Source organism: Polaromonas sp. A23 (assembly GCF_002001015.1).
Classification (GTDB): domain Bacteria; phylum Pseudomonadota; class Gammaproteobacteria; order Burkholderiales; family Burkholderiaceae_C; genus Polaromonas.
This window is the reverse complement of sequence record NZ_MUNO01000045.1, coordinates 223,417-280,002: the sequence shown is the minus strand read 5'-3', so window position 1 is coordinate 280,002 and position 56,586 is coordinate 223,417. Positions and strand designations below refer to the sequence as shown.

General features: G+C 60.9%; 51 protein-coding genes and 1 tRNA gene (2 of these 52 cut by a window edge). 20 read left to right on the top strand and 32 right to left on the bottom strand.

The window, feature by feature from the left end; genetic code table 11:
- Positions 1–1,253, top strand: the end of a protein-coding gene (locus B0B52_RS20555; protein ID WP_077595523.1) for a bifunctional acetate--CoA ligase family protein/GNAT family N-acetyltransferase. Its footprint begins 1,423 nt before the window's first position; 1,253 of the gene's 2,676 nt are visible here — the last part of the coding sequence; the start codon falls outside the window, past its left edge; it ends in the stop codon at positions 1,251–1,253.
- A 26-nt stretch (positions 1,254–1,279) separates the two neighbouring features.
- Positions 1,280–1,744 carry a universal stress protein gene (locus B0B52_RS20550; RefSeq protein WP_077595522.1) on the top strand — a complete coding sequence of 155 codons (465 nt, stop codon included), beginning with the start codon at positions 1,280–1,282 and terminating at the stop codon, positions 1,742–1,744.
- Here the strand turns inward: B0B52_RS20550 and B0B52_RS20545 are convergent.
- Positions 1,741–2,445: a helix-turn-helix domain-containing protein gene (locus B0B52_RS20545; protein ID WP_371327418.1), complete on the bottom strand. Its 705-nt coding sequence runs from the start codon at positions 2,443–2,445 to the stop codon at positions 1,741–1,743. The genes B0B52_RS20550 and B0B52_RS20545 overlap by 4 nt on opposite strands.
- A 199-nt stretch (positions 2,446–2,644) precedes the next feature.
- Between B0B52_RS20545 and hemN the strand changes: the two genes are divergently transcribed.
- Together hemN and B0B52_RS20535 are read left to right on the top strand one after the other, a co-directional pair.
- Positions 2,645–4,027, top strand: coding sequence for an oxygen-independent coproporphyrinogen III oxidase (hemN, locus tag B0B52_RS20540; RefSeq protein ID WP_077595521.1), 1,383 nt, complete (start codon positions 2,645–2,647; stop codon positions 4,025–4,027).
- Positions 4,028–4,040: 13 nt separating this feature from the next.
- Entirely contained in the window at positions 4,041–4,733 is a 693-nt protein-coding gene (locus tag B0B52_RS20535; RefSeq protein ID WP_077595520.1) for a sulfite exporter TauE/SafE family protein, read from the top strand.
- 28 nt (positions 4,734–4,761) lie between these two features.
- Here B0B52_RS20535 and B0B52_RS20530 read toward each other — a convergent pair whose 3' ends face one another.
- Positions 4,762–6,120 (bottom strand): MBL fold metallo-hydrolase RNA specificity domain-containing protein, encoded by a 1,359-nt coding sequence (locus B0B52_RS20530; protein WP_077595519.1) that lies wholly within the window; start codon positions 6,118–6,120, stop codon positions 4,762–4,764.
- Positions 6,121–6,197: 77 nt separating this feature from the next.
- On the bottom strand, positions 6,198–7,112 hold the full coding sequence (locus B0B52_RS20525) for a delta(1)-pyrroline-2-carboxylate reductase family protein (RefSeq protein ID WP_077595518.1): 915 nt from the start codon (positions 7,110–7,112) through the stop codon (positions 6,198–6,200).
- Between the two features lie 172 nt (positions 7,113–7,284).
- Here B0B52_RS20525 and B0B52_RS20520 point away from each other — a divergent pair, with 172 nt between their 5' ends.
- Positions 7,285–7,656: a hypothetical protein gene (locus B0B52_RS20520; RefSeq protein ID WP_077595517.1), complete on the top strand. Its 372-nt coding sequence runs from the start codon at positions 7,285–7,287 to the stop codon at positions 7,654–7,656.
- Positions 7,657–7,732: 76 nt separating this feature from the next.
- Positions 7,733–7,963: a hypothetical protein gene (locus B0B52_RS20515; RefSeq protein WP_077595516.1), complete on the top strand. Its 231-nt coding sequence runs from the start codon at positions 7,733–7,735 to the stop codon at positions 7,961–7,963.
- Here the strand turns inward: B0B52_RS20515 and pcp are convergent.
- Both pcp and B0B52_RS20505 read right to left on the bottom strand, forming a co-directional pair.
- Positions 7,956–8,594, bottom strand: coding sequence for a pyroglutamyl-peptidase I (pcp, locus tag B0B52_RS20510; RefSeq protein WP_217349826.1), 639 nt, complete (start codon positions 8,592–8,594; stop codon positions 7,956–7,958). The two genes, B0B52_RS20515 and pcp, sit on opposite strands and share 8 nt — an antisense overlap.
- A gap of 87 nt (positions 8,595–8,681) precedes the next feature.
- Positions 8,682–9,359, bottom strand: a complete 678-nt coding sequence (locus B0B52_RS20505; protein ID WP_077595514.1) for a DUF4136 domain-containing protein — start codon at positions 9,357–9,359, stop codon at positions 8,682–8,684.
- 132 nt (positions 9,360–9,491) lie between these two features.
- Here B0B52_RS20505 and B0B52_RS20500 point away from each other — a divergent pair, with 132 nt between their 5' ends.
- Positions 9,492–10,361, top strand: a complete 870-nt coding sequence (locus B0B52_RS20500) for a neutral zinc metallopeptidase (protein WP_077595624.1) — start codon at positions 9,492–9,494, stop codon at positions 10,359–10,361.
- A gap of 329 nt (positions 10,362–10,690) precedes the next feature.
- Positions 10,691–12,151: a DEAD/DEAH box helicase gene (locus B0B52_RS20495; RefSeq protein ID WP_077595513.1), complete on the top strand. Its 1,461-nt coding sequence runs from the start codon at positions 10,691–10,693 to the stop codon at positions 12,149–12,151.
- 180 nt (positions 12,152–12,331) lie between these two features.
- Here B0B52_RS20495 and B0B52_RS20490 read toward each other — a convergent pair whose 3' ends face one another.
- Positions 12,332–13,180 carry a symmetrical bis(5'-nucleosyl)-tetraphosphatase gene (locus tag B0B52_RS20490; RefSeq protein WP_077595512.1) on the bottom strand — a complete coding sequence of 283 codons (849 nt, stop codon included), beginning with the start codon at positions 13,178–13,180 and terminating at the stop codon, positions 12,332–12,334.
- 23 nt (positions 13,181–13,203) lie between these two features.
- Here B0B52_RS20490 and B0B52_RS20485 point away from each other — a divergent pair, with 23 nt between their 5' ends.
- Positions 13,204–14,550 carry a hemolysin family protein gene (locus B0B52_RS20485; RefSeq protein ID WP_077595511.1) on the top strand — a complete coding sequence of 449 codons (1,347 nt, stop codon included), beginning with the start codon at positions 13,204–13,206 and terminating at the stop codon, positions 14,548–14,550.
- A gap of 12 nt (positions 14,551–14,562) precedes the next feature.
- On the opposite strand, the gene B0B52_RS20480 is transcribed toward B0B52_RS20485, so the two are convergent.
- From B0B52_RS20480 to B0B52_RS20435, 10 genes are all read right to left on the bottom strand, one after another.
- Complete coding sequence (locus B0B52_RS20480; RefSeq protein WP_077595510.1) at positions 14,563–15,015, bottom strand: hypothetical protein; 453 nt, start codon at positions 15,013–15,015, stop codon at positions 14,563–14,565.
- 131 nt (positions 15,016–15,146) lie between these two features.
- On the bottom strand, positions 15,147–15,554 hold the full coding sequence (locus B0B52_RS20475) for a response regulator (RefSeq protein ID WP_139352041.1): 408 nt from the start codon (positions 15,552–15,554) through the stop codon (positions 15,147–15,149).
- A gap of 174 nt (positions 15,555–15,728) precedes the next feature.
- Positions 15,729–16,913, bottom strand: coding sequence for a fumarylacetoacetate hydrolase family protein (locus tag B0B52_RS20470; protein WP_077595623.1), 1,185 nt, complete (start codon positions 16,911–16,913; stop codon positions 15,729–15,731).
- A gap of 307 nt (positions 16,914–17,220) precedes the next feature.
- Positions 17,221–17,724 carry a plastocyanin/azurin family copper-binding protein gene (locus tag B0B52_RS20465; RefSeq protein WP_077595508.1) on the bottom strand — a complete coding sequence of 168 codons (504 nt, stop codon included), beginning with the start codon at positions 17,722–17,724 and terminating at the stop codon, positions 17,221–17,223.
- 163 nt (positions 17,725–17,887) lie between these two features.
- The gene (locus B0B52_RS20460) at positions 17,888–18,619 is read right to left on the bottom strand and encodes an amino acid ABC transporter ATP-binding protein (RefSeq protein WP_077595507.1); all 732 of its coding nucleotides are present in this window, start codon (positions 18,617–18,619) and stop codon (positions 17,888–17,890) included.
- An 8-nt stretch (positions 18,620–18,627) separates the two neighbouring features.
- On the bottom strand, positions 18,628–19,317 hold the full coding sequence (locus tag B0B52_RS20455; RefSeq protein ID WP_077595506.1) for an amino acid ABC transporter permease: 690 nt from the start codon (positions 19,315–19,317) through the stop codon (positions 18,628–18,630).
- Position 19,318: 1 nt separating this feature from the next.
- Positions 19,319–20,053, bottom strand: coding sequence for an amino acid ABC transporter permease (locus B0B52_RS20450; RefSeq protein ID WP_077595505.1), 735 nt, complete (start codon positions 20,051–20,053; stop codon positions 19,319–19,321).
- 41 nt (positions 20,054–20,094) lie between these two features.
- Positions 20,095–21,066, bottom strand: coding sequence for a transporter substrate-binding domain-containing protein (locus B0B52_RS20445; protein ID WP_077595504.1), 972 nt, complete (start codon positions 21,064–21,066; stop codon positions 20,095–20,097).
- 29 nt (positions 21,067–21,095) lie between these two features.
- A complete protein-coding gene (locus B0B52_RS20440) occupies positions 21,096–22,313 on the bottom strand; it encodes a PLP-dependent aspartate aminotransferase family protein (protein ID WP_077595503.1) in 1,218 nt (405 codons plus the stop codon).
- Between the two features lie 86 nt (positions 22,314–22,399).
- Complete coding sequence (locus B0B52_RS20435; protein WP_077595502.1) at positions 22,400–22,852, bottom strand: hypothetical protein; 453 nt, start codon at positions 22,850–22,852, stop codon at positions 22,400–22,402.
- A gap of 100 nt (positions 22,853–22,952) precedes the next feature.
- Between B0B52_RS20435 and B0B52_RS20430 the strand changes: the two genes are divergently transcribed.
- The gene (locus tag B0B52_RS20430; RefSeq protein WP_077595501.1) at positions 22,953–23,879 is read left to right on the top strand and encodes a LysR substrate-binding domain-containing protein; all 927 of its coding nucleotides are present in this window, start codon (positions 22,953–22,955) and stop codon (positions 23,877–23,879) included.
- Positions 23,880–23,998: 119 nt separating this feature from the next.
- Here the strand turns inward: B0B52_RS20430 and B0B52_RS20425 are convergent, their stop codons facing one another.
- From B0B52_RS20425 to B0B52_RS20415, 3 genes are read right to left on the bottom strand one after another with little or no spacing between them, the layout of a single operon-like run.
- Positions 23,999–24,211, bottom strand: a complete 213-nt coding sequence (locus B0B52_RS20425; RefSeq protein ID WP_077595500.1) for a hypothetical protein — start codon at positions 24,209–24,211, stop codon at positions 23,999–24,001.
- Positions 24,212–24,223: 12 nt separating this feature from the next.
- A complete protein-coding gene (locus tag B0B52_RS20420) occupies positions 24,224–25,642 on the bottom strand; it encodes a mannose-1-phosphate guanylyltransferase/mannose-6-phosphate isomerase (RefSeq protein WP_077595499.1) in 1,419 nt (472 codons plus the stop codon).
- Between the two features lie 17 nt (positions 25,643–25,659).
- Positions 25,660–26,334, bottom strand: coding sequence for a methyltransferase domain-containing protein (locus B0B52_RS20415; protein ID WP_077595498.1), 675 nt, complete (start codon positions 26,332–26,334; stop codon positions 25,660–25,662).
- Positions 26,335–26,518: 184 nt separating this feature from the next.
- On the opposite strand from B0B52_RS20415, the gene B0B52_RS20410 reads away from it, so the two are divergent.
- From B0B52_RS20410 to B0B52_RS20390, 5 genes are all read left to right on the top strand, one after another.
- The gene (locus tag B0B52_RS20410) at positions 26,519–27,889 is read left to right on the top strand and encodes a M48 family metallopeptidase (RefSeq protein ID WP_077595497.1); all 1,371 of its coding nucleotides are present in this window, start codon (positions 26,519–26,521) and stop codon (positions 27,887–27,889) included.
- A gap of 12 nt (positions 27,890–27,901) precedes the next feature.
- Positions 27,902–28,735 (top strand): FecR domain-containing protein, encoded by an 834-nt coding sequence (locus B0B52_RS20405; RefSeq protein WP_077595496.1) that lies wholly within the window; start codon positions 27,902–27,904, stop codon positions 28,733–28,735.
- Between the two features lie 74 nt (positions 28,736–28,809).
- Positions 28,810–29,859 carry a glycosyltransferase gene (locus B0B52_RS20400; protein ID WP_254425789.1) on the top strand — a complete coding sequence of 350 codons (1,050 nt, stop codon included), beginning with the start codon at positions 28,810–28,812 and terminating at the stop codon, positions 29,857–29,859.
- Between the two features lie 4 nt (positions 29,860–29,863).
- On the top strand, positions 29,864–35,065 hold the full coding sequence (locus B0B52_RS20395) for a tetratricopeptide repeat protein (RefSeq protein WP_077595495.1): 5,202 nt from the start codon (positions 29,864–29,866) through the stop codon (positions 35,063–35,065).
- Positions 35,062–35,928, top strand: coding sequence for a class I SAM-dependent methyltransferase (locus tag B0B52_RS20390; RefSeq protein WP_077595494.1), 867 nt, complete (start codon positions 35,062–35,064; stop codon positions 35,926–35,928). Before B0B52_RS20395 ends, B0B52_RS20390 begins: the two co-directional genes overlap by 4 nt.
- Here B0B52_RS20390 and B0B52_RS20385 read toward each other — a convergent pair.
- Positions 35,873–36,811 carry a class I SAM-dependent methyltransferase gene (locus tag B0B52_RS20385; RefSeq protein WP_077595493.1) on the bottom strand — a complete coding sequence of 313 codons (939 nt, stop codon included), beginning with the start codon at positions 36,809–36,811 and terminating at the stop codon, positions 35,873–35,875. The genes B0B52_RS20390 and B0B52_RS20385 overlap by 56 nt on opposite strands.
- A complete protein-coding gene (locus B0B52_RS20380) occupies positions 36,804–37,550 on the bottom strand; it encodes a hypothetical protein (protein WP_168173604.1) in 747 nt (248 codons plus the stop codon). Before B0B52_RS20380 ends, B0B52_RS20385 begins: the two co-directional genes overlap by 8 nt.
- Before the next feature lie 69 nt (positions 37,551–37,619).
- Between B0B52_RS20380 and B0B52_RS20375 the strand changes: the two genes are divergently transcribed.
- Positions 37,620–38,456 carry a class I SAM-dependent methyltransferase gene (locus tag B0B52_RS20375; RefSeq protein WP_168173603.1) on the top strand — a complete coding sequence of 279 codons (837 nt, stop codon included), beginning with the start codon at positions 37,620–37,622 and terminating at the stop codon, positions 38,454–38,456.
- Positions 38,457–38,824: 368 nt separating this feature from the next.
- Here the strand turns inward: B0B52_RS20375 and B0B52_RS20370 are convergent.
- The 10 genes from B0B52_RS20370 to B0B52_RS20330 all read right to left on the bottom strand — a co-directional run bounded on the left by B0B52_RS20370 (position 38,825) and on the right by B0B52_RS20330 (position 52,095).
- Positions 38,825–38,900, bottom strand: a tRNA-Thr gene (locus B0B52_RS20370).
- A gap of 23 nt (positions 38,901–38,923) precedes the next feature.
- Entirely contained in the window at positions 38,924–39,943 is a 1,020-nt protein-coding gene (locus tag B0B52_RS20365; RefSeq protein ID WP_077595490.1) for a class 1 fructose-bisphosphatase, read from the bottom strand.
- Between the two features lie 12 nt (positions 39,944–39,955).
- A complete protein-coding gene (gene pepN / locus B0B52_RS20360) occupies positions 39,956–42,652 on the bottom strand; it encodes an aminopeptidase N (RefSeq protein ID WP_077595489.1) in 2,697 nt (898 codons plus the stop codon).
- A 48-nt stretch (positions 42,653–42,700) separates the two neighbouring features.
- The gene (locus B0B52_RS22340; protein WP_139352039.1) at positions 42,701–43,264 is read right to left on the bottom strand and encodes a hypothetical protein; all 564 of its coding nucleotides are present in this window, start codon (positions 43,262–43,264) and stop codon (positions 42,701–42,703) included.
- A gap of 20 nt (positions 43,265–43,284) precedes the next feature.
- A protein-coding gene (prfB, locus tag B0B52_RS20355) for a peptide chain release factor 2 (RefSeq protein ID WP_139352038.1) occupies positions 43,285–44,389 on the bottom strand; the annotation gives its coding sequence in 2 pieces (ribosomal slippage) (positions 43,285–44,307 and positions 44,309–44,389; 1,104 coding nt in all).
- Between the two features lie 108 nt (positions 44,390–44,497).
- Complete coding sequence (locus B0B52_RS20350; RefSeq protein WP_254425799.1) at positions 44,498–45,703, bottom strand: hybrid sensor histidine kinase/response regulator; 1,206 nt, start codon at positions 45,701–45,703, stop codon at positions 44,498–44,500.
- Between the two features lie 269 nt (positions 45,704–45,972).
- Positions 45,973–46,569 carry a chemotaxis protein CheB gene (locus tag B0B52_RS20345; RefSeq protein WP_077595488.1) on the bottom strand — a complete coding sequence of 199 codons (597 nt, stop codon included), beginning with the start codon at positions 46,567–46,569 and terminating at the stop codon, positions 45,973–45,975.
- Positions 46,566–47,459, bottom strand: coding sequence for a protein-glutamate O-methyltransferase CheR (locus B0B52_RS20340; RefSeq protein ID WP_077595487.1), 894 nt, complete (start codon positions 47,457–47,459; stop codon positions 46,566–46,568). Before B0B52_RS20340 ends, B0B52_RS20345 begins: the two co-directional genes overlap by 4 nt.
- Positions 47,460–47,624: 165 nt before the next feature.
- Complete coding sequence (locus B0B52_RS20335; RefSeq protein ID WP_077595486.1) at positions 47,625–51,095, bottom strand: response regulator; 3,471 nt, start codon at positions 51,093–51,095, stop codon at positions 47,625–47,627.
- Between the two features lie 85 nt (positions 51,096–51,180).
- A complete protein-coding gene (locus B0B52_RS20330; protein WP_077595485.1) occupies positions 51,181–52,095 on the bottom strand; it encodes an alpha/beta fold hydrolase in 915 nt (304 codons plus the stop codon).
- Positions 52,096–52,145: 50 nt separating this feature from the next.
- On the opposite strand from B0B52_RS20330, the gene B0B52_RS20325 reads away from it, so the two are divergent.
- Positions 52,146–53,885 (top strand): acyl-CoA synthetase, encoded by a 1,740-nt coding sequence (locus tag B0B52_RS20325; protein ID WP_077595484.1) that lies wholly within the window; start codon positions 52,146–52,148, stop codon positions 53,883–53,885.
- Between the two features lie 146 nt (positions 53,886–54,031).
- Here the strand turns inward: B0B52_RS20325 and B0B52_RS20320 are convergent, their stop codons facing one another.
- Positions 54,032–54,691 (bottom strand): OmpA family protein, encoded by a 660-nt coding sequence (locus tag B0B52_RS20320; RefSeq protein WP_077595483.1) that lies wholly within the window; start codon positions 54,689–54,691, stop codon positions 54,032–54,034.
- 190 nt (positions 54,692–54,881) lie between these two features.
- Between B0B52_RS20320 and B0B52_RS20315 the strand changes: the two genes are divergently transcribed.
- The 3 genes from B0B52_RS20315 to plsY form a co-directional block, all read left to right on the top strand.
- Positions 54,882–55,946: an aldo/keto reductase gene (locus tag B0B52_RS20315; RefSeq protein ID WP_077595482.1), complete on the top strand. Its 1,065-nt coding sequence runs from the start codon at positions 54,882–54,884 to the stop codon at positions 55,944–55,946.
- A gap of 103 nt (positions 55,947–56,049) precedes the next feature.
- Positions 56,050–56,541, top strand: a complete 492-nt coding sequence (locus B0B52_RS20310; protein ID WP_077595481.1) for an aminoacyl-tRNA deacylase — start codon at positions 56,050–56,052, stop codon at positions 56,539–56,541.
- Between the two features lie 22 nt (positions 56,542–56,563).
- On the top strand, positions 56,564–56,586 hold the start of the coding sequence (plsY, locus tag B0B52_RS20305) for a glycerol-3-phosphate 1-O-acyltransferase PlsY (RefSeq protein ID WP_077595480.1). It continues 610 nt past the right edge of the window; only the first 23 of its 633 coding nucleotides appear in the window; its start codon is at positions 56,564–56,566; its stop codon lies beyond the right edge, outside the window.

Genomic DNA, 56,586 nt, shown 5'->3' with positions numbered 1-56,586 from the left:
TCGCCCGGTCATTGCTGGATGAAGCGTTGCGCGATGGCCGCGAATGGCTTGGTGATGCGCAGGCCCAGGCGCTGCTGCGGGCCTATGGCATTCCCGCGGTTGAAACCGTCAAGACCCGTGATGTCGAGGAGGCCGTGGCGACAGCCAGCCGCATCGGTTATCCCGTGGCCCTGAAAATCATTTCGCCCGAGGTCATCCACAAGTCCGATGTCGGCGGTGTTGCACTTGACCTGGCCTCGGAGCAGGCCTTGAGGCTTGCGGCCGGAAAAATGCAGCAGCAGGTGTTGCGGCTGTTGCCCCAGGCGCGGATACAGGGCTTTACCGTGCAGGCCATGGCGCGCCGTCCGGGCGCCCATGAGCTGATTGTCGGCATCGCCTCCGATCCCGTGTTCGGGCCGGTGTTGCTGCTGGGTGAAGGCGGTGTTGCCGCCGAACTGCACAAGAACCACGCCGTGGCGCTGCCCCCGCTCAATGCCCGGCTGGCGGGTGACATGGTGGCCGGCAGCGGGCTGGCGCCCTTGCTGGCCGGTTACAGGGGGCGTGCGCCCGCCGATGAGCCGGCGCTGCTGGCCACACTGCTGAAAGTTTCGCAGATGGCCTGTGACCTGGCCTGGCTTGCCGAACTCGACATCAACCCCTTGCTGGTCGATGAACATGGTGTGCTGGCGCTGGACTCCCGGGTCAGGTTGCGTCCGGTGGCGGCGGGCGAGCCCAGCCGGCTGGCCATTCGACCCTATCCATTGGCGCTGGAAGAGCATGTGCAGGTCAAGGGCCAGGACGTGCTGCTGCGGCCCATCCGACCGGAAGACGGCCAGCGTCTGATGGCTTTTTACGCTGGCGCGTCACCCGCCGACATGCGGCTGCGGTTTTTCATGGCGCGCCGGGAGGTGCCGCACTCCGAACTCGCACGCTACAGCCAGATCGACTACGACCGCGAGATGACTTTTGTGGCCATTGCGCCGCAGGCAGGCGGCGAGCCGGTGATGGTGGCCGAAGCGCGGGCCGTGTGTGACCCTGACAATCTGACGGCGGAGTTCGCGATCCAGGTGGCCACGGACTGGCAGCGCCGCGGCCTGGGACGGCTACTGATGGACAAACTGCTCCGCTACCTGCGTGAGCACGGCACGACCGAGGTCGTGGGGCAGTGTCTGCCCGAAAACGCGGGCATGGCCGCCCTGGCGCGACAGCTGGGGTTTGACGTTACCGCCGGGACCTTGAAGGAAACCGTGGCCATGCGCCTTGCGCTGCGCTGAAACCTTTTTTGACTTTGGAGAAAGAAATGTCCGCTTACCACCAGATTCTCATGCCCATCGATGGCAGCCCGACGTCGGACAAGGCGCTTGATGAAGCCATCCGCCTGGCCCAACTGACAGGTGCCCGGCTGCGGCTGCTTCATGTGGTGGACGAACTCAGCTATGTCAATGGCTTTGAGCCGGCGATGAACTACCTCAACGACATTGTTCCGCTGATGCAGGGGGCCGGTGAGAAACTTCTTGCGCACGCCCGTAAAAAGGCGGAAGACAAAGGGGTGGAGACCGACAGCGTGCTGATTGTGGGTGGGCCGGGCCGGCTCTGGGAGCAAGTGGTGGAACAGGCCGCCAGCGTGAAAGCCGACCTGGTCGTGGTCGGCTCCCACGGCCGGCGCGGGATAGGCCGTGCGCTGATGGGCAGCGACGCTGAACAGATCGTCCGTCACGCGCGGGGGCCGGTCCTGGTGGTGCGCGGCAGCGATGCCGCTGCCTAGTTGCAGCCCTGCTGGTTGACGATGGACTGCAGTGCGGAGATGTTCAGAATCCGCACATGGCGCTGCCGCACCTCAATGACGCCGTCTTCGGCGAATTTCGAAAAAGTGCGACTCACGGTTTCGAGCTTCATGCCGAGGTAGCTGCCGATTTCCTCGCGTGTCATGCGCAGCACCAGCTCCGACCCGGAAAAACCGCGCGCATGCAGCCGTTGCGCCAGGTTCAGCAGGAAGGCTGCCACGCGCTCCTCGGCCCGCATGCTCCCCAGCAGCAGCATCACGCCGTGTTCGCGCACGATTTCGCGGCTCATGATGCGGTGCACATGATGTTGAAGCGCATTGATTTCCCGTGCCAGCTCGCCGATGCGGTTGAAAGGCATGACGCAGACCTCGGCATCTTCCAGGGCAACGGCATCACAGGTGTGGCGGTCGCTGACGATGCCGTCCAGCCCGATGATCTCGCCCGCCATCTGGAAGCCGGTGACCTGGTCCCGGCCGTCGCCTGACATGATGCAGGTCTTGAAAAAACCGGTGCGGATGGCAAACAGGGACTCGAAGATCTCCCCGGTGCGAAACAACGTGGCACCGCGCTTGACCTTGCGGCGGGTGGCCACCACGTCGTCAATACGGGTGAGTTCCTCCGGGCTCAGGCCGACAGGCATGCACAGCTCACGCAGGTTGCAGTTGGAGCAGGCGACCTTCATGGTTTTTCCGTCGATGGGCTGCAGAGCCGAACCGGCTAACAGGTCCGTAGCCGGTGTGTGCACAGGGATTTCCTTCATGACAAAGCCTTTGATGATCTTCGTCAAATTGTCCAGTCCACCGCTCCGGCGCGTTTGATCCAGATCAAAAGCTGACAGGGCTGGACGCGGCACAGTAGGCTATTACCACGAGAAACCTGCAATGACCACTGTATTGCCCGAGCTGCTGCAACGATTTGACATCCCGGGGCCGCGGTATACGTCCTATCCCACGGCCGACCGCTTTGTCGAAGCCTTCAGCGCGGCCGACTATGGCCAAGCCTTGGCGCAGCGGCGTGCCGGGCCGTCCGTGCTGGCTTTGCCGTTGTCGCTGTATGTGCACATTCCGTTCTGTGAGTCACTGTGTTACTACTGCGCCTGCAACAAGATCATCACCAAACATCACAACCGCGCAGCCAGCTACCTGCGCTACCTGGGGCGCGAGATAGACCTGCACACGGACCAGCTTGGCCGTGGCCAGACAGTCACGCAGCTGCACCTGGGCGGCGGTACACCCACTTTCCTGTCTGACGACGAGCTCAAGGAGCTCATGGCCATGTTGCGGCGCAGTTTTACGCTGGCCCCCGGCGGCGAATACTCGATCGAGATTGACCCGCGCACCGTTGACGCCACGCGCCTGCGCAACCTGGCCGATCTGGGCTTCAACCGCCTGAGCTTTGGGGTGCAGGATTTTGATCCCGACGTTCAGAAAGCCGTGCATCGTGTTCAGCCCTTTGAGCAGGTCAGTGAGCTGATGGCCCAGGCGCGCGAGATTGGGTTCGACTCCATCAACGTCGACCTGATTTACGGCTTGCCGCGCCAGACGCCGGAATCGTTTGCGCGTACGCTTGCCCAAATAACACAGTTGCGGCCCGACCGTATTGCCCTGTATGCCTATGCCCACCTGCCCGAGCGCTTCAAGCCGCAGCGGCGCATCGTCACTGCCGACTTGCCTGGCGGCGCTGCCAAGGTGGCCATGCTGTCGCAGTCACTCGCCGCTTTCATGGCGGCGGGTTATGTCTACATCGGCATGGACCACTTTGCATTGCCCAACGACGCACTGGCCGTGGCCAAGCGGCAGGGCAGGTTGCACCGTAACTTCCAGGGTTACAGCACCCAGCCCGACTGTGACCTTATCGGCCTGGGCGTTTCCGCCATTGGCCGCATAGGTGCAACTTACAGCCAGAACGCCAAGACGATGGAAGAGTATTGCGACCATCTGGACCAGGGCCGCCTGCCGGTGGTACGCGGCCTGGCGCTCAACCGTGACGACCTCGCGCGCCGGGCGGTGATCATGGCGCTCATGTGCCAGGGCCAGGTTCTCTTCGAGTCGATCGAGCTGGCCTGGTTGCTGGACTTCCGCAGCTATTTCGCGGGCGAGATGGAGCAACTGCGCGGCCTGGCCGATGCGGGCTTGGTCCTGCTGGACGAATCCGGCATTCAGGTGACCGCGCAGGGCTGGTTTTTCGTGCGTGCAGTGGCCATGGTGTTTGACCGCTACCTGCAGGCCGACCGTAATCGCGCGAGGTTCTCGCGCATCATCTGAACGAGCTCCTGCCATGTCCACCACACTGGCTGTCACGGCCCTGATGATGGGGCTGGCCGGCGGCCCGCATTGCGCCGCCATGTGCGGCGCCGCCTGTGCGGGAATTATCCGTATGGGCCCTCGGCAGGGCCCGGGTTCGACATCGCGGTCGCTTTGGCATTTTCAGGCTGGGCGCCTGGTGGGGTATTCGTTGGCGGGTGCCGCAGCGGCGACGGCTGTGCAAAGCCTGGCCTGGCTCACCGCGAATACCGCGGCACTGCGTCCGGTGTGGACGCTGTTTCACCTGGCTGTTCTGCTCTGGGGGCTGATGCTGCTGGCGCAAGCCCGTCAGCCGGCCTGGGTCAGCGAGGCCGGCCGTTCGGTCTGGTCGCGCATCCGGCCGTTGGCCACTGCGCGCGGCGGCGTTTTTGCCACGGGCGCGCTGTGGGCCTTCATGCCCTGTGGCTTGCTGTATTCCGCCTTGCTGGTTGCTTCGCTCAGCGGCGGGCCTCTGGAAGGCGCGCTGTCCATGGCTCTCTTCGCGGCGGGCAGCAGCGTGTCGCTGATGCTGGTGCCCCTGCTTTACGACAAGCTGCAGGTCCGCGGCAACAAGCTCAAGCAGGATTGGGGCACGCGCGTGGCCGGTGGCCTGTTGATCCTTGCGGCCGCCTGGGCTTTGTGGGCAGACGCGTTTCACCGCTTTGCCGAATGGTGCGGCCTGGCTTGACCTCCACCCGTTGCCTGTGTTGACGGCGTCAGCGGAGCGTGACCGTTTCGAGGTAGAAAGGCATGTGGACATTCCACCGCAACTCGCGTTCGATGCGCTGGCGCATCGCGTCGGCAGCAGCTGGTTCGCCGTGCGTGATGAAGGTCTGCCTGGGCGGCGCCTTGAACCCCTTGAGCCAGCTCACAATCTCGCCGGCATCTGCATGGGCCGACAGGTCGTCCAGCATGGCGACCTCTGCCCGGATGGGCACGTCCTCACCGAAGATGCGTACAGTCGGTGCGCCTCCCGCAATTGACGCCCCCCGGGTACCGCCGGCCTGGTAGCCGGCAAACAAAATGGTGTTGCGCTTGTCAGGCGCAAAAGCCTTGAGGTGGTGCACTACCCGGCCGCCGGTGGCCATGCCGCTGGCAGCGACGATCACCATCGGACCGTGCCGTGCATTGAGCAACCTCGACTCTTCAGGCGACTGCACGATGTGCGCCGTGTGCGCCATGGCTTCGCATTCGGCGGGTGTCAGCTTCAGTTCCGACTTGTGTTTCAGATAGACCTGCATGGCGCTGGCCGCCATGGGACTGTTCAGATAGACGGGGATGTCCTGGATCACACCCTGGGCCTTGAGCAGATGGATGCAGTGCAGCAGGCTTTGGGCCCGGCCTACGGCGAAGGCCGGGATCACCACCACGCCACCGCGTGCGGCGGTTCGGTTGATCACCTTGCCGAGCTCCAGCAGCGGGTCCGAGTTCTTGTGCAGCCGGTCGCCATAGGTGGACTCCACCACCAGGTAGTCGGCACCATCCATCTGCACCGGGGGCTTGAGCATCAGGTCCTGGGGCCGACCGATGTCCCCGGAAAACAGGATGGAGCGAGATCCGTCGTCCAGCCTGACAAACGACGATCCCGCCATGTGGCCCGAAGGTGTCATGCGGGCATGCAGGCCGGGTACGGGCTGCCAATCCTTGTCATAAGGGATGGGATGAAACAGCTTGAGGCATCGCAGGGCGTCTTCGCGTGTGTACAGCGGCAAGGCCTCCTTGTGTTTGGACAGCTTGTGGCGGTTGGCGTATTCTGCCTCTTCTTCCTGCAAATGCCCTGAATCGGGCAGCAGAATGCGGCACAGGTCGTAGGTGGCGGGTGTGCAGAACACCTTGCCGCGAAAGCCCTGGCGGGCCAGCAGAGGCAGGTAGCCACTGTGGTCAATGTGTGCGTGGGTCAGGATCACTGCGTCAATCGAGGACGGCTTCACGGGTGGTGCCTCCCAGTTGCGCAGGCGCAGCAGCTTGTAGCCCTGGAACAGCCCGCAATCAACGAGCACCCTGGCCTTGTCGTGTTCGATCAGGTATTTGGAACCGGTCACAGTATCGGTGGCGCCGAGGAATTGAAGCTTCATGAGGTCAGTCTAGAAACAGGCAGGAGGTTCGCGCTTGCGCTGGATCAAACGCACTGGAGGTGCAGAAAAAGCAGGCGTCAGTAGCCCAGGGACGTCCTGGCTGCCGCCAGGTCCCAACCCGCCCAGCCACAGCTCTTGAAAAGCACAGGCCCGGCCGGTCTTTCGATATTCCGGACGACCACATCGGCCAGTGTCGCAAAGAGGCTCACATCCAGGCAGGCCTGCAACAGGTCTCCCGCCTCATGGCCCGCGTCAGCTGTGTCGACAAACACAGAACCCTGTGCCGCGATATGGCGGCACAGCTCCGGATCCAGTTCCACCATGCGGGGCGTGAAAGCTCCCACCGCACTGATAAATCCATCCGCGCGGGGCAGGCCGCGGAGCACCACGCCGTTGGCCGGCGTGCAGGTGACGATCAACGGGCATTCCGACATGGCGGCGCCGGCGTCTTGCACCACGCGGGCTTGCAGGCCCAGTGAGCGTGCATGCTTTACGAGGGCTTGCGCACTGGATGCACTGCGCGATGCGATCACCACTTCGCTCACGCCCAGACCTTCGGCAAACGCTTCAAGATGGGCCTTGCCCTGCACACCCGCACCCACGATCAATAGCGGGCCTTGTGTATTGGGGGCCAGCCGCTGCGCTGCCAGCAGCGAGACCGCTGCGGTGCGCCGTGCGGTGACCGTGGGCCCGTCGAGAACCAGCCGCCGTTCACCACTGGCAACATCAAACACCAGCACGTCACCCTGGATGGTTGCCCGCCCGGTGTTTGCGTTGGCAGGGGTGAATGTGATCAGCTTGGTCATGGCAACGCGGTTGTCCATGGCCGGCATCAGAAACAGGCTGCCTCCCCCAGCCAGCGGCTGAACCATGCGCATCGGCACCTGTACGGCCGGGTCCTGCAACAACCGGGTTAGTTCATCCACCAGTGCGGAATACGGGAGGCGCAAGGCGGTTTGTGCAGCGTCGAGAAGCGAAAATGTAAGCGACATGGCAGATGGTAAACGGGTAAAAAATACGGGTTTGTTCGGGGCCTTTTTGGCCGGAGTGATTTATTGCCTGAGGTGAAGCGGTTTTATCCTACAGGGGCACGGGTAATGCTCCGCGTTGTACTTCGCAACCGGAACCCTAGCATCGAAACAGACGTAACGAGGAGTCTGTTTCATGTTTACCTATCCCACGCTCTCCATCAACACCATACCGCGCCAGTATTTTTATGCGGGTGCAGGTATTGCGGTGATTTTTGGCTTGCTGGTGGGTATTGCCAGCGTTGCAAGCGGCGAGGTCAAAAAAGCGCAGGCACGTGAGTCTTTGCTGGCCTCGCAAAAAAGTGCCATGACTTACTGCGTGGAGAATTTGCGTGGCCCGGCGTTCAACGCCTGCATGCAACAGGCCCGGGCTGAGATGTACAACGATGGCAGCCGGACCAGCGTCGCCGACATCGCCAAAAGCGGCGCTGTGCTGGCAGGTGGCCCGCTAATCGCTCCTTCAGATTCTCAGAGTCTGATGCCCGCTTCCTTCAGCACGGTTCGTTAACCACGGTCCTTGGCGTTTTCCGAGCAGTTCTCCGCTTGGGGATGTGCTCGGACCGGCAGCGGTTAGCATTGCCGCCATGAAGCTTTCCCGTTTATTTCAGCCCCGCAATCCCTTGTTCTGGATGGCCATGATGCTCAATGCGCTCTCGGCTGCGCTGGCGTGGATTGTCCAGAACCGGCCGCTGAATGGTTTTGCCACCCTGATCATTGGTGGTTTTGCTATTTGCAACGCATTGATCGGAAGCTGGCTGGTCTGGCGCTTGCTGCGCGACGAGCCCGTAAAAAATACCGTGACTGATCCTAGCTGAGGGCACCTGCGCCCTGCGCAATATCGCGCTGCGTTGCCAATGCTGCGCGAACGGCTACGCGCAAGGCGCGAACCTGCTCTTGCAGCGGCATGCCCGGGCTGCCTTGCTCAGGCAGATAGGGAACATGGACAAACCCGCCGCGCGTGTTCTTGAAACCCCGCCGCGTGGCCAGATGGTGCATCAGGCCGTAAAAAACATGGTTGCAGACAAAGGTGCCGGCTGTCTGCGAAACCTCTGCCGCAATTCCTTCGTGCTGCAAAGCCTGCAACATGGCCTTGATCGGCAGGGTGCTGAAATACGCAGCCGGGCCACCGTCAACGACCGGCGTGTCAATCGGTTGTGCGGCCGCATTGTCGGCAATACGGGCGTCGTTCACATTGATCGCCACACGCTCCAGCGAAATGGCGGCCCGTCCGCCGGCTTGGCCGACACACAAAACCAATGAAGGCTTATGCAGCCGAAGCAACTGCGCCAGCTCAGCCAGCGAGTCATCAAACACGGTGGGCAATTGGGCCGCCACCAACTGATGGCCAGAGATGCGACGGCCGTGCAACGCATGCACAGCCATCCAGCTGGGGTTCAGGCTTTCGCCGCCAAACGCGTCAAAGCCGGTCAGGAGAACGCGGGGGATAGTCGAAGCAGAAGCTGGGCTTGGCATGCCAGCATTGTGAAGCAGTAGTTCGTTGGCCGTGGGCGACCGGAAATCGCGCTGCGCTACCTACTTCTTGATCACGGCGCCGGTTTTTCGATCAAATTCGACCTTGCGTACCAGCCCGCTTTGCCCCGGGAATCCGTCCATGACAGCGCGTACCAGGTAGGGCGCGATGGCAGGCAAGGTCGCACCGCCTTCGTAAACAGCGCGTGTTTCAAAGACGGGGCGCGGCTGTCCCGGCGGCCCGCTGCGCGTGTCGAGCAGGCGCAGGGTCAGCTCGCTGAACTGGACGTTGTAGGGCACGACCCTGTCACCCACGTAGGTTGGCCCAAAGCGGCTGGGTGCCCAGTAGCCGGGGAAATAGTGGCCGGCGGCGTTGCGGCGCGGCGGGTAAAAAACCATGTTCTCTTCGTATACCGGCTGCACATAAGTTCTTTGCTGAAGCTGGCTGACGGTAATGAGCTCCACCAGCAGCCGGGCACGCTGCCCCGCAGCGGCCTGCTTCAAACCGTATTTTTCCAGTTCGGCCTGGGCGTACTTTTCGTAGGTGGCCTGCTCCAGTTCACCGGGGACGGCCCCGGCGCGCGCGGGTGGCTTGATAAAACTGAAGGTGCTGCCTTCGGCGTCTGGCGGCCACTGGTTGAAATTGGTGACCTGCGTCACCAGCGGCGTTGCGCAGGCGCTTAAAAGGGCGGCGGCCAACAGGGCCAGAAAAACACGCGCGTGAACAAGCAATTTACTCATGGTGGATGGATGCCGTGGCCTACAAAATGTTCCTGTTCTGGAGTGAATGCTCAAGTAAAGTAGTCTGCACTGTTGCACCGCACCGGCGGCATCAACACCAACAATGCCAACAAAAGTCAAAGAAAGCCAATCATGAAATGGGAAGGCAACCGCGAATCCGATAACGTTGAAGACCGCCGCAGCGATGGCGGAGGGGGCGGGTTGATGGGTGGCCGGAGCATAGGCATTGGCACGATTGTCGTGGCACTTGTCGGCGGCTGGATCTTCGGCATCAATCCCATGACCATTTTGAGCCTGCTCAGCGGCGGCACGCCCACCGCACAAGTGCAGCAGGGCCCGGCGCAGCGCCCACCGGCAGACGACCGCATGGCCAAATTTGTCTCCACGGTGCTGGCCGACACCGAAGACGTCTGGAAAGACGTGTTCACCAAAGGGGGCGCCGCTTACCAGGAGCCCAGGCTGGTGCTGTTCCGGGGCGCTACCGCCACGGCTTGCGGCCAGGGTCAGGCGGCCATGGGGCCTTTTTACTGTCCGGCTGACCAGAAGGTCTACATTGACCTCGGTTTTTATGAAACCCTGCAGAAAAAGTTGGGCGCGCCCGGCGACTTCGCCCAGGCCTACGTGATTGCCCACGAGGTTGGCCACCATGTGCAGAACCTGCTGGGCATCAGCAGCAAGATGGAACAGATGCAGGGCCGCGTGAGTAAGGTCGAATACAACGCCATGAGCGTTCGGCTTGAGTTGCAGGCTGACTGCTTTGCCGGCCTGTGGGCGCACCACGCACAGCGCGCGCGCAGCATCCTCGAGCAGGGTGATGTCGAGGAAGCCATGAACGCCGCTGCCAAAATTGGCGACGATGCGCTCCAGAGCTCACGCGGTGGCGCGGTGGTGCCCGAGAGCTTCACCCACGGAACCAGCGCCCAGCGCGCCCGCTGGTTCAATACCGGCCTGCAGCAGGGCAATGTGAGGGCTTGCGACACCTTCAACGCCCGAAATTTATAAGAAAAAGGCCTCCAGCCCTTTGTTTTCGGGTGCTGATTGCTATAAAAATAGTAGCAAATGGGTTCCCGATGCAGTCAGGCGTGCTGAGGCGCCGCCGGTGCCCCAAGGCCATGAGGGGCCATCTGCAGGCAATTTCGCTCAAAGTGCGACAATAGAGGGCTGAGGAAGCTCTGCACAAGCCCTGCGATCAATGGTCGCAACCCGGCGGTCTGCGGCGTTACCTTGTCGCCGGCGGCTGTGCTGTTGGCACCCAACGCGCCCCGGCCACGGAACCTGGCCCGCGCGCCAACCCGCTACACACAACCGCAAGAGTCACGCCGAGCTTTTTTATGACATCCTCCTTCTCGAATCTTTCGCTGGCAGAACCGCTGGCCCGCGCCGTAGCCGAAATGGGCTACGAAACCATGACTCCCATCCAGGAGCAGGCCATTCCGGTCGTGCTGCAGGGCAAGGACGTGATGGGCGCCGCGCAAACCGGCACCGGCAAGACCGCCGCTTTTGCACTGCCGCTGCTGCAGCGCATGATGAAGCACGAAAACGCATCTACCTCGCCGGCCCGCCACCCGGTGCGCGCGCTGGTGCTGCTGCCCACGCGCGAGCTGGCGGTGCAGGTGGCCCAGCAGGTGGAGCTGTATGCCAAATACACCAACCTGCGGAGCACCGTGGTGTTTGGCGGCATGGACATGAAGCCGCAGACGGCCGAGCTCAAAAAAGGCGTTGAGGTGCTGGTGGCTACACCGGGCCGCCTGTTGGACCACATCGAAGCCAAAAATGCCGTGCTGAATCAGGTGGAGTACGTGGTGCTTGACGAGGCCGACCGCATGCTGGACATCGGTTTCCTGCCCGACCTGCAGCGCATCCTGAGCTACCTGCCCAAGCAGCGCATCACCTTGTTGTTCTCCGCCACCTTCTCGCCAGAGATCAAGCGGCTGGCCTCCAGCTACCTGCAGGACCCGGTGACCATTGAAGTGGCACGCTCCAACGCCACCGCTTCCACGGTGGAGCAGCATTTCTACGCCGTCAGCGCCGACGACAAACGCCGCGCGCTGCATCAAGTCCTCAAGACCCGTGGCATCAAGCAGGCCTTTGTTTTTGTCAACAGCAAGCTGGGTTGCGCACGCCTGGCTCGTTCGCTCGAGCGCGAAGGCCTGAAAACCACCGCCCTGCATGGTGACAAAAGCCAGGACGAACGTCTCAAGGCACTGGACGCTTTCAAAAAAGGCGAAGTTGACCTGCTGGTGTGCACCGACGTGGCCGCCCGCGGCCTGGACATCAAGGACGTGCCTGCGGTTTTCAACTTCGACGTGCCTTTCAACGCCGAAGACTATGTGCACCGCATTGGCCGCACCGGCCGTGCCGGGGCTTCCGGCCTGGCCGTGAGTTTCGCCGCCAGCAGCGACCAGCGCCTGGTCGCCGATATCGAAAAACTCATCAAGACCAAAATCGAGCTCGAGCCGATGGAGTTTGAGGAAGACCAGCCGCGCATCAAGGAGCAGGGTCGCATCAACGACGGCCGCCGCATGTACCGCGACAGCGGCGACCAGCCGGTGCGCGACGAAGATGCTTCGCGTGACCGCCCCGAGCGAAGGGAGCGCCGTGAGTCGGTTCCCCATCGTCAGCCGGCCGTGTCGCGCGATCCGTTTTTCGACAAACCCTACGAGTCCACCCTGCCTGGCGATACACAGCCGGCCTGGGAGGCCGCCGCCAAGAGCGGCACTTCGCGCAGCAGCGTTTCGGCCAACATCAAGCCCAAGAAAAAGGTCGCCGCGCTGTTCAAAACAGCCGGGTAGGCCCTTGCGCCTGCACCTTGGTCGGCATCGGCCGGGCCTGGTTTTTTCCGCGTACGCGTCTGATGCTCCGGTTCGGCAGCCTGCGCAGCGCTTGCAAGCATGCTATTAAATAAGTAGCTGCTCGCGCCCGTATTTATTGGGCTAAAGGCCGAAAATGCTTGAAAATTTACGGTTGAGGGCTCAGCGGGGCGATTGGGCGGCTTCACAGTCCACCGTGACCCGCTCAAATGTTCCCGGCGCTTGCCCCAGCCGCGCGGCCGTCAGGCAGCCACCCCACACGCAGCCCGTGTCCAGCGGCAAGGTATTGTTCAGCAAGCCGGCTTTGGCGGCTGCATCGGCGCCCAATGTCGACCAGTGACCGAAGGCAATCGGCGTGCCGGCGGTTTTACGGCCCGGAACTTCAAACCAGGGCAGGTAGCCCGGCAGCGCTGTTTGCACGCTCCCTGTGCTTTCAAACTCCATCGCGCCATCAGATGTGCAAAAACGCATGCGTGTCAGCGCGTTGACGATCACGCGCAGGCGGTCAGCGCCGGTCAGTGCGTCGTCCCACCGGTCGGGCGTGTTGCCGTACATGCCGCGCAAAAAACCGGTCAGGTCCGGGCCGCGCAGGGCTTGCTCCACTTCGCCGGCCAGCGCCATGGTTTGCGCTGTGCTCCACTGCGGCAGCACGCCGGCATGCACCATCAGCCAGCCGTGCGAATGAATCGCCATGCGGCGGTGCCGCAGCCAGTCCAATAGGGCTTCGCAGTCGGGCGCGTCCAGCACTTCCTGCACCGTGTCTTTGCGGTGCGGCTTGCGCAGGCCGCGGTGGATGCCCAGCAGGTTCAGGTCGTGGTTGCCCAGCAGGCACTGCGCCGCGTCGCCCAGAGGCTGCAGATAGCGCAGCACGGCCAGGGAGTCCGGCCCCCGGTTGACCAGGTCGCCAAGGACGTACAGCGTGTCGCGGCTGGGAGAGAAATCCACGGTGCGGAGCAGGCGCTGCAGCGGTTCATTGCAACCCTGCAGGTCGCCAATCAAGTAAAGTGCCATGTGTTCATTCTGCCTTCGGATCCATGGATTTCATCCTCATCGCCTTTCTGACCCTGCTTAACGGCGTTTTTGCCATGTCGGAACTGGCGCTGGCTTCCAGCCGCAAGGCCAGGCTCAACGCCATGGCCGAGTCGGGCGACAAGGGCGCGCATGCGGCGCTGACGTTGCTGGAGAACCCGACCCAGTTTCTCTCGTCGGTGCAGGTGGGCATCACTTCCATCGGCATGCTCAACGGCATCATCGGCGAGGCGGCTTTCAGCGACGGGCTTTCCAGCTGGATCCAGACTTTTGGCGCGCCCCCGCGCGCTGCTGAAATTTCTGCCACCGCGCTGGTGGTCACCGTCATCACCTTCATCACCATTGTGTTTGGCGAGCTGGTGCCCAAACGCATCGGCCAGCTGTACCCCGAAACCGTGTCGCGCCTGGTGTCGCGCCCCATGATGTGGGTGGCCACTGGCGCCAAGCCCTTTGTACGCTTGTTGTCCTTCAGCACCCACGCTGTGCTCAAGTTGCTGCGCGTGGACACCGCGGGCGACCGTACTGTGACCGACGAGGAAATTGCGGCCAGCCTGGAAGAAGGCGTGGACGCCGGGTTGATCGAGGAGCACGAACACCAGATGGTGCAGAACGTGTTTTTGCTGGACGACCGGCTGCTCACCTCACTGATGCGCCCGCGTTCGGACATTGAGTGGATAGACTCGAGTGACACCGTGGCGCAGGCCATCGGCAAGGCCGGCGCCACCGGGCATTCCTGGTACCCGGTGTGCCGCGGCAGCCTGGACGACGTGGTGGGTGTCATCAACATCGCAAAACTGTTGGCGTTGCGCGGGCAAATCCAGCCGGTAGGTGAGGGCACAGGTACAGGCAAAACGCCGACCATGGCCGACCGCATCGACGCCTATGCCATTCCCGCCGTGTTTGTGCCCGAAACCCTCACCGGTATGGAGCTGTTGGAGCAGTTCCGCAAACAGTCCACACGCATGGTGTTTGTGGTCGACGAATACGGCGTGGTGCAGGGCTTGATGACCCCTCTGGACATGCTGGAAGCCATTACCGGCGAGCTGCAGCCCGGCGCCCAGGTGGATGCTTGGGCCACCCGGCGCGCGGATGGCAGCTGGCTGATTGACGGTGTCATGCCCGTGTCTGAACTCAAGGCCAGGCTGGAGATCAAGGAACTACCCGACGAAGACCGCGGCCGCTACAACACCGTGGCTGGTTTATTGCAAAGCGTTTCCGGCCGCTTGCTGGCAACGGGGGAACAGGTTGAAGCCGCGGGCTGGCGTTTTGAAGTGCTGGACCTGGACGGCAAGCGCATCGACAAAGTGCTGGTCAGCGAGCTGGCAGTGGCAGCACCCCCGCAACCCAAATAGCCCTGACGCGAATCAGGGGCGGCCGGTACCGGCGGGGCTGGCTGGGCGCACTGCCGGCGTCACGGTGATCAGCACCTCGTTGGCGCCAAAGTTGCCTGCCTGCATTTGCACCGTTGCCACCCGCTCCGCCTTGGTGAAGGTCAGCAGGCTCACTTTTGAATAAGAGCTGGAAGTCAGCGTCCAGCCCGCACCGGGCAGACTGTCGCGAAACCAGGCAAACACCGTTTGCGGTTCGCCCGAAACCGCCACATTCAGGCGGCCCATCCAGGTGTTGCCCGAACCCATCACCAGCGAGTCCTGCTGCTTGATCACCGAGCCCGCAGGCAGCGGCACGTCACCGGCCAGCTGCTTGGCAGTGGCCTCGGTCACGGTGCTTTCACTGCCCAGCTGGACATTGCCCATGGAACCACAGCCCAGCAGGGCAAGGGCGGTGGAGGCTGCGAGCAGGGTCTTGATGGTGGTCATGGGCGTAAACCTCTAGGAAGGATGGCAACACCCTGGCAGCGGCCGCGCCAGGCACGGCGATTGTAGCCGTGCCTGCAGGCGGCTTTGAGGCGGAAAGTGGTAGTGGGCAACGGGCGCGCGGGTGCGCGGGGTCAGCCCATGAGGCGTTGCGGCCGCGTTTGCAGCGGGGTAGAGGCGCGCCCGATGCAATAGGCGATCAGGTCGCCCAGCTCGGAGGCCTTGTCAAAGACCGCAGTGGCGCCCAGCAGGCGGCAATGCGTGAGCAGGGAAGCGATGGGGTGATTGGTCATCACCAGCACGTCCTGCTCTGCCCCGCGGGTGCGGCAGTGCCGCAGCACGCCGGCGCCGGTGCCTTCACGCAAAAACAGGTCAAGAATGGCCACGTCCCAGCCGTCGGGGTTTCGCTCCAGCCAGTCCTTGGCTTCGGCCTCGGTTTGCGCCATACCCACCCATTCAATGTCGGTTTCTTCGGAAAGCAGATCCATCAGGTGTTGGCAGGTCAGCTCGTTGTCTTCCACCAGATAAACCCTTAGCGCCAAACCGTTCTCCTTGGCAAGCTTGGGGCTCGCAAGTTAAAAAAATATCTGGCTCAGCTTAGCGAGACAACCAAGAAACAGGAAGTGGGGAAGAACTGAAAATGTTTGTGGGAACAGTCCTACGGACTTTGGTGCTCGTCTTTTTGATTCCAAGCTGGCGGCTACAAACCAAACGGTTTAAAGCAGCCCGCGGCCCGCCAGGTTGGTCATCAAGGCAGTGACGCCAAAAGTCCACGGCGGCGCCTTGTCGCTGTGCGACACGCGGTTGACCAGCGCGCCGAGCGCAGGCGTCTCAATGCGCACCACGTCGCCCACCACGTGCGTGAAGCCCTGGCCGGGGCCCATGCGATCTTGCGTGGGCGCAAACATGGTGCCCAAAAAGAGCATGAACCCGTCGGGATACTGATGGTTGGCCCCTGCGGCCTGGCTCACCAGGTCCAGCGGGTCGCGGCTGATCTTGGTGAGAGAGCTGCTACCCAGCATGGTGAAACCCTCGGGCCCATCCACCCGCAGATTCAAATCACAGCGGCGCACATCGGCTATGCCAAAGTGCGCGTCAAACAGGCGAATGAAAGGCCCAATCGCGCACGACGCGTTGTTGTCTTTGGCTTTGCCCAGCAGCAGCGCGCTGCGGCCTTCAAAGTCGCGCAGGTTGACGTCATTGCCCAGCGTGGCGCCCACCGTCTGGCCCAGGCTGTTAACGACCAGCACCACTTCAGGCTCCGGGTTGTTCCACACCGACAGCGGGTGAATGCCGATGTCTGCCCCCACACCCACAGCCGACATCGGCTGCGACTTCGTAAAAATCTCGGCGTCCGGCCCAATGCCCACTTCCAGGTATTGCGACCACGCGCCCTGCGCCAGCAGCGCTTCCTTCACACTGGCTGCCTGCGGCGAGCCCGGCACAATGCCCGTCAGGTTGTCGCCCATGATCACGCTCAAGGCCTCGCGTATGCCATGCGCCTTGGAAGCATCGCCACGCGCCTGCTCTTCAATCACCCGCTCCAGCAAGCTCTCCACAAAAGTCACCCCGCTCGCCTTGAGGGCCTGCAGGTCGCACGGTGCCAGCAGCCAGGGCAGTTTTCCGCTTTGCGTGGCAGGGTCTGACTGCGCCAGCGCCACGTCCAGTTGCGCGATGGGCTTGGCACTTCCATCAGCCAGCGCACCTTGTACGGCCGCCGCAGGGTCTGTCAGTTCAAACAATTGCGTAGCCGTGGGAGCAATGGCAGAGAGGTCATGCAATGCGCCGCCAGACACCGCCACCAGCACCGGCCCCACGCCGGGTTGCCAGATCCGGCCAACAAGCGTGGCCCGTGCGTGGTCTTGCGGAAGGATGGAAGCGGCGGTGAGTGAAAGCGTCATGGCACACATACCCGGTTGATGTTGAAAAGTCAATCATCATATGTTAATACGTGTGGTGAAGCCTTGGCTATGACCCAAAAGCTGCCAGCGTTGAATTCCTTCGAAACCTGACCCGGGTCAGACCTCAGTGCAATTCAACAGCGACATCGTGTACAGGTTCTAGCGATGGATCTAAGTTCAGCCGAAATAGATCTTTTCAAAATGTATATTCGAAAAGGCTGCTGTCAGCAGTTGACTCAGTTTTCCCGTTTGCGTCGAAGCGAAGTTACGTTCCGTGGATCCGCTGCTAGTTCCACTGTATCGGAAGTCATGACTTTTTCCCGTTGGCTATTACCTTGATTTTTCCCACCATACCCGCCTGGTAGTGGCCCGCGATCAAGCACGCGAAATCGAATTCTCCTGCGCGGTTGAAAGTCCAGACCAGTTCGCCGTTCCTACCGGGCCCCACGTGGGCCATATATGGCTCTTCGTGTTCCATATTGGGAAACTTCACCATCAAGGCTGCGTGCTCGTCGAGCACTTCTTTCGTGCCTATAACGATCTCATGCATCACCTTGCCGCTGTTTTTGACGACAAACTTTACGGTGTCGCCCTGCTTCACCTCCAACTTGTTCGGAGTGAAGCGCATGTTATCGGACATAGTCAATTCAACAGTACGCCTGGCACCCTTTGCATCGCCCGCGATACCCCACTCCTTTTGCTCCTTCCTAACTGGACCAGCTTTCTTGTTGTGGTCTTCACCTTCATGAGCTATGGCTCCCAAAGACATGACGATCAGTGTCGCAGCCAACAGTTGGTTCAAACGTTTCATTTCAAATGTCCTTTCAATGACACAGTGGGTGAGATAGCGGGTTAATGGCGGATGCGGCCATTTGATTCTTCGTCAGCGAATCCACGAATAGTGCGGTCTTCATCAGTGGCGAAGGCTTAAAACCTCCAGAGGACCGGGCAAAAGCTGCTGCGCGCACCATTGGCTAATGAGCGATCTGAGACAAGAAGGCGGCGGCGCGATCTGAGGTGCCACCAGTCGAACCAAAAAATTTTGCCACTGGCAGATCGTCCACGACCTTACCCGCGTCCATGAAGACAACCCGATGCCCAACCCGCTTGGCAAAGCCCATCTCGTGGGTTACGCACATCATGGTCATTCCCTCCTTGGCCAGCTCGGTCATGACGTCGAGGACCTCTCCGACCATTTCCGGATCCAGCGCGGATGTTGGCTCGTCAAAAAGCATGACGATTGGGTCCATGCAGAGGGAGCGGGCTATGGCCACGCGCTGCTGCTGCCCCCCCGAGAGCTGCCCGGGATGCTTGTTCTTGTGAGCCAGCAGGCCCACTCGCTCCAGGAAATGATGGGCCTTGCTTACGGCCTCTTCCTTAGGCCGCCCCAGAACGCGGATTTGCGAGAGCGTCAGATTTTCAGTCACAGTCAGGTGCGGAAACAACTCAAAGTTCTGAAATACCATTCCAACGCGACTACGCAACAGCGATAGGTTGGTTTTCTTTGCGCCGACAGAAGTCCCGTCGATCGAGACTTCTCCCGCCTGAAAGGGTTCCAGCCCATTGACGGTCTTAATGAGGGTCGACTTGCCGGACCCCGACGGTCCACAGACCACAACAACCTCGCCACGTGCGACGGACAGAGAGCACTCGGTCAGGACTTGAAAGCTGCCGTACCACTTAGAAACATTCTTGATTTCGATCACATTTCACCTCATGTCTCGGCCAGTCCGCGCCGCTTCTGCAAATAATTCACCAGCCAAACCCCGAGCGTGCACAGCGCCAAGTAAACGGCTGCCACGAATAAATACATCTCAACCAAACGCCCATCGCGCTGTCCCAACTTGCTCGCCGCGCCAAGGAAATCGTTCAAACTGATGACGTAAACAAGCGATGTGTCCTTCAATAGGGCAACCGTCTGGTTGATCAAGGACGGGGTCATGTTCCGAAACGCCTGAGGCAGAATCACGAAACGTAACGATTGCCAGCGCGTCAATCCGACCGACTGTGCCGCTTGCATTTGCCCACCGCGCACGCTTCCGATCCCGGCACGCATGATTTCACAGTAGTAAGCGGATTCCGCCAATGTAAATGCCGCTAAGGCCGAGTAGATCGCACCCACCGTGAGGTGGGGATCCCCTGTGAGTAGCCGCAACACAGGCGGCATCAGAAAGTAAAACCAAAATATGGTCAGGATCAAAGGGACTGAACGAAAGAGATTTACATATCCACCGGCGAGCATCTGAACCGATTTAGGTCCGAACATCCGCGCCATCGCTAGCAGCGTCCCGATGACGATACCTAAAACCATGGCTACGACCACCAGGAATAGCGTCATGGCCATGCCTTGCGCCAGATATGGCCACCCGCGTACTACCGTCGACCAGTCAAAGCTATATTCCATGTCAGGCTCCCAGCAAGCCGGGGACACGGCTACGTTTTTCAATCCATCGCATGAGAAGGATGACGCAGTAGGTCACGACCATGTAAATGAGGGTGGCCATCACGAATGCTTCAAATGGTTGGGCACTGAACTCACTGATTTGTCGCGATTGCCCGGTCAACTCCATCAACCCAATCGTGAGTGCTACAGCGGAATTCTTAAAGACATTCAGAAAGTCAGAGGTCATTGGTGGAATGACGATGCGAAAAGCCTGAGGCAGCAATACATAACGGTAGACGGCAGCCCTGGTTAGACCTACTGAGAGTGCAGCCTGCGTTTGTGACTTTGGCACTGACTCGATTCCGGCGCGTACCTGCTCTGCTGCTTTCGCAGCGGTGTACAAGGTCAGCGCAACGACGACAGTAAGAAACTGATTGAGCGTCGGATTCATCTGTTTTACTGCGTCGCCCCATCGCACAGGCAACAGTTCGGGAACCACGAAGTACCAGAGGAACAGCTGGACCAGTAAAGGAGTGTTGCGAAAGCAGTGCACATACACAGTTGCCAACCACCGAGTCGGCTTATTTGGAAGGGTGCGCGCCACACCGGCAACTGTGCCGAGGGCAAGTGCGATGAACCAGGACAAAAGCGAAATTCCTACAGTCCAGCCCGAACCGCGCAGCACCATCTCCCAGTAGTAGCCTTCCCCCGTGACCGACGCACGAAAAAAGATGAGCCAATCCCAGTTGTAGTTCATCGAGAACCTTCAGTGCTCGGCATCGTCTGCATGAGTTTCACTTACTGAAACGGCTTGTCGTTCGGGTTTTTGAACAATTGCCACATCAGTTCTGGCACTGGCATCCCCACCGTCACTCCGCCCTTCACATTTATCTTCGACAGGAAGTACTTTGTGTAAAGCGTCTCCATTTCACCGCTTTTCATCATTTTTGCAATGACGTCGTCCACCACGGCTTTGAACTGTGCGTCGTCCTTGCGCAGCATGCAGGCATAGGCCTCCTGAGCCATAGGGGTGCCTACGACATCCCACTCATAGGGCTTGTTGGCGCGTGCGATGTTTCCGTAAAGAATGACATCGTCCTGCATCGCGGCTTGGGCGCGACCTGTCTCGACCATCAGAAAGTTTTCACTGATATCTTTGGCCAGGAGGACGTTGACGCCCCAGCCGTTTTTCTCGTTGGCCTGGCGCAGTAACCGCTCTGCGGTAGTTCCAGCGCTGACAACTACGTTTTTGCCGACCAAATCGGCCCAATATTTGATGCCCGAATTCTTTCGCACCAGCAGACGGGCACCGACCACAAAAAATGTGTTGGAAAACCCTACCTGCCGCTCACGCTCCAAGTTGTGAGTTGTAGAACTGCATTCGAGGTCGAGCGTTTGGTTCGCAACCAACGGTATGCGAGTTTGCGGAGTGACCTCCATCGTTTTAACTTGGACATTCGACAATTTCAGGTCTTTTTTAACCCGCTCAACCACACGCTGGGCGATCTCCCAAGAGTAACCAGCTTGCTTGTTTGCGTCGTCCAAGTAGTTGAACGGAACGGACGCGCCACGGGTACCCAGCGTAATGGTGCCGGTGTCACGGATTTTGGCTAGCGTTCCCGTCAACGGCTGCGCCACAGCTGGAGTGTTGGAAGGAGCAACCTGCTTGGGTTGCTGCTTTGCTGCCGGTTGGGCAGCCAGACCGCCTGCGCAGCAGGCAAGGAACACTGCCGCAAAGATGGGGCGCGGAAGGTGAAGGTGAAAGGTCATGCTGTACTCCTAAGATTTTGTGGGCGAGATCAATTGACAGAAGCAGAAGCTATCGGGACGGGAAGATCTAAGCTTTCGCTAAAGTGCCCCGGTGGCGGTGCATGTTCCAGACGATCCAGAGCGCCTCGGATATCTGAGAATAGATCGTCCATCCGTTCAAAGCCGACATGGAACCGAACAACGTATTCACCAGGCGCCCAACCGTCGATACTTCGCGTGGGAGCGGGTTCCGCCAGAGCAACCAAGCTGTGGCTGCTGCCCCAGCTAGCGCCAATTCGAAATACGGTAAGGCTGTCGATCATTTCGGTCAAGGCCTTGCGGGAGCGGTTTCGAAAGAGTACCGATACCAAACCGTTGCCAGCCGAAAAGTAGCGCTTAAATCGCTCGTGATACGGGTCACCCACGAGGGCGGGATTCAGCACCCGTTCAACACCAGGCTGCTCAAGCAGCCAATTGGAGAGGGACAGCCCACGGCGTGCATGTTCGGCCAAACGCGTTTCCAAGGTGGCCAACCCGCGCAATGCCATATAGGCATCGTCGGAGGACACTCCAGCTCCGATTGCAGAGACGAACTCTTTGATCCTGCGGAACAGTCCTTCGTCTTTGACCGTTATGGCGCCCATGCAGAGATCCGCGTGCCCTGCGGCATACTTTGAGAGGGCTGTGCAGCACACATCGACGCCGTGATCGAACATTTTTGAAGCAGCAAATCCCCAGCTGTTATCGATCAGCACAAGGGCCCCGGCTGCGTGGGCTTCGCGTGCGATGGGCTCAATATCCTGGATTTCCATCGTGTAGTACCCAGGCGACTCCAGCAGCACCACCTTGGTACGTGCTTGGATCAGGTCGTGTATCGATCCTGCGTCCGAAGGGAAGAAGCTGACTGAGATGCCCAAGTCGTTCAGTGCTTTTTGCAGGAATGCACGAGTAGATCCGTAGATGCAGTCAGCCGCTAAGACATGGTCCCCCGTTTTGCAAAACGCCAGCAAGCTATGCGTCAATGCCGCGAGTCCTGAGGGGACAACAACGCATCGAGTTCCGCCCTCAATGTCAGCGACAGCCTTCTCAAGAGCGCGAGATGTCGGAGTTCCGTACAGACCGTACGAATAGCCGTCGTACAGACGTTGGCGACGATCCAGGAACTCCTTGCTGTTGGCAAAGAGTATTGTGGAGGCGCGGTGTACGGGAACATTAATCGCGTCGAATGTCTCTTGCGCCGCACCCACTTGCTTTTGCTGATTGATCATTAATAAATGTTGTTGCGTACTTGGCGACCTATCGCCGCCAAGCACCGGTTGGATTCAAGAACAAAGGGGACTGGGCTGGAGGCGACTCATTTGGAGGGCGCGGCCTGAATCAGGTTGAGCGCCTGCTTCATGTTCTCCACTGCTTCCGTCTCAAGCGCCTCATAAACCGGCTTTTCGTGATTGAGCTGCGCGAATATCTCGCGGGCCTTAGCAACCTTGGCGGGATCGTTGATCTTGGGATTCGCCAACGCAGCCTCGAGCCGCTTGTATTCACTTGAGAGGAACGCCGGCTGCTCGCCCAGTTCGCGGAGGCCCGCGTTGGTGAGGCTTCGGATGCGAAGGAGCATCTTGATATCGGCCTGATCCATCTGGCCCTGGGCGCGCTCGAGCGCCAGTCGGGCCTGGATTGCCTCTTTGCTATCCAGCTTCTTGGTCGCGGCGAGCTGCTGGTATTTAGTGACGTCCGGGGTGAAATCGTGAGCTTGGACGGCTGATCCGGTCGCCAGTAAAGTGGCGATAACTGCTACTCGAATATTCATTTCTACATCCTCGTGGTTGGGTTTTGAACGCAAATGCAGTCTAAAAGTGGATCTATAAATTAATTGATAATATTGTTATCACTCAATAACCTAGACTTATATGCGCGTTACCGAGATCGAAACTTTTCGGGCCATCATGTCAAGCGGTTCGGCACGCAAAGCAGCGGCGTTACTGAGCGTGACGCAACCAGCGATCAGTCAATCGCTGAAACGGCTGGAAACTGAGGCGGGTTTTGCACTGTTCCAGCGCCTGCGTGGCAGGTTGCATCCAACACCTGAAGCGAAGGCTTTACTGGTGGAGGTCGAGCGAATGTTTGTCGGCTTAGGGGCCATTGAACATCGCGTTAAAAGTCTGCGGGAATTTGGAGTCGACCAATTGCAGGTGGCCTGCTATCCCGCCTTCGGGCTGGGTTTCATGCCCCGATGCCTAAAGCAGCTGATGGCCTCTTCTGCGAAGGGCCCGCGTCCTCACGTATCGCTGCAGGTCCTCAGCTCCAAGGAAGTGAAAGATCGGGTCGTATCTGGATTGGCTGACTTTGGGCTAATGGCTGACGAGGTTTCGGTGGATGGCCTGGAACCAACCACATTCGCAACTTTTCCGGGCGTGGTGGTAATGAAGAAGGGGCACCCCCTTGCGAGGCACAAGCAGATCCGGCCAGAGCAGCTTGCTGAGCTGCCCTTCCTTGCGCTGAATCCGGAAGATGCATCCAGGCGGAGGTTGGAAGCGAAGCTCGCCGAACACGGCGTCACGCTGTCGGTATCAATTCACACTCCCTACGCCGTCAGCGTGTGCGAGATGGCGCTGCACGGCCTGGGCGTGGGAATTGTTAACCCCATAACCGCTTTGGATTACGCTGACCGTGGATTGGTGGTTCGCAAATTAAGCGTGGACGTCATTTTCTCGTGCTTCCTGGCAATTCCTGCCGGTCAAGTCCTGTCAGGTACTGCCAAGAAATTTTTGTCCCTTATGCGTGCCCAGCTACAGGCTGACGAGCAGAAGCTGCGGGAGTATCTGAAAGCGGTGTAAGCATGTCTCCTCAATTGACGCATTGAAGGCTCGGGTACGGCGTGGAGTAGTCTGGTCGACTCTCGGTGGTCAAATACCCGTCCTCATGCCGCCTGGCTGCGGGTTACCGGCTAAGCGGCTTAGTGCAAAGCGACGGACGGCCAATCCACCATATAGCCTTCGGTTGCCGCCGCAATCAACTGGCCTATCTGCTGCAGATGCGTGTCCAGGTCACAGGTAGCAACGCCACGTAATTCAAACGCCGCCACTTCCACATCAAAAAGCCCCTGTTTCTTGCGAAACAGGGGCTTTATCTTTATTGAAGCTGCTATTGCGGCGACGATAGTCTCCATGGGTTAAGAAAGTCAGGCATCAAAACGAACAATGTCGTCTTCACCCAGATAAGAACCCGACTGGATTTCGATCATGTGCAGCGCAACACTGCTGGGATTTTCCAGGCGATGCTTTTGGCCCAGAGGCACAAAAGCAGACTGGTTCTCGGCCAAGAGGCTTTGCGCTCCATTGATCGTGACGAGTGCCTTGCCGCTCACCACAACCCAATGTTCCGCGCGGTGGTGATGCATCTGCAGAGACAGGCGTTTCCCCGGCTCAACCATCAACCGCTTGACTTGAAAGCGCTCACCCCTGTCGGTGACCTCGTACCAACCCCAAGGCCGATGTACTCGCACCTGGCGTAGCAGTTCGGATCTGCCGGCGCTCTGCAACTGCGCGACCACATCCCGAATATCCTGCGCCTTGTTCTTGTTGATGACCAGCACGGCATCGGCTGTTTCGATGACCGCCACGTTGTCAATACCGACCACCGAAACCAGTCGATGCCCGGCGTGAATCAAGCAGTTATGAGTGTCCGCCAACACCACATCACCTGTCACGCTGTTGTTGTCGGCATCTTTGGGCAGGGCTCGCCACAGGCTGTGCCAGCTGCCAATGTCACTCCAGGCGAAGCGGGCCTGCACCATCGCAGCCCGCCGGGTGGTCTGCATCACGGCATAGTCGATGGAAATGGAAGGGGATGCGGAAAATGCCGCCGCCTGAGGGCGTAGAAAGCCTGCGTTTTCGCTTCGCCCGTCCCAGGCGAGTTTGACGGCGTCCAGAACTTCAGGCCTGTGTGTCCTCAGTTCATCCAGAAATATCCTCGCGGTAAAAACAAACATACCGCTGTTCCAGAAATAATCGGTCTCCTGAAGCAGGCTTCGGGCAGTCTGCAGATCAGGTTTTTCAATGAAGCGATTGACGTGTCTTGCGCCCTGAAGTCCGTCAATCATGGCCCCCGCCTCGATGTAGCCATAGCCCGACTCGGGCCCGTCCGGCGGAACGCCAAAAGTACACAGCCACCCATCGAACGCAGCTCTCGATGCGGTGGCTATGGCTGCCTCAAAAGCTGCCTGGTCTTCAATAAGGTGGTCAGACGGCAAAACCAGCATCAGCGCGTCTGGATCGGTGGACGTGAGATGCAATGCAGCCAGTGCAATGGCAGGAGCGGTATTTCGTCCCTGTGGCTCAAGGCAGATGCAGGCGGGCGCGCAACCGGCCTGTGCCAGTTGCTCCCGAACCAGAGAACTGTGCTCCTCGCTCGTGACCACGATGGCGGCTTGCGCACCCGGCAACGCAGCCGCCCTTAGCGCAGTGGCTTGAAGCATCGACTCGCGCCCGGTCAGTGTCAGCAATTGCTTGGGGTATTCGGTGCGCGATAAAGGCCAGAGGCGGGTACCGCCGCCGCCGGACAAAATCACAGGGTACACAAGAGGGATGGCTGGCGACATATGAACAGTATTAGAGGCTACTCTGTGGGCTTGAGGCTCCCGGTCAGCCTTTGCAGCTTCGCGAGATCTTCGGGTGCAGTTTGCGGTTGCAAAAAGCCCGCGCGTCCATGAACCTGACCGTTGGTGTAGTTGTCAATCCGGTCAAGGATACGGTGAGGATGCTCGGCTAATGTGGATTGATCCTTCAGGAAGACGGCTACATAGTCATTCCATACGTCAAGGCGCTGGCGGGTGGTGAAAGACTCCAACAAAACAGGGTGGTAGCCTGCCCTTGCGCCCCAGTTGACCAATGCCTGCCCTGAATCCGGGTAAAAACGCCAGCAATCGACCGGATAACGGTGAAACTCACCGTTAGAGGGCGCGTTCATGTAAAAAATACCCGACGGTTTGAGCACACGCAGAATTTCGTTGAACATCAGCCAGAAAAATTCAATGTGTTCGAAGCATGAGCTGCTGACCACCACGTCGACAGACGATGACTCGAAAGGCAGCCGGTAGGGGTCGTCAAGCACGATGTCAACGCCTTCACCGGCAGCAAAATCAACGCCCAGGTAACGGGCGCCGGGAGGACAGACATCACGCAATGAGCCGTTTACGTTCTGCGCGCCAACATCCACGATGGTTTTGCCTGTGGCGTCTGCTACATAGCGTTCGAAGAACAGGCGTCCGTTGTCTATGGCGGTGGGGTGCATCCGTTACTGCTTTCTGTTGTGCTTGTACGGAAGTGCCTGCAAACCACACGGGGATGCGCCGACACCAAAAAAAGGGCGGAAAACACACGTCCATATGATAAAGTCATTTGTAACAGACAGTTGTAGAGCAAGACTCGCTATTCGTCGCGATCCAATAGCTCAAAAAGAGAAAGTGGTTTGAACCATGCCATTGCCCACCTTTTACCAGTGCAGCCGCAGGTTTTCAGCAGTTTTGGCGTTGTTTGCCTGCGCTCACGCAGCCGCACAAACCGGCGCGACAGAGGCCCTAGAGCGCCAAAGCGATGAAGCTTTCCGTCAGGTGCTGCAGCAACCCCAAAACCTGCCCCTATGGTCCGCCTACTCGCAACTGCTGGTCCGACAGGGCAATTACGAAGGTGGCATTGCGGCGCTGGAGCGGCTTCTGCTGGAGCCCGATGCCAGCCCCAGCCTGCGGGTGGATATAGGCGTGCTTTATTACCGCCTGGCCTCCTATGCACAGGCGGAGGCCATGCTGCGCAGGGCGGTGGAAGACAACCGCCTTCCGGATGATCACCGGGCCCTTGCAAATGCGCTGATCGCCGATATCGCCAAACGCAGCCAGGTCTCACAGCTGAGCGGGGCATTCACCTTTGGCTTGCGGCACCAGAGCAACCCCCTGTATCGAACCGACAGTTCACAGGTGCTTTCGGGCGGCGTGTCCGTGCCCAACCCCCAAACCCGTGAGTCCAATACCGATGTCAATCTTGGCCTGCGCCTGCGCCATTTTTATGACCTGGAAAAGCAGAACTCAGCCGGAATCCAGAGCAGCTTCGGCGCCTACCTGACCCACTACGACTCGTCCGCCGGCAGCCAGGTCGTGGCCAACCCCACCAAGCCGTACGACCTGTTCGTGCTGGATTTCTCGACCGGGCTGCAGTTCAAACCGCTACCGGCGGACATGGCAAACCTGACCATCCGGCCGCATATTCTGTGGTCGAACGTCCAGGCCCAGGGAAAGCAATTTTTCGACACTTATGGTCTGGGGCTGGACGCCAGCTGGCTCGTCAGCGAACGCACTTTTGTCGAGGCCACCGTGGACAGCCAGCGACGCTCCTTTGCCAACCGCATCGACGTTCCCAGCGCCGACCTTCTCAGTGGCCGCGTGGACAGCCTTCGTGCCCGCTGGACTCACGAAATGACGGCGGGCCACACCGTGTCGGCCGACTACATCATGCGGCGCAATCGCACCGGGCGGGATTTTTACGACTCCGACTCGCATGAAGTCCAGCTGACGTATGCGTTGTCTTATGCCAGCCCGATATCAGGTGGCGGCAAATGGACGACCGCTGTTTATGGCAGCACCCTGCGCCGTACCTACGGAGGGGCCGACCCGGCCGTGAGCGCCAGCATCAAGCGGCAGGACCGCGAGTCCAAGCTGGGCATCACCCAACGGATTCCCGTGACACCGGTTTGGTCCTTGTTGTTCGCGCTGGAAGAGTCGCGCAACAATGCCAATATTGCGAATTTCAACTTCAAGAATACGACGCTTTCCGGCACGATTATTCGCAGCTTCTGAGGATTTAAAAAAATGCCGCCCTTATCCAACGATTTGTTGCTCGCAGCCGCGCTTACCAGCGCCATTCCTTTGGCCGCTGCCCAGCCCGTCACCAATCCCGGGCGCCCGCAGACCGGCGTAGCCACCACCGTCAAAACCGGCGCGGCGCGCGGCACCACCACGATGTACATCGACGGCACGACCAACCAGCGCTTGACCACCGACGCCAACAGCAGGATTCACGTGCTGTTTTCAGACCAGTCGGCCGTCACTATCGGCCCCGACTCCGAACTGGTGATTGCGAAATACCAGTTTGATTCCAAAGCCAAAGAGGGCCAGATTCTGATCGACCTGACCAAAGGGCTGCTGCGCGTGGTGGGTGGTCTGATCAGCAAAAAGACCGACACAGTTGTTCGCGCCGGCACAGCTACCATTGGTATCCGTGGGGGCATTACCATCGTAGAAACGGATGGTCAAAAGACCAGCGGCGTCTTTTTGTTCGGGCAGCGCATGTCTGCGACTGACAACAATGGCAACACACAGACGATTACCCGGCCCGGCTTCGGAACCAACTTCGGCTCCGGCCAGCCACCAGCGACCCCTTTTCGTATGCCGATTAGCGAACTTAACAGCAGGCTGCAACGGTTAGAGACTCCTACTGGGGGGAACCCTGGTAATCAGCAGCCGGGTGGTGCCCCGCCCGGGCAGTTGCTCAGCACTGGAAATACCCCGGGTGGCGGCAGCAATCCAGGCGACACCCTTGCAAACGACCGTTTGAAGAATGTCGTCGACACCAATAGCAACAGCAACCCCTCCCAGACTCTTCGTAATATTTTGGCCACGGGACAAGTCCAAAACCAGTCTTGAAACTGCTTTAGTGCAAATGCGCCAGGGTACAGGGCGTGACTCGGGCATCAAGACTTTTCTCCAGGATTTGACCGGTGATACGCGTCCTCTTCGTTTCTGATTACCCCCATCTTCCCGATATCAAGGGCGGGCTGCAGACCACCACCCATGACCTTTGCCTTGCCATGGGTGTCGTCGGTGCGGAGGTCGCAGTACTGTGCGGCCTGAACCTTGCTGCCGCGCAATCAGGGCCAGGAACAGCTGACCCGGACCACCTGACATTCAGTGACGAAGCACTAGGCTACCTTTGCATGCGGGCAACTTCGCCCGCTGCCGTGCTGCCTCTGGTTGCCGCCGCCTGGAACGCTTCCATCATTGTTGTGCAAAGCGGCAACGCCTTGTCGCTCATGGTGCTGGCCAGTTTGCGCACCGGCCGGCCTACCGCTGTTTACCTGCACAACGTGGAGGTGCATCAACTGGGCGGCATGCTGATTTCCGACCCGTCATTGCTGTACCTCGCCAACTCGGCTTTCACTGCCGATCGCTGGCGGGCGCTGTGCGGGCTGCATTGCCATGTGGTTGAGCCCGTGGTGCACGCGGAAAAGTACCTTACGTCGGGTGACGGCTCCAAGGTGCTGTTTGTGAACCCCACGCCCATCAAGGGTGTACAGCTGATGTTCGCGTTGGCCGAACATTGCCCAGACCTGCCATTTCTGGTTGTGGAAAGCTGGAACCTGGACCCGCACTGGCGCGCCTATTGCCAGCAACGCGCGCGCAGCCTGGGCAATGTGCAATGGCTGGAGCCCCAAGACGACATGCGCGGTGTGTATGCCCAGGCAAAGGTGTTGCTGATGCCGTCGGTCTGGGAAGAGTCATTCGGCCGCACCGTCATCGAGGCGCAACTCAATGGAATCCCGGTGCTGGCCAGCCATCGCGGTGCGCTGCCCGAGACGGTGGGTGACGGCGGGCTGACGCTGGACCCGCACGAGCCTGTCGAAGTCTGGGCAGAAGCCTTGCGCCAGTTGATGGGCGGGCATGAGTCGTTTGGCGCGGCTGCACGTTATCGTGCAGAGAGCCACGCCGCCGCTACGCCGCTGATCGCCGGACAGCTGCTGAGCCTGCTGACCGAACACGCCTTGCGGTAGCCGCATGGCCACACATCCCGCTGCGCAACGGCTGACGCAAAGCGCGTGGCAGTGCTTTGCGGCAGGTGATTTGGCGGGTGCCGTGACGCACGCCCGCGATGCCGTCAGGCTGGACCGGCTGTCTTCCAAAGCCTGTGCCGCTTTGGGCTATTTCCTGATTCAAACCGGCAATACTGAAGAGGCTGCCGCAGTGTTGCTGCCCGCCCTTGACCGCGCACCAGACGATGCGGTGCTGCATTGGTACAAAGGGTATCTTTTGTCGCGTGGCGGTGATACCGCCGGCGCTGCTGCGGCTTTTCAGCGCGCCTGCGTGCTGGATGCCTCTCTGGACGAGGCAGCGTACGCGTTGGCCTGGGCGCTGATTGACCTGGGGCGCATCGAGGATGCGGCCCATTGGGCGGCCCAGGCGCTGCACCGTGCACGCACACCGCAGCGCTTCATGCAGGCAGGCTGGATACAGCAGTTGCGCGGCGAGATTGGACAGGCGGCTCATGCCTACCGTGAGGCCATCAGCGGCTTTGATGCTCAGGCGCCTGAGCAGCTACGCCTTCATGTGTGCCTGGCGCAGTGCCTTCGGCATTTGCGGCGGCATGACGAGGTGGACGCGCTGCTGCGCAAGGCCTTGGAGCAATGGCCCGGCAATGCTGATCTGCTGGCTGAAACCATGTGGCTTGCGCATGCGCGGGGCCGTACGGGACTGGCGCTGCGGCAGGCTCGCGACATGGTGAAGGCGCAGCCGGACAATGCCGAAGCCTGGCACAGGCTGGGTGCATTTCTGCAGGATGGGGGTGATTTAAAAGCTGCAGACGAAGCGTTGTCCAAAGCGCAAGAACGCGCCCCCGGGCTGGCGGATGCGATCTTTCGGCGTGCACAGATCAAACGTGGATTCAAACAGTTCGAGGACGCGAAATTGCTGCTCGACCGGGTGCTGGGGCAGGAGCCTGAAAACGCGGCCGCGCATGCGCTGATGGCGCAAGTGCTGCTGGACTTGCAGGAAACAGTGGCGGCCTGCCGCCTATTGCACAAGCGTGTCAGGGTGCAGCCGCAGGTGTCGGAGCTGTGGCGCTTGCTGGCCGCGGCCCAACTGGGACGAGGCCGCTCCTCAGGCGCTGAACGTACTTTGCGAAGGGCGTTGCGGCTGGATCCGCATAACCTGGAGGCGCTGCGCATGCAATGTTGGCTGGCGCTGGATGGGGGGCACACGGCCCATGCGGTCGATATCGCCAGGCAACTCACAACCCGCGTGGCCAGCGATCACGCTGTGCAGGCCCAGGCGGCCATGGTTTTTGCAAAAGCCGGTCTTCTGCCCGAGGCACAGACCTGGGCAGAGCGGGCCGTGGCCCAGTCGCCGGCATCTGCTGAAGCGTGGCTGGCACTCTCGCATGTGCGCCTGAAGCAGCGCCGTGTAGAGGACGCGGAACTGGCTGCGCGCCAGGCCCTGCAACTCGAACCCGGACAAGCAAACAGCCTGCGACACCTGGGCTGGGTGCTGATGACGGCGGCCAGGTATGGCGAGGCACAACTGGCTTTCCTGCGCGCGATTGAATGCAAACCAGGCGATTTTCTGCCCCGGCTGGAGCTGGCCGAATCGCGTCGCCGCGCAGGCCATTTCGCGGCGGGTTTGCAGGACGCCAACACCATGCTTGCAGAGCGCCCCCTATGGCCGCCCGCCCTGCTTTTAAAGGCAAGGCTGATGGTCGAGGGCGGCATGGAAGGCGCGTTTGAAGCCTGTGCAGAATTGTTGCGCCGCGATGGCCGGCATGCCGATGCTGCCAAAGTGATCCTGCGCCTGGCCGGCCTGGGCAACGTGCGGGCGCGCCGGTCTTTGCCGCTGGTGCCCATTGAGGTTTTGCGCGGCGCATGGCGTGATGCCGTCGCTGGCGCAATGCATACCCAAAGCCAGCCCTGTTTCAGGCTGCTGGCAAGCGCGGCGTGCGAAGACCTTGAGGCGGACGACTGGATGGCGACGGCGGCACTTTACGCCGCATCACTGTCGATGCAGGCGGATGCGGCGACCCTGAAGCGGCAGGCGCGCGACTGGTACCGTGGACTCAAACTGCGCAGCGGCCTGGCGCCGTTTCCTGCCCATCCCATACCAGTACAGCAACGCGTCGCCGACCATCGGCCGCGAATTGCCTACGTGGTGAGCCAGTTGCACCAAAGCCTGCTGCGCCGCGTGCTGGCCGCGCATTCGGCTGACGAGGCGCAGGTATTTGTCTATACAAACCAGCCCTGTGCCGACTTGCCGCTTCATGTGCACGTTCAGCCGCTGGTGCCTGAAACCCTGGCCGGCTCCTGCGCTGCCAACCGCATTGATGTGGTGATCGACACGGGCGGGCTGCACCCTTTTGAAGGGCAGTTCGAATTGCTGCAGGCTTACGCGCGCCGGCTCGCGCCGGTCCAGCTGGGCTGGCTGGGTTGCTGGGGCAGCGCGGGCGGCCTGTTCGACGGATTGCTGGCCGACGAGATTTCAATTCCCCAGGACAAAACGGGTCTGTACGATGAGGCTGTCTTTCGTCTCGAAGGCGGGCGGTGGTGCTGGGACCCGCCGCCGGCAGCTCCTGAGCCTCGCCCGGTGCCTGCGCTCAGCCATGGTTATGTGACCTATGGTGTCTGTGTCCGCAGCCTCAGGTTGAGTGAGGCTTGCCTTGACGCATTCGCCCGCATCGTGGCGGCCACACCGGCATCCACCATCCGTTTTATGGGTGCCGTGGCGGACGATTGGCCTTTGCGCCGTGACATCCTGTCGCGCATGCGTTCGCGGGGCGTTGATGCCAGCAGGGTGTTTTTTGATCCCTTCCAGCCGCACGCGGCTTACCTGGCGTGGTTCGCACGCATCGACGTGGTTTTGGACGCGTTGAATGGTGGTGGCGGCCTGAGTCTGCTCGATCCATTGTGGATGGGCGTGCCAGTCGTAACGTTGGCAGGTGAATGGGCTGGCGCGCGGCAAGGCGCATCCATTCTGACGGCACTCAATTTTCCGCAATGGGTCTGCGATGACGAAGCTGATTTTTGCGCGCTTGCCGTGTCACTGGCCGGGGATCGGGCCGCATTGACCGTACACCGCCAGAGCTTGCGGGGCCGCATCAGCCAGTCACCGCTCGTGGACGGCCGTCGCGTTGCCGCGCAGATAGAGCAGATCTGTGCGCGCCTCAAAGCCGACAGCGCGCCCATTGCAGAAGCGCCTGATGGCAAGGCCCGCACCAAGGCGCATGCGCAATGGGCGCTGACCAACTGGCTGGCACGGCCGCGCAGCATTGAGTTGCCGGTGTCTGCCACAGGCGCAATGCCAGACCTGTCCGTGGTGATCGTGCTGTTTAACCAGGCTGGATTGTCATTGCGCACCTTGCAGGCTTTGGCAGACCAGCGCGGCGTGCAGTTTGAAACCATCATCATTGACAACGCCTCGGGTGACAACACAACGGAATTGCTTGAAAGAACAAGCGGTGCAAAGGTCATCCGCAATACCGACAATGCCGGCTTCATCCGCGCCGCGCGCCAGGGTGCCGCGTTGGCCACCGGCCGTTACCTGGTCTTTCTCAACAGCGACGCGATTTTGCAGGAAGGCGCGCTGGCGACCGCGCAGCGCGCGATGCAGGCCGACCCCAGCATTGGCGTGCTGGGCGGCCGTGTGGTGCTGACCGATGGCGGATTGCAGGAAGCCGGCAACGTCATTTTCAGCAACGGTTTTACGGTGGGCATAGGGCGCGGCGAAGACCCCTTTTGCCATGCCGCGCGCGCAAGGCGCACAACCGACTATGTATCCGGTGTTTTTCTCGTCACGCCTCTTGCCTTGTGGCGCATGCTGGGCGGCTTTGATGAAGCCTATGCACCGGCGTACTACGAAGACACCGACTATTGTTTGCGTGTCTGGCAGGCGGGGCTGTGCGTGGTTTACGAACCCGCGGTACTGTTGGAGCATTTAGAGGGCGGAAGCGCCCCAGGTAACAGCGCCCAAATCTTGATGGAACGCAACCGCGACCTGTTCTTCAATCGCCACGGCGACTGGCTGAAACACCAGCCCGCGCTTGCACCGCAGCGGCTCGACGGTGACCGCTGGCTCTCGCCGGAAGATCGCCCGCGCCGCCCGCGCATTCTTGTCATCGACAACGAAGTCCCGCACATGTTCAAGGGCGGCGGCCTGCCCCGGGCCCGGCTCATGCTGCAGGCGCTGCAGGATTGGCCGGTCACACTGTTTCCGCTATGGACACCGCATGACGACTGGCGCGCGGTTTATGCCTCTCTGCCGCAAAGCGTCGAAGTTGCCATGGGCTACGGGCTGGCGGGGCTGGAGGATTTTCTGGAGGGCAGGCAGGGCGTGTACGACGTGCTGGTGGTCAGCCGCCCGCCCAACCTGCAGGCCCTGCAGCCCTTGCGCTCGCGCAGGCCTGACCTGTTTGCAGGCATGCGGCTGGTCTACGATGCCGAGGCGCTGTTTGCGCTGCGCGAGATTGCCATGGCTGGCGTACAGGGCCGTCCGTTGACACGCGCTGCGGCCCATGACCGGGTCAGCACCGAGATCGCACTGGCGGCGGACGCCAGCGATGTGCTGGTGGTGTCCGGCCGCGATGCGAAGTACTTTGAGGCAGCAGGCCATCGCACCCATATCCTGAGTCACGGCATTGCGGTGCGCCGCAACGCGCCCGGCCTGGGCAACCGGCGCGGTCTGCTGTTTGTGGGCGCGCTGCACCCGGATACGCCCAACGAAGATGGCTTGCTGTGGTTCATTGATAAGGTGATGCCGCTGTTGCGCCTGCGCATGCCCACACCGCCCATCCTCTCCGTGGTGGGGGTATGTACTTCTCACAAGATAGCCGCCACGGCAGGCCCCGACATCCGCATCCTGGGGCCGCAGGAGGTGCTGGAGCCCCACTACGATGCCGCCCGCATATTTGTGGCGCCTGTGCGGTTTGCGGGTGGCGTACCGGCGAAGGTGATTGAAGCCGTGGCGGGCGGCGTGCCAACCGTTGCTTCTGCCTTGCTGGTGCGGCAACTGGAGTGGCGCGACGGTGTTGATATCCTGGGCGCGAAGGACGCACAAACCTTTGCTTCGGCCATTGCCAGGCTGCTAGTCGATGACCAGGCCTGGCAACGCCAGCAACGCGCAGGGTGGGAGCAATGCGTGCGGCGTTATGACCCGGTGCTGTTTGCCCAAACCCTGCGCCGCGCACTCATGCCGCCACCGGGGCCGGGGCTTCAAGCATGAAGGCCCACCCGCTGGAGCAGCCCACGCTACTGCGTTTTGGCCGCTTGATGGCCGATGGTAACCGTGGCCAGGCAGAGGCCGTGTTGCGTCAGGCACTGGTGCTGGAGCCCAATCTGCCCCTGGTCCACGTGGCGTTGACCAGGTTGCGCTGGCCAGGCCCCGGCTACCGCGACTGGCTGGCATGGCTGCACCAGCAGCTCCACCCGGCGCTGTATGTGGAAATCGGCGTCGAAAAAGGCGAGTCACTTGCGCTGGCCCAAGCGCCAACACAAGCCATCGGCATTGACCCTGCGCCCATGGGCGACCCGCTTTCCCGTTGCACCGCCCCCACGCGGCTTTACCGGCAGTCGAGCGCAGATTTTTTTCGCGCCCCGCCCGTCGGCTGCCTCTTGCATAGGCAGGGTTTCAACCTGGCCTTTGTCGATGGCGACCACCGCTTCGAAAGCGTGCTGGATGACTTCATCCGGCTGGAGCCGTGGGCCGCACCGGGCGCGTTGATCGTGCTGCATGACACGCTGCCTCTTACTGAACTCACCGCTTCGCCGACGCGACAATCGGGGTTTTATACCGGTGATGGCTGGAAGATCGTGCCTTGCCTGCGCGGCCTGAGGCCGGAGTTGCGGATGGTCACGCTGCCGGTGGCCCCGACCGGGCTCACGCTGGTCACAGGCCTGGACCCCACATCAACATGGCTGCGTGACCGGCGTGACGATATTTTGGCGACCTATGCGGCACTGGCAGCAGACAAGGTTATCGAACGGCCGGAATTTGCGGCGCGCCCTTTGGGGGCCAACGACTACGACTGGGTCAGGCGCTGGTTAACTGGTTCTGGTGAGGACGCTGGCGCGCAATCACGCAGCTGAAATGATGTTCCAGCCGGCCCAGCCGGTCCAGGTCGTCCTCGGCGTCGATGAGCGCCTGGAGCCAGGGCTTGGCCTCAGGCGCCTGAAAATTCTGCGCAACCTCGGCCAGCAGCACATGCAGCAATGATCCGCCATAAGGACGCTGGGCCACCACCTGAAAGTAGTTTGGCAACAGGGGCAGGATGCTTGAAGAGCGCACTGCCTCGCTCGGGTCCACCGCCACCACCTCGGCCACCGTGGGCGCGCGAAAGCCATTTTTGACCACACCGTGCTGGTTGGCCAGCATGCGTTCGGGCAGCAGGTTGGCCAATGCGATGAGTTGTGCCAGGTGCCGCTGTGAATACTGAAAGCGGTCCGGCCCCACATACTCGTCCAGGTAAAACCAGCCGTCCGGCGTGAGAAGCTGCGCCACCGACGCGTACAGCCTTTCCAGTTGCGCGCAATGGTGAACGCTGGACACGCCCAGCACCGCATCAAAACTGCCCGGCAGGAAGGGCGCCAGCCCGACGGGCAGCTCGTCCATGCTGGCCAGCACATAGCTGATGCCGTCCAGCCCAGCCGCATTTTTCCGGGCGACATCCAGCACCTTGGGCGATAGGTCAAACGCCACGATTTCACGGGCCCAGCCGAGGCCGTGCAGTTCACGTTCCAGATGGCCGGCGCCGCAGCCGAGCACCAGGATGCGGCGCAGCGGCAAACAGTCGGCGTCGGCCAGTCGCTTGCCAAACCAGGCCAGCGGTTTGACCGCTGGGTCACCGCTCACGCGGCGGTTGATCATGTGATGGATTTCCTCCAGGTGCGTCCATTGCTGGCCATTGGCCACCCAGGTGCCGGGGTCGCCCCAGGTGGCATCCAGCATGGCGGACAAATCGGCGTCAGGCATGGCCCGGCCGTTCGCACACCACGGTGAAGAGCTCGACAGACCTGCCCCCCGCCGCCGGTTGCGGCTGGGTGTGAAAAACAACCCTCGCCTCGGTAAAACCCAAAAGCTCCAGCGCCGAGATAAAAAACTGTGGCGTGAAATGCCACCAGGTGTGCACCTGGTCGACACCGCGGTGCGGTAAAAATGCGCAGGCGGCCTGCTCGCCCAGCGAGGCGTCGTAAACCTCTGTCACGATGATGGTCTTGCGTGTTCGCGCGGCCACGCTTTCCAGAAGGTCAAACGGCCGCCTGCAGTGCAGCAGCACGGCTGCCAGCAGACCGACATCAAAGCTGCCCAGGGTGTCGGGAATCCTGTACGGTTCGACTTCAACCATGCGCACCGTCGACTTCATCATGGCGTGCGCGTACCAGAAGGAATTGCGAACACGTTCGATACCTTTGGAGAAGTCGGCGCGCCAGGCGGGGATGTCAACGCCCTGCGACGGCACCACGTCCCAGAGGTGCGACATGGGTGGTTCCAGCGCCGTGACCTGGGCGCCCGCGCGTTCCATGCAAAAAGACAAAAATCCGCTGGCCGGGCCGATCTCCAGCACCGATCGTCCGGAAAAATCAACATGGCCGAGGTAGGGCTGCCAGTTATCGCGGAGGTCCCATTGCCCGACGACCTCTCCCTCCGGCAGCGTGAACGAATGGTAAAAATCGCAGTCTTCGAGCTTTACAGTGCGGGGTTGGATGTACATGAGTTTCGGGTTGGGGCCGTGGATCTGGGTAGTTCGAAATCTTACAATGCAATCTCAACAGGAGCATGCATGGGTTTCCCTCCCGGACACTACTATTCGTCGATTCCAGACCCCGACGACCTTCTGCGGCGGGAAAAGCAGATATGGGCGCCGCGACCGGGCCTGGCGGGTGTCGACATGCAGATACCGCGGCAACTGGAACTGCTGCAAAGCCTCCGGCCGCATCTGGCCGCGATTGACTACCCGGTCGATGCGCCGCCGGAGCCTGACCGCTACTACTACATGAACGGCATGTTCCCCGTTCTGGACGCCGAGTTTTTGTTCGGCGCCCTGTGCCTGCTCAAACCAAAGCGCGTGATCGAGGTCGGCTCGGGCTTCTCCTCACTGGTCATGGCTGATGCGAATCGCCGCGCGTTCGGCGGCGGCATCGACATCACCTGCATCGAGCCTTATCCGCGCGATTTTCTCGTTGCGGGGGTTGAGGGCATCACCCGCCTGGTGACCTCCCGCCTTCAGGATGTGGACCTGGCGCTTTTCGACCGGCTGGAAAGTGGGGATGTGCTGTTCATCGACTCATCGCATGTCTGCAAGACGGGCAGCGATGTCAATTTATTGTTCTTCGAGGTGCTGCCCCGCTTGAAACCGGGTGTGTATGTGCACCTGCACGATATCTTCCTGCCCGACGAGTACCCCAAGCCCTGGGTGCTGACCGAGGAGCGAAGCTGGAGCGAGCAATACCTGCTGCACGCTTTTTTGATGTTCAACAGCCAGTGGCGTGTGGTGTGGATGGCGCATTACATGTCCACCCGCCATGGGGAGGCCGTCAGTTCCGTGTTCCCGCGTTGCCCCGCGCTCGGTGGGGGCGGAAGCTTCTGGATGCAGCGCCTCAGCCCGGTCTCGCCCTGAGAGCCACGACGTCCTGCCCCATGCCGAGGGCCGGGATGATGGCCAGCACGTCGAAGTAGGTCTGCCAGGTCGCTAGCATGTAATCATGCGAGTGCTGCACGTCGACGTAGCAATCCGGGTCCGTCAACACATCCCGCAGCTGCGGGTTTTGGCCAAAAACATGGATACCGCTGAGATGCTTGTCCCGTTTGTTGCCACCTCAGTCCCGGTAAAGATGCATCTGTGCCTGGCCTGAAATCGTCATCAGCTGCACACCGCCAGGCCGCCCAGGTTCCTAGCCAGGTAACCGATTTGTCGCCCAGTGAAATCGGGTTACGCGTTGAGTACATGAAAAAGCCTCTGTTTCGCGAGAAACAGAGGCTTTCATTTGGTGCCGGAGAGATGAATCGAACACCCGACCTTCTCATTACGAATGAGCTGCTCTACCGACTGAGCTACACCGGCTTATTCTGAAATACAGCTTGCAATTATAGCTTGGCAGTTTTCTCGGCGTGGTACGCGGTGACACGTTCCACCTCGTTTTTCGAGCCCAGAATCACACTCACGCGCTCGTGCAGCTTGGTGGGCTGAATGTCCAGAATGCGCTGGTGGCCGTTGGTGGCCATGCCGCCGGCTTGCTCGATGAGCCAGCTCATGGGGTTGGCTTCGTACATCAGGCGCAGCTTGCCGGCTTTTTCGGGCTCGCGTTTGTCCCAGGGGTACATAAAGATGCCGCCGCGGCACAAGATGCGGTGCACGTCGGCCACCATGGCGGCAATCCAGCGCATGTTGAAGTTTTTGCCGCGCGGGCCATCTTTGCCTGCCAGCAGCTCGTCAACGTAGCGTTTGACGGGTTCGTCCCAGTGCCGCATGTTGCTCATGTTGATGGCGAACTCTTGCGTGTCATCGGGGATTTGCACGTTTTCTTCAATCAGCACAAACGAGCCCTGTTCGCGGTCCAGCGTGAACATGGCGACGCCATCGCCCACCGTCAGCACCAGCGTGGTTTGAGGGCCGTAGATGCAGTAGCCAGCGGCGACTTGTTTGTTGCCGGCTTGCAGGAAGTCGGCTTCGTCGACACCGCGGTCGTCGTCGGGCATCTTCAACACGCTGAAGATGGTGCCGATGCTGACGTTGATGTCGATGTTGCTGGAGCCGTCGAGGGGGTCAAACAGCAGCAGGTATTCGCCCTGCGGGTAGCGGTTGGGCACCACATAAATGCTGTCCATTTCTTCAGACGCCATGCCGGCCAGGTGGCCGCCCCATTCATTGGCTTCGATCAGCACTTCATTGGCGATGATGTCGAGTTTTTTCTGGATCTCGCCTTGAACGTTCTCGCTCTCGGCGCTGCCCATCACGCTGCCCAGCGCGCCTTTGTTGACGGCCTGGCTGATGCTTTTGCAGGCACGGGCCACCACTTCAAGCAACAGACGCAACTGCGCGGGGATGTGGCCGTCGATGCGTTGTTGTTCAACGAGGTAACGGGTGAGGGAGATTTTTTGGGACATGAGGGTTCCTTGTTAGTCGGCTAAAGCGCGCGTGACGACTTCGTGGGTGTCCTTGCTGAGATCAGTGCGAGCGGCCACGCGGGCTATCGCTTCGCGAGCTGCGCTGCGGTAAGGCTCGGCCAGCTTGCTCCAGCGGTCCAACGCGCGTGCCAGGCGCGCCGCCACTTGAGGGTTCATGGCGTCGAGCTCGATCACGCGTTCGCTCCAGAAGACGTAGCCGGCCGCGTCTGCACGATGAAAGCCTGCCGGGTTGCCCTGGCAGTAGGTGCTGACGACACTGCGCGCGCGGTTGGGGTTGCGCAGGCTGAAGTCGTGGTGTTTCATGAGTTGCTTGACGGCCGGCAGGATGTTGCCGCCGCGGTCCGGCGCGCTGGCCTGCAGGCTGAACCATTTGTCGATTACCAGCGCCTCGTCCTTGAACATGGCGTGAAAGCGCTGCAAGGCTTTGGTGGCCAGTGGGTGGCCACTGGACACCAGGGCCGCCAGCGCGTTGAAGCGGTCGGTCATGTTGCCGGCATCTTTGAAGCGCTGCAGGGTTTTGCCGGGCCAGACTGCATCGCCGCTCGCGACTGCAGCGATACACAGCTGGGTCAGCGCCATGCCGGCCAGGGCGCGGCGGCCTGAAGACAACGGGTCGGGTGTGTAGGCGCCGGTGTCGTGGTTGGTGTCGTAGGCGGCTTCCCAGTCGGCCTGCAGCGCGGTGGCCAGCTGAAGGCGCATGGCTTCGCGCACCGCATGAATTTGCTGCGGGTCGACCACGGCCAGTTGCTCGGCAATGTAGGTTTCCGAAGGCAAGGTCAGTACCAGCTCCTTGAAGGCGGCGTCCAGCCCCGGGTGGTGCAAAACGTTGCGCATCGCCCAGATATAGGCATCATTTAGCGGGTTTGCCCTTGTGGCGCCTGCGTCACCAGCTATTGATTTAATAGCGCTTCGCACCGCCAGGCGTTGCCCCGCTTCCCAGCGGTTGAAGGGGTCGCTGTCGTTTGCCAGCAGATGCAGCAACTGGGCGTCGCTGTAGTCAAACTCCAGCACCACCGGCGCGGTGAAGCCGCGCAGGATGGAAGGCACGGGTTCCACATCGACATTGACGAAGCGCAGGGTTTCGCTGGCTTGCGTCAGCACAAAGGTGCGCGGCGTGGCCATGGGAGCGGCTTCACCTTCCAGCTGCAGTGGCAGGTCTTTGCCGCTGGTGCCTAGAAGGCCCAGGCCCACCGGTATGACAAACGGTTCCTTGGTCGGCTGGCCAGTCGTGGGCGGGCAGCTTTGCGTGAGCGTGAGGGTGTAGCTGCGCGCAACGGCGTCGTACACGCCTTCGGCGTGCACGCGCGGCGTGCCGGCCTGGCTGTACCAGCGCTTGAACTGCGGCAGCAGGCGCGCCAGGTCAGAGGCCGGGTTGGCATCGGCAATCGCCTGCGCGAAGTCGTCGCAGGTGACGGCCTGGCCGTCGTGCCGCTCGAAGTAGAGCTTCATGCCTTTGGCAAACCCATCACGGCCAACAAGCGTCTGCATCATGCGCACCACTTCCGCACCTTTTTCGTAGATGGTGACGGTGTAGAAGTTGCTGATTTCAATGTAGCTGTCGGGGCGCACCGGGTGTGCCATGGGGCCGGCGTCTTCGGGGAATTGCGCGGTGCGCAGCACACGCACGTCTTCAATGCGCTTGACGGCGCGGGCCGAGGCCTCGCCGCACAGGTCTTGTGAAAACTCTTGATCGCGGAAAACAGTCAGGCCTTCCTTGAGGCTGAGCTGAAACCAGTCGCGGCAGGTGATGCGGTTGCCGGTCCAGTTGTGGAAGTACTCGTGGCCGACCACGCTTTCGATGTTCGAGTAGTCGGTGTCCGTGGCCGTGGCCTGATTCGCCAGCACGTACTTGGTGTTGAAAATGTTCAGGCCCTTGTTTTCCATGGCGCCCATGTTGAAGTCGCTCGTGGCAACAATCATGAAGCGTTCCAGGTCCAGGCTCAGGCCGAAGCGGGCTTCGTCCCAGGCGACCGAATGCATCAGCGAGTTCATCGCGTGTTCGGTCTTGTCCAGGTCGCCCGGGCGCACATAAACCTGCAGCAAATGGTTTTTGCCGGCGCGCGAGGTGATGCGCTGCTCGCGCGCCACCAGCTGGCCGGCCACCAGTGCAAACAGGTAGGCAGGCTTCTTGTGCGGATCCACCCATTTGGCAAAGTGGCGGCCTTCAGCCAGTTCACCTTGCTCGACCAGGTTGCCGTTGGATAGCAGCACTGGGTATTTGGCTTTGTCGGCGCGCAGGGTCACCGTATAGCTGGCCATCACATCGGGGCGGTCCAGAAAATAGGTGATGCGCCTGAAGCCTTCGGCCTCGCACTGGGTGAAGAAAGAGTCGTTGCTGACGTACAGGCCCATCAGCTTGGTGTTTTTCACCGGGAAACAGGTGGTGAAAATTTCCAGGTCAAAAGACTCGGTGCCTTCGGGCAGGTTTTCCAGCACCAGCAGCTCGCCTTCCATCTTGAAGGAGGTGCCCTGGCCGTTGACCAGCACGCGTGCCAGGTTCAATTCTTCGCCATGAAGCTTGAGGGGCTGGGGCGGTACGTCTGCATTGCGGCGCAGCGTCATTTTGTTGAGCACGCGCGTTTTGGCCGGGTCCAGGTCAAAACACAGTTCGACGGTGTCGATCCAGTAAGCGGGTGCAACGTAATCTGCACGGTGGATGGTGGGTGAATTACCTTCTCTGGACAACATTGGTTTACTTTCGGGTGATTGGTCTGGGCCGTAGCAGGTTGGGAAGCATCAGCGCCGCGTCGTACAGGTTGTGGTTGTGCCCTTGCTTTCACAGGCAACCGGGCTTGGACGCGGGCCGCAGCTCGTTGTCGTGCTGCCTGACTCTCCCCGTTTCTGGTACTGCGTGCAAAGGTAAAAAGGAGCGGTTGGAGGAGGAGGGATGCGGTGCCCGACCAGCTTGCTCTGAATGCATTCCGCCGAATATCCAGTTTGATCGGAGAACGCCCGTGTCACTTGTCCCTTCTCGTCGAGTGCAAACACCAGTTTGGCTGATGTCGGCGTCGGGAACACGGCGGTGACGCACTCCAGAATGGCTCTTTCATGGGGCATGACGACTACTTTCCGCACGCCGTTGTCGTTCCATATGTTGGAACTCCCAAATGCCCATTGCCTGGCATAGGCTTGAGCTTTCGGATCGGCGTTTTGAACTTCCGCAGCCTTCCAGGCCTGATCGATGTTTTCAATGGTCGCTGCAGCAGCATTTGCCGAAGACGAGGTTTGTTGTGGAGGAAGCCCGCATCCCAGCAAGAGGGAACACGCCACTGCGCAGGTCAAATTCAGAGTCCAGTTCATACAGTGCCCGGTTGTTGCGCTTACACGCCTTGTTTCAATGAAGCTTCGATAAACGGGTCAAGGTCGCCGTCGAGCACCTTCTGGGTGGCCGAGGTTTCGTAGTTGGTGCGCAGGTCCTTGATACGGCTTTGGTCGAGCACGTAGCTGCGGATCTGGTGGCCCCAGCCGACGTCGGTCTTGGTGTCTTCCAGCTTCTGCTGGGCTTCCTGTTGCTTCCTCAGCTCGAAGTCGTACAGCCGTGACCGCAGGCGTTTCCACGCCACGTCGCGGTTGCTGTGCTGGCTGCGGCCGTCCTGGCACTGCACCACAATGCCGGTCGGGATGTGCGTCAGGCGCACGGCCGAGTCGGTCTTGTTGATGTGCTGGCCGCCGGCGCCGCTGGCGCGGAAGGTGTCGGTGCGCACGTCGGAAGGGTTGATGTCGATCTCGATCGAGTCGTCGATCTCGGGGTACACAAACACCGAGGCGAACGAGGTGTGGCGCCCGCCGGACGAATCAAAAGGCGACTTGCGCACCAGTCGGTGCACGCCGGTTTCAGTGCGCAGCAGGCCAAAAGCGTATTCGCCCTCGATCTTGATGGTCGCGCCCTTGATGCCTGCGGTGTCGCCCGCGGTTTCGTCTTCGATCTGCGTCTTGAAGCCCTTGCGCTCGGCGTATTTGAGGTACTGGCGCAGCAGCATGCTGGCCCAGTCGCAGGCTTCGGTGCCGCCGGCTCCGGCCTGGATGTCCAGAAAGGCGTTCAGCGGATCGGCCGGGTTGTTGAACATCCGGCGGAATTCCATTTTTTCGACCTCGCCCGCAACCACGGCGGCCTCGGCCTCGATGGACTGCATGCCGGCTTCGTCGCCTTCGGCTTTCGACATTTCGAACAGCTCGACGTTGTCGGCCAGTTCCTGGGACAGGCGGTCAATCACATGGACGACGTCTTCCAGGGATTTCTTTTCCTTGCCGAGTTCCTGCGCGCGTTTGGGGTTGTCCCAGACTTTCGGGTCTTCGAGTGCGGCGTTGACTTCGCTTAATTTACGTTCTTTGGCAGGGTAGTCAAAGATACCCCCGAAGTTCGTTAACGCGGTTGCTCAGATCGGCCAGCTGGTTGCCGATGGTGTTGATGTGTTCTGCTTCCATGAGAGGGGTCCTGTCTTGTCTGGGGGATCAACCCGCTATTTTCTCATGCTCCGGGGCGCGGCTCTTCCAGAAGGCCCTGTGGGCCGGATGGGCCCGTCCGGACCCGACTCAGGGGGCGGGCGTTGCCGGTGGGTTCAGGGGCAGGGTGACCGTGAAGACGGAGCCCTCGCCCGGACGGCTTTTTACGTCGATGGTGCCGCCGTGGGCCTCCACCAATTGGCGCGTGATGTACAGGCCCAGACCCAGGCCGCCGGTGCCGTCGTCACTGGCAATGCGCTCGAACTGTTCAAAAATGCGCTGCTGGTCCGCTTCGGAAATGCCCCGGCCCTGGTCTCGCACGGAAATGCAGGCGCCGTGCGACGACAGGCTCAGGCTGACTTGCACCGGCTTGCCTGCGCCATAACGCAGGGCATTGGTCAGCAGGTTGACCACCACCTGCTCGATGCGGAACTCGTCCCACAGCGCGGTGACCGGCTTGCCGGCATCCAGCGTGATGGCGCTGCCGGCGGCCAGGGCCTGGTTGGACAGGTTGTCCACCACACGCGCCAGAAAAGACGAGAGTTCCACCGGGCCGGGCCGTATGGAGAGCTGGTTACTGCGTATGCGCGAAGCGTCCATCATGTCATCGATGAGGCGCATCATGGCCTCGACCTGGCGCTTGTCGCGCGCCACCATGGCCTGCAGGTAGGCGGTGTCGAAAATGTCGGCACGCCCGCGGTCCAGCTGCATCTTGCGCAATTGCGCCTCGAGGAAAAGGGTGTTGAGCGGCGTGCGCAGCTCATGCGCCACCATGGACATGAAATCATCGCGCGAGCGAATCGATGCCTGTAACTCGCCCTGCGTGGTGCGCAGTTGCTGCAGCAACACTTCCTGCTCCTGCCGGCTTGCCTCCAGTGCCTGTACCTGCCGGCGGCTCTCGCTGCGCTGGCGGTGCAGATCCACAAAAACATTGACCTTGCTCTTGACGGCCTCCATGTCCAGCGGCTTGTACAGGAAGTCGACCGCGCCGGTCTCGTAGCCCTTGAAGGCGTAATTGGATTCCTTGCCGGCAGCGGTGACAAAAATAATCGGTACCTGGCGCGTTTTTTCAGTGCTGCGCATCAGTTCAGCCAGTTCGAACCCGTTCATGCCGGGCATCTGCACGTCCAGAATGGCCAATGCAAAGTCGTGCTCCAGCAGCAGGTCCAGCGCCTCTTCCCCGTGTGTTGCCTGGAAAATAGTCCTGTCTGTATGGCGAATCAGGGCGTTCAGTGCCAGCAGGTTTTCGGGCAGGTCATCGACGATCAGAATCCGTGTGGTTTCTTCTTCGGGCAGGCGCTGCCTTCCGCCGGCGGCGGATGGGTGCGGCCGCCACTCCGGGAAACGGCTGACCTCAGGCGGTGTGTGAGGTGCGCCTGGTTCAAGGTTGACCATGGTCATGGGAGCTGGGCGCTCAGGACGGCAGAGAGGGTTGTGAAAGTGGCAGTGAACATGGCTGTAAACATGGCGGTGAAAGGGGGCATAGAGGTTTCCTGCCAAAAGGGTGCGGGTGAATCGCTGTGGCTGTCTGTACGCTGTCGCACAAACAGGGTGTGAAAGTGTGCTTACCCGGCATGGGTGTGACCCAGCTCGAGCAGCAGGTTGCGAATGCCGTCCAGCGGCAAAACAAAATCGGGGGGAGATTTGCGAATGGCAGCATCAGGCATCATTCTGGCCTCGGCTTCGGCGGGGTCCTGCACGATGGTGATTCCGCCCTGCTGATGAATCCGTGCCATGCCTGCCGCTCCGTCACGGTTCGCCCCCGTCAACAAAATGCCCGCCAAGGTTGCGCCATAGGCCTCAGCAGCCGATTCCATCAGGATGTCGATCGAAGGACGTGAATAGTTGACGGGTGCTTCGCAGCTCAGGGAAAAAGTCCGGTCCATTTCCACCGAGAGGTGGTAGCCGGGGCAGGCAAAGTACAAGGTCGCCGGCGCAATGCCTTCCTTGTCGGCCGCTTCGCGTACTGCAATCGGCAGCCGATGCTGAAAGATCCCGGCCAGCTGGCTCTCGCGGTCATCGGGCAGGTGCACCGCCACTAGCAGGGGCAGCCGGAAGCTGGGCGGCAGATTTGCCAGCACGACCAGCAGGGCATGCACGCCCCCGGCGGATGCGCCGATGACGACCGCTTCTATGGCCTGTTTTTGTGCCGCCGATTTCATGAAACCTGGGCCGGTGGCGCCGTGAGTTTGCGGAATATGCGGGCGGGTTTGTCCAGCGATTCGAAATGCATGTTGAACGCAGAAAATTCGATGCTTTCCTTGCTGCCCAGCGCCATGAAGCCGCGGTGGCCCAGCGATTCGTGAAACAGGCCGAGGGCGCGGTTCTGCAGCGTCTTGTTGAAGTAAATCAGGACGTTGCGGCAAAGCACGAGCTGCATTTCGGAAAACACGCTGTCCGTCGCCAGGCTGTGGTCGGAAAAAATCACGTTCGCGCACAGCGAGGGGTCGAAAATGGCAGCGTCGTAGGCCGCGGTGTAGTAGTCGGAAAAAGCCCGTTCTCCACCGGCCTGCTGATAGTTGGCTGTGTGGCTCTTGATGCTGCCCAGCGGAAAAATGCCCCGCCTGGCTTTGTCCAGCGACAGCGGGTTGATGTCTGTGGCGTAGATCAGCGAGCGCTCGAGCAGGCCTTCTTCCCGCAGCAGGATGGCCAGCGAATACACCTCTTCGCCCGTACTGCAGCCGGCAATCCAGATCTTGAGCGAAGGGTAGGTCTGCAGCACTGGCAGCACCTGCTGGCGCAAGGTGAGAAAGAAAGCCGGGTCCCGAAACATTTCGCTGACCGGAATTGTCAGGTACTGCAGCAACTCCATGAAAAGCGTGGCGTCCTTCAGCACCAGGGCCTGCATGGCCTCCATGGTTGGGCATTCAAAATGGGCCATGGCCTGCAGAAGGCGGCGCTTTTGTGATGCGCCGGAATAGTCCCGGAAGTCGTAGCTGTACTTGAAGTAAATTGCCTCCATCAGCAGCTTCAGTTCTGTCTCGCTGACGCTGGCTCGCGAATGGGCCGGCGCACCCCGCGCTTGTAAGGCCGGGGCGTTTCTTCTGGGCATGGCTAGTGTCCTGTCCCGCAAATAAAGGCGATATGAAATCGCCCATTCAGCCGCCATGCGGCGTTACTCGTCGTTGCCATAGCTACGGCTATGTCGCCTCCTCGCGCCTTGCCTGACAGCTGACTGGACAATTTCATTTCATCACCTTATTTGCGGCACAGAACACTAGACCCGCTCCACGTTCGGCATCCAGACGCGGAGCAGCGAGAACAGGCGGTCCAGGTCAATCGGCTTGGCGAGGTAGTCGTTGGTGCCCGCCTTGATGCATTGCTCCTGGTCGTCCTTCATGGCCTTGGCGGTGACGGCAATGATGGGCAACTTCTGGAAGCGCGGGTCCTGGCGGATGCGGCGCGTGGCTTCCAGGCCGTCCATGCCGGGCATCATGACGTCCATCAGCACCAGGTCGATGTTCTCTACATCATTGAGTTTGCTGATGGCCTCAAAGCCGTTGCGGCCGATTTCGACCAGCATGCCTTTTTGCTCAAGCGCGCTGGTGAGCGCGAAGATGTTGCGTACGTCGTCGTCCACCAGCAGGATTTTCCGGCCTTCAAACACCCGGTCACGGCCCCGTGTGGCCTTGAGTATGAGTTGACGCTCTGCCGACAGGTCTGCCTCTACCCGATGCAGAAAGAGGGTGACTTCATCGAGCAGGCGCTCGGGCGAGCGCGCGCCCTTGATGATGATGGAGCGCGAGTACTGCAGCAGGTCGGCTTCCTCCTGGCGGGTCAGGTTGCGTCCGGTGTAGACAATCACCGGTGGAAAAGAAGTGATGTCGCTGGTGGCCATGCGCTGCAGCAACTCATAGCCCTGGATGTCGGGCAGCTTCAGGTCAATGATCATGCAGTCAAATATCGTGTTGGCCAGCAAGGCCAATGCCTTGGCGCCGGTTTCCACGGCGGTGATTTCAACATCGTCGTCACCAATCAGGCTGGTCACGCTGGCGCGCTGCAAGGCATCGTCTTCCACCAGCAGCACACGCTTGACCTTCTGCGTGAGCTTGTCTTCGAGCTTTTTGAATACCGCCTTGAGTTGCTCGCGCGTGGTGGGCTTGATGGTGTACCCGATGGCGCCCATCTGCAGGGCGGGCTCGCGGGGCTCTTCACCCGACACCACATGCACCGGCATATGGCGGGTCAGCGGGTTGCGCTTGAGCTGTTCCAACACCGACAGGCCGTTGCGGTCGGGCAGGCCCATGTCGAGCAGAATCGCGGCCGGCAAAAATTGGGTAGCCAGTTCAATGGCATGCGCCGCACCGTGCGCGACGAGGCAGTCGTAACCCAGCTCATGGGCCAGGTCGTACAGGATTTGCGCAAAAGCAGGGTCGTCCTCGATCACCAGCACCAGCCGGGTGGCCAGCGGCTTGTGCCTGTCGTCGGGGAACACTGGCACATGCACCGCTGTTTCCGGGGCCGCCGCTTTGACGGTTGCAAGGGTTGTGGCGGGCACCTGCACCTGCGCGGGTGCCATCGGGGCGGCTGGTGGCTGTTGGGCGGGCGTCCAGCCGGTAGGAAGCAGCAGCGTGAAGCAGCTGCCTTTTCCTTCGCGACTCTCCAGTGTGATGGCGCCGCCGAGCAGGCCGCTGAGGTCGCGCGAGATCGACAGGCCCAGGCCGGTGCCGCCGTAGCGGCGGCTGGTGGTGCCGTCGGCCTGGTGGAAGGCGTCGAAAATAATGCCTTGCTGGTCCGGGCGAATGCCGATGCCCGAGTCCTGCACGGCAAACGCAATCTGGCCATTGGGGTGCTGCGATACGGTGAGGCTGACCTTGCCTGCGTCGGTGAACTTGATCGCGTTCGACAGCAGGTTTTTCAGGATCTGCTCCACGCGCTGACGGTCGGTCACCAGCGTGACGGGTGTACCGTGGCTGATGCTGATCTCGAACTGCAATTGCTTCTGGTTGGCCATGGGCTCAAAGGTGCTCTTGAGCGAACTCACCAGATGGGCCAGAACGATGTCTTCAGGGGTCAGCTCGAGCTTTCCGGCCTCGACCTTGGAGATGTCGAGAATGTCGTTGATCAGGTTCAGCAGGTCGTTACCGGCGGAGTAGATCGATTGCGAAAACCGGACCTGCTCTTCGTTGAGGTTGCCCTTGGGGTTGTCGGCCAGCAACTTGGCCAGGATCAGCGAGCTGTTGAGCGGGGTGCGCAGTTCATGCGACATGTTCGCCAGGAACTCCGACTTGTAGCGGCTGGCGCGGCTGAGTTCTTCAGCGCGCTCTTCCAGCAGGGTCTGCGCCTGGTTGAGCGCGCCATTTTTCTGGTCCAGCGACAGGGCCACTTCGGACAGCTGCTCGTTGGTTTGTTCCAGCTCGGCCTGCTGGTTCTCCAGGTTGATCTGGTACTCCTTGAGTACGCGCGACTTTTCTTCCAACTCTTCATTGACGGTGCGCAGCTCTTCCTGTTGTGACTGAAGGCCTTCGTTGAGCTGCTGGCTTTCTGCCAGCACGTCTTGCAGCCGCCGGCGGTAGAGGGCGGCGTGGATGGAGTTGCCGATGTTGTTGGCAATCATGTTGACGAACTCCAGGTCCCGCGCGCCGAGCGCACGCAGAAAACCGAGCTCCACCACGCCATTGACCTGTCCGTCGTTATGCACCGGCACCACCAGCACGTGGCGGGGCGAGCCCCGGCCCAGGCCCGAGGTGACCTTCAGGTAACCGTCGGGCAGGTCGTCGAGTTGCAGCACGCGGTTTTCAAGCGCCGCCTGACCGACCAGGCCCTCTGCGCTGTAAAACGCCTGTGCCGTACTTTCGCTATTGGCACTGAAGCCGTAGGCGGCGACGCGCCGCAGGTTGCCGTTGTCTTCCCGAACGTAGAGAGCGGCCACTGCCGCATCAAGGTAGCGCGCAATGAACTCGAGCACGCTGCGGCCCAATGACTCCAGGGCCTGCTGGCCGATGGTGTGCTCGGCCAGCTGCCGCTGCCCGGTGCGCAGCCAAAGCTGTTGGTCCAGCAGCAGCGCGGTGGCCGCCTGTTTGCGCTCTGCTTCTACATAGGAGTCCGACAGGCGCTGCAGTTCGCGGTGGCCAAGTGCTGCCAGCAGGCCGCTCAGCCCCAGGCTGAACAGCAGGTAAGCCGCCATGCCCCAGGTGGTGTTGTTCCTGGCCTGGGCGTTGCGCTCCTGCAGCAGGCGCTCTTCGATGCTGATGAACTCGGCGAACTCGCGCCGGATTTCATCGGTCAGGCTTTTTCCGCCTGCAGAACGAACCGGCGCCTGGTAGTCGAGGTCTTTTCGCCTGAGGTCGACGATGGTTTGTGCAAACTCGTTCCACTGCGTCTGCAGCGCAGCAATGCGCCTGAGCCGGCTGACCTGGGACTGGTTGTTCCGGACCAGCTCGGCCAGCGTGGCGGTTTCGGCCGCAATGCGTGGCTTGCCGATCTCAAAAGGCTGCAGCAGGGGCTCTTCACCGGTGACCAGGAAGCCGTACATGCTGGCTTCCATGTCGGCGCCCAGTTTGGCGACCTGGTTGGCGTTGCTGATTGCCCGTTCCGTCAGCTCGACCCCGCCCAGGGCGGACAGGAGATAGAAGATGAGTGAGACGAAAACTGCGGCGCTGAGTGCGCCCACGCCCAGCGGCAGGCTGACGTTGCGCGTCAGGACGCGGCGGAAGTTTTCCTGATTGTCGGAAGCTGGCTCGGTCATGGATATCCCCGCGCCAAGCGCAATAAAGGACCGAGTGTGCCTGAGAAGCGGTGCCTTGAGTGTGCGTTACCGAACTTAAAGCCTGTTAAGCCAGGAAATCCTCGATCAGGCGGGCGAGCTGCTCTGGCTGGTCGTGATGCAGCATGTGGCCAGCATCCTGCACCACCGCGGTGGTGGCTTGCGGCACCGATTGCAAGCGCTCGTGGTACTGGGCCAGCGTGTATTTGCCATCCCACCACTTGCCCAGGGAATCATCGGACGCCTCGACGGCCAGCGTGGGGGCACTGATGCGCTGGTAGATCTCCAGCACCTCGTCCACACGGTAAAGCTGGGCGTTGGTGATCTTGTGGGCGGCGTCGCCCAGGATGTTCCACTGGCCCTGGGCGTCGGGCGCGGCCCAGTGGCGGGCCAGCCAGTCAGCTTTGTCTTGCGTCAGCCGCGGGTTGGTGCGCATCAGTCGGCGGGCCACGCCGTCCACGTCGTTGTAGGGTTTGAGCGCCATTTCGCCGCGGTGCAGGCTTTTGAGCTCGTCCATCCACTTGGCATAACGGCCGGGCGCCTGGCTGGGCCGCGTGGCGGGCATGCCGAAGCCTTCGAGGTTGATCAGCTTGCGGATGCGCTCGGGCCGCGAGCCGGCATACAGCATGGCGACATTGCCGCCCATGCTGTGGCCGACCAGGTCGACGGGCCGGCCGGGCGCGTAGTGGTCGAGCAGGAAATCCAGGTCGGCCAGGTAATCGGGAAACCAGAAATTGTCGGCACCGTTGGCGCCGGTTTTTCCATAACCGCGCCAGTCGGGCGCGATGATGCTGCGGCCCTGCACAAAGGCGTCGGACAGGGCATCAACCGCAAACTGGTAAGAGGCGGCAACGTCCATCCAGCCATGCACTAACACCAGCGGTGTCAGGTTGCTGTTGGCTTCGCCCCAGTGAAGCGTGTGGTAATTGATACCGCGTATTGGGACAAACTCGCTGCGGGAAGGGCGTTTTTCTTTGTACATTGATCCTCATCATAAGGAGACTCGATTTGAAGCGCAGTCAAGACAGGGACATGGCCTCCACGTCCACACCCGATCATTACGCTGACCTGCACACGGGTTTTCGTTGGCAGGTTGACGAGTACTTCAACATCGCTGAGGTCTGCTGCCGGCGTTGGGCAGAAGCCGATGCAGGTAAAGGCGCTATCAAAAGAGTAGCTATCCGCGCCCACCAATCAAGGGCGAAAGGCACTTTCTATACCTATTTCGAGCTGCAGCAGGCTGCCGACGCCCTGAGCCATGTGCTGGTGCAGATGGGCGTGCAGCGCGGCGACCGCGTGGCGATTGTGATGCCCCAGCGTTTTGAAACCGCCGTGGCCTACATGGCGGTGTTCCAGATGGGGGCGGTGGCGATGCCGCTGTCCATGCTGTTCGGGCCAGAGGCGCTGGAGTACCGGCTGCAGGACAGCGAGGCAGTGCTGGCCATTTGTGATGAGAGCTCCATTGCCAGCCTCAAGGCCATTCGCCAGAGCTGCCCGGCGCTGCGCACGGTGATTGCGGCGGGCGCGGCTGCAGGCCAGGGTGATGTTGACTATGAAACGGCACTGGCCGGACAGCAGCGGGTGTTTACCGCGGTGAAAACCAAGGCGGACGACGCAGCCATCCTGATCTACACCAGCGGCACGACGGGCCCGCCCAAGGGGGCGTTGCTGGCGCACCGTGCGCTGATTGGCAACCTGCCGGGTTTTGTCTGCAGCCAGAACTGGTTTGGTTTTGACGGCAAAACGAATGCAAAGTCCGAAGCAGTTTTCTGGAGCCCGGCGGACTGGGCATGGACGGGCGGGCTGATGGACGCCTTGTTGCCCACGCTGTACTTTGGGCGCCCCATCGTGGCCTTCAACGGGCGCTTCAGCCCCGAGCTGGCTTTCAGCCTGATGGCCGAACAGGGCGTGACGCATACCTTCCTGTTTCCCACCGCGCTGAAAGCCATGATGAAGGCCTACCCGCAGCCGCGCCGACAGTTCAAGCTCAAGCTGCAGGCCATGATGAGCGCGGGCGAGGCCGTGGGTGATGCGGTGTTTGCCTATTGCCGCGACGAGCTGGGTGTCACCGTCAACGAAATGTTCGGCCAGACCGAGATCAACTATGTGGTGGGAAATTGCTCTGCGTTCTGGCCGGCCCGGCCCGGCAGCATGGGCAAGGGCTACCCGGGCCATCGGGTGGCGGTGATTGACGAAGACGGCAAGGAGTGCGCGGTTGGCGTGCCTGGCGACGTGGCGGTGAATCGCTTTGACGTGCACGGCGATGCCGATCCGATTTTCTTCCTCGGCTATTGGAAAAAAGAAGCCGCAACCCGGGGCAAGTTCACCGGCGACTGGTGCCGCACGGGAGACATGGCCAGCCGCGATGAAGATGGTTACCTCTGGTACCAGGGCCGGGCCGACGATGTGTTCAAGGCGGCGGGTTACCGCATCGGCCCCGGCGAAATCGAGAACTGCCTGGTCAAGCACCCGGCGGTGGCCAATGCAGCGGTGGTGCCCAAACCCGACCGTGAGCGCGGCGCCGTGGTCAAGGCCTACATCGTGCTTGCTCCTGATTTTGTAGCTGCTCGCGCACGAAAGACGGGGGCTGAGGCCGAATTTGATGTCAAACTCATGGCCGAGCTGCAAGCCCACGTCAAGGGCCTGCTGGCACCCTACGAGTACCCCAAGGAGATCGAATTCATTGACGCGCTGCCGATGACCACCACCGGCAAGGTGCAGCGACGTGTGCTCAGGCTGCAAGAGGAGGAGCGGTTCCGACAGGCCGGTTGAGCGCATGCGCACAAAGAAAAAGCACCCCGAGGGGTGCTTTTTCTCTTTATCAGCAGGGGCCGCAGGTCCGGCTTTGCCGGCCTGCAGGCGCCATCCCCGGAGGGGAAAAGGCGCTACACGAAGTGAGCGTCGATAGGGGGAATCAGTTACCTGGCAGTGGCTTGTACCGGCTCGGCCACATAAATTTCAACGCGGCGGTTTTTGGCGCGACCCTGGCTGGTGTTGTTGTCGGCGACGGGCTCGCGCTCTCCGCGGCCGTCGGTGGCAACGCGATTCCCCGAAACGCCGCGTGCCACCAGATAGTTGCGCGTGCTGTTGGCGCGGTCGACAGACAACGGGTTGTTGACGGCATCGCTACCGGTGTTGTCAGTGTGGCCAATGATGGTGACTGTGGTGACCGGGTTCTGATTCAGGCTGGTCGCAAACTGGTTCAGGATGGGACCGAAGCTGGAACTGACGTCAGAACGGCCGGTGGCGAACGAGATGTCCGAAGGAATGTCGAGCTTCAGGCGGTTGTCCGCGGTTTGGCTGACAGCAACGCCGGTGCCGACTGTGGCCCGTTCCATGGCAGCCTTCTGGTCCTGCATGCGCTTGGACCACAAGTATCCGCCGCCTGCACCCACTGCACCACCCAATACCGCGCCTGTTGCCGCACCTTTGGAGCCGCCGGTGGCCGCACCGATCACGGCGCCAGCGACAGCGCCTATGCCCGCACCCTTTGCGGTGCCTTGCTGGGTTTCGCTCATGTTGGCACAGCCGCTCAGGAAGAGAGCGGCACAAGTCAGGGAAGTGAGTACTAATTTCATGGAAGCTCCTGGAGAAGTTATTGTCGAAAAATTGGCGAAAAAGGATTAAAGCTTTTGTGTGTGAATGGTAGGGGGTCATCAGGTATGCATTTGTAAGCGAATCGCCCGAGATCCTGCCCGCCAGCGGCGATGCCGGCGACCCCTTAAACTAGCCGCGGCATTCTTTCCGGCCCTTTCACTTTCCATTTCAATGCAAAAAATTCAGCTAGGCAGCAGCGACCTGCAAGTCACCCCGGTTTGCCTGGGCACCATGACTTTCGGCGAACAGGTGGATGAAGCCACAGCGCATTCAATTCTTGACCGTTCCCTCGAGCGCGGCGTCAATTTTCTCGACACGGCGGAAATGTATTCGGTGCCGGCCAAGGCAGAAACCTTTGGTGCTACCGAAACCATCATCGGCAACTGGTTTGCCAAACGCCCAGGCGTACGAGGCAAGCTGGTGGTGGCTACCAAGGTCGCCGGCCCGGCGCGCGGCATGGCCTGGGTGCGCAACGGCAGCCCCGACTTGACGCAGCAGGACATCGTGCAGGCCTGCGAGGACAGCCTCAAACGCCTCCAGACCGACGTCATTGACCTTTACCAGATTCATTGGCCGGCGCGCCATGTGCCGGCGTTCGGCATGCTGTATTTCGACCCCGCAAAAGACAAGCCGGTCAGCTCCATCCATCAGCAGCTGGAAGCCTTGGGTGGCCTGGTGAAGGCCGGCAAGATCCGCGCGATCGGTCTGTCCAATGAAACGCCTTACGGGGTGCACGAGTTTGTGCGCCTGGCAGAGCAATATGGCCTGCCCAAAGTGGCGACGGTGCAAAACCCGTTTTGCCTGGTGAACCGCACGGTGGAAAACGGGCTGGATGAAACCATGCACCGGCTCGGTGTGTCACTGCTGGCTTATTCGCCGCTGGGCTTTGGCCTGCTGACCGGCAAATACGATCAGTCGGGCGTGGAAGGCCCGCAGGCGCCGCAGAACGCGCGCATCGCCAAATACGAGTCAGTGCGCAAGCAGCGCTGGGGCCGACCCGAAGCACTTGCCGCCGCACGCCGCTACAACACCCTGGCACGCGAGCATGGCCTTACACCCACGCAGCTTGCACTGGCTTTTTGCTACACCAAGTGGCAAGTGGCCAGCACCATCATTGGTGTGACTTCAGTGGCACAGCTGGACGAAAACCTCGATGCCTGGGGCGCCCAGCTGTCACCCGAGTTGCTGGCCGCCATTGATGCGATCCGTTGGGACGCGCGGGATCCCGCGCTGTAAATATGGGCTCCCCCCGAAGCGCCTTTGGCGCCTCCCCTCAAGGGGCGCCATCTGCGGCCCGGCAAAGCCGGTTCCGCGCTGGCACTTGAACGGAAGCACCGCAGTGAGCAAAAAGGACCACGTGTCAGAGACACCGGCAACTCAGATGTTGAAGATCGCCGGGGTAGTTTTCACCGAGCACCCCTACGAGTACCTGGAGCATGGTGGGGCGCAGCACAGCGCCGAGGTCCTGGGCTTTGATCCGTTCACCGTGGTCAAGACCCTGGTCATGCAGGACCAGGATGCGAAGCCGCTGCTGGTGTTGATGCACGGTAACCGCAAGGTTTCCACCAAAAATCTCGCACGCCAGATCGGTGCCAAATCGGTCGAACCCTGCAAGCCGGAAATCGCCAACCGCCACAGTGGCTACCTGGTCGGCGGTACTTCCCCCTTTGGCACGCGCAAAGCGATGCCGGTGTATATCGAGGAAAGCATTCTCGCCCTGCCTAAAATTGCCATCAATGGCGGCAGGCGCGGGTACCTGGTCGGGCTGTCGCCCCAGGTATGCGTTGAGTTGCTGGGCGCAAAATCGGTCAGTTGCGCGCTGGTCGATTAAAACAAGAAATACTGGAGAACACATGGTCTACGTTTACCCCGTCCT

Excerpts from the sequence above, each read along its gene's own strand:
- B0B52_RS20550 (WP_077595522.1), top strand. The coding sequence starts at position 1,280 with ATGTCCGCTTACCACCAGATTCTCATGCCCATCGATGGCAGCCCGACG.
- B0B52_RS20545 (WP_371327418.1), bottom strand. The coding sequence starts at position 2,445 with ATGAAGGTCGCCTGCTCCAACTGCAACCTGCGTGAGCTGTGCATGCCT.
- hemN (WP_077595521.1), top strand. The coding sequence starts at position 2,645 with ATGACCACTGTATTGCCCGAGCTGCTGCAACGATTTGACATCCCGGGG.
- B0B52_RS20535 (WP_077595520.1), top strand. The coding sequence starts at position 4,041 with ATGTCCACCACACTGGCTGTCACGGCCCTGATGATGGGGCTGGCCGGC.
- B0B52_RS20530 (WP_077595519.1), bottom strand. The coding sequence starts at position 6,120 with ATGAAGCTTCAATTCCTCGGCGCCACCGATACTGTGACCGGTTCCAAA.
- B0B52_RS20525 (WP_077595518.1), bottom strand. The coding sequence starts at position 7,112 with ATGTCGCTTACATTTTCGCTTCTCGACGCTGCACAAACCGCCTTGCGC.
- B0B52_RS20520 (WP_077595517.1), top strand. The coding sequence starts at position 7,285 with ATGTTTACCTATCCCACGCTCTCCATCAACACCATACCGCGCCAGTAT.
- B0B52_RS20515 (WP_077595516.1), top strand. The coding sequence starts at position 7,733 with ATGAAGCTTTCCCGTTTATTTCAGCCCCGCAATCCCTTGTTCTGGATG.
- B0B52_RS20505 (WP_077595514.1), bottom strand. The coding sequence starts at position 9,359 with ATGAGTAAATTGCTTGTTCACGCGCGTGTTTTTCTGGCCCTGTTGGCC.
- B0B52_RS20500 (WP_077595624.1), top strand. The coding sequence starts at position 9,492 with ATGAAATGGGAAGGCAACCGCGAATCCGATAACGTTGAAGACCGCCGC.
- B0B52_RS20495 (WP_077595513.1), top strand. The coding sequence starts at position 10,691 with ATGACATCCTCCTTCTCGAATCTTTCGCTGGCAGAACCGCTGGCCCGC.
- B0B52_RS20490 (WP_077595512.1), bottom strand. The coding sequence starts at position 13,180 with ATGGCACTTTACTTGATTGGCGACCTGCAGGGTTGCAATGAACCGCTG.
- B0B52_RS20485 (WP_077595511.1), top strand. The coding sequence starts at position 13,204 with ATGGATTTCATCCTCATCGCCTTTCTGACCCTGCTTAACGGCGTTTTT.
- B0B52_RS20480 (WP_077595510.1), bottom strand. The coding sequence starts at position 15,015 with ATGACCACCATCAAGACCCTGCTCGCAGCCTCCACCGCCCTTGCCCTG.
- B0B52_RS20470 (WP_077595623.1), bottom strand. The coding sequence starts at position 16,913 with ATGACGCTTTCACTCACCGCCGCTTCCATCCTTCCGCAAGACCACGCA.
- B0B52_RS20465 (WP_077595508.1), bottom strand. The coding sequence starts at position 17,724 with ATGAAACGTTTGAACCAACTGTTGGCTGCGACACTGATCGTCATGTCT.
- B0B52_RS20455 (WP_077595506.1), bottom strand. The coding sequence starts at position 19,317 with ATGGAATATAGCTTTGACTGGTCGACGGTAGTACGCGGGTGGCCATAT.
- B0B52_RS20450 (WP_077595505.1), bottom strand. The coding sequence starts at position 20,053 with ATGAACTACAACTGGGATTGGCTCATCTTTTTTCGTGCGTCGGTCACG.
- B0B52_RS20445 (WP_077595504.1), bottom strand. The coding sequence starts at position 21,066 with ATGACCTTTCACCTTCACCTTCCGCGCCCCATCTTTGCGGCAGTGTTC.
- B0B52_RS20440 (WP_077595503.1), bottom strand. The coding sequence starts at position 22,313 with ATGATCAATCAGCAAAAGCAAGTGGGTGCGGCGCAAGAGACATTCGAC.
- B0B52_RS20435 (WP_077595502.1), bottom strand. The coding sequence starts at position 22,852 with ATGAATATTCGAGTAGCAGTTATCGCCACTTTACTGGCGACCGGATCA.
- B0B52_RS20430 (WP_077595501.1), top strand. The coding sequence starts at position 22,953 with ATGCGCGTTACCGAGATCGAAACTTTTCGGGCCATCATGTCAAGCGGT.
- B0B52_RS20425 (WP_077595500.1), bottom strand. The coding sequence starts at position 24,211 with ATGGAGACTATCGTCGCCGCAATAGCAGCTTCAATAAAGATAAAGCCC.
- B0B52_RS20420 (WP_077595499.1), bottom strand. The coding sequence starts at position 25,642 with ATGTCGCCAGCCATCCCTCTTGTGTACCCTGTGATTTTGTCCGGCGGC.
- B0B52_RS20415 (WP_077595498.1), bottom strand. The coding sequence starts at position 26,334 with ATGCACCCCACCGCCATAGACAACGGACGCCTGTTCTTCGAACGCTAT.
- B0B52_RS20410 (WP_077595497.1), top strand. The coding sequence starts at position 26,519 with ATGCCATTGCCCACCTTTTACCAGTGCAGCCGCAGGTTTTCAGCAGTT.
- B0B52_RS20405 (WP_077595496.1), top strand. The coding sequence starts at position 27,902 with ATGCCGCCCTTATCCAACGATTTGTTGCTCGCAGCCGCGCTTACCAGC.
- B0B52_RS20395 (WP_077595495.1), top strand. The coding sequence starts at position 29,864 with ATGGCCACACATCCCGCTGCGCAACGGCTGACGCAAAGCGCGTGGCAG.
- B0B52_RS20390 (WP_077595494.1), top strand. The coding sequence starts at position 35,062 with ATGAAGGCCCACCCGCTGGAGCAGCCCACGCTACTGCGTTTTGGCCGC.
- B0B52_RS20385 (WP_077595493.1), bottom strand. The coding sequence starts at position 36,811 with ATGCCTGACGCCGATTTGTCCGCCATGCTGGATGCCACCTGGGGCGAC.
- B0B52_RS20380 (WP_168173604.1), bottom strand. The coding sequence starts at position 37,550 with ATGTACATCCAACCCCGCACTGTAAAGCTCGAAGACTGCGATTTTTAC.
- B0B52_RS20375 (WP_168173603.1), top strand. The coding sequence starts at position 37,620 with ATGGGTTTCCCTCCCGGACACTACTATTCGTCGATTCCAGACCCCGAC.
- B0B52_RS20365 (WP_077595490.1), bottom strand. The coding sequence starts at position 39,943 with ATGTCCCAAAAAATCTCCCTCACCCGTTACCTCGTTGAACAACAACGC.
- pepN (WP_077595489.1), bottom strand. The coding sequence starts at position 42,652 with ATGTTGTCCAGAGAAGGTAATTCACCCACCATCCACCGTGCAGATTAC.
- B0B52_RS22340 (WP_139352039.1), bottom strand. The coding sequence starts at position 43,264 with ATGAACTGGACTCTGAATTTGACCTGCGCAGTGGCGTGTTCCCTCTTG.
- B0B52_RS20345 (WP_077595488.1), bottom strand. The coding sequence starts at position 46,569 with ATGAAATCGGCGGCACAAAAACAGGCCATAGAAGCGGTCGTCATCGGC.
- B0B52_RS20340 (WP_077595487.1), bottom strand. The coding sequence starts at position 47,459 with ATGCCCAGAAGAAACGCCCCGGCCTTACAAGCGCGGGGTGCGCCGGCC.
- B0B52_RS20335 (WP_077595486.1), bottom strand. The coding sequence starts at position 51,095 with ATGACCGAGCCAGCTTCCGACAATCAGGAAAACTTCCGCCGCGTCCTG.
- B0B52_RS20330 (WP_077595485.1), bottom strand. The coding sequence starts at position 52,095 with ATGTACAAAGAAAAACGCCCTTCCCGCAGCGAGTTTGTCCCAATACGC.
- B0B52_RS20325 (WP_077595484.1), top strand. The coding sequence starts at position 52,146 with ATGGCCTCCACGTCCACACCCGATCATTACGCTGACCTGCACACGGGT.
- B0B52_RS20320 (WP_077595483.1), bottom strand. The coding sequence starts at position 54,691 with ATGAAATTAGTACTCACTTCCCTGACTTGTGCCGCTCTCTTCCTGAGC.
- B0B52_RS20315 (WP_077595482.1), top strand. The coding sequence starts at position 54,882 with ATGCAAAAAATTCAGCTAGGCAGCAGCGACCTGCAAGTCACCCCGGTT.